The following is a 48,972-nucleotide window of genomic DNA, read 5'->3' on the forward strand; positions in this document are numbered from 1 at the left end:
CTCCCCACCCTCACCCCGATCCCCAGCGCCTTCATGCCCGCAAAGGTTTGTCAAGGCATCTTTCCCGCCTTGACAAACCTTTGCGGGCATAGAAATAATTGCGCATCGGGGCGAGACCACGAGACCACGAGACCACACCCGGCACAACCCTCAGAACAACCGGAACTCGTCCGACTCAATCCCCCGCAAAGCGTCATAGTCCAAGATCAAGCACCGGATCCCCCGATCCTCCGCCAACACCCGAGCCTGCGGCTTGATCTGCTGCGCCGCGAACACCCCACGCACCGGCGCCAACAACGGATCCCGGTTCAACAGCTCCAGGTACCGGGTCAACTGCTCCACACCATCGATCTCCCCCCGCCGCTTGATCTCCACAGCGACGGACCCACCCTTCTCATCCCGGCACATCAAATCCACCGGCCCAATAGGCGTCGGGAACTCCCGCCGAACCAACGTCCACCCCTCCCCCAAGGTGTGCACGTGCTCAGCCAGCAACTTCTGGAGATCCGACTCCACCCCGTCCTTCACAAGCCCAGGCTCAGGCCCCAACTCGTGCTTGGAGTCGTGCATCACCTCTTCCAAGGTGATGATCAGCTTCTCGCCCGCCTTGTTCTGGACGATCCACATCCCCGGATCCTCGATCAGCCAGCACGGCGGGCTCATCCAGTTCAGCGGCTTGAAGGCGCGGTCGTCCGAGTGGATCGAGACGGAGCCGTCGGCCTTGATCAGGAGGAGCCGGTTGGCCATCGGCAGGTGGGCCGTGAGGCGGCCGACGTAGTCGACCTGGCAGCGAGCGATGACTAGACGCACCCGCGACAGGCTACGGGGTGCCACGGGAGATCCACAGCCAGGTACCGTCCGGTCATCCGGTTTCAGGGAGGGTGACGTGGACTCGCTCGGATCGCGTGAGGTGTACGCGAACGCGTGGATGACCGTGCGGGAGGATCCGATCCGCCGCGCGGACGGCAGCACCGGGATCTACGGCGTGGTGGACAAGCCGGACTTCGCGCTGATCATCCCGTTGGACGGGGAGCGGGTGCGGCTCGTCGAGCAGTACCGGTACCCGATCGGGATGCGGCGCTGGGAGTTCCCGCAGGGCACCGCGCCGGACCGCGCCGAGGAGAACCCCGGTGTGCTGGCCGAGCGCGAGCTGCGCGAGGAGACCGGGTTGCGGGCCGGGAAGCTGCTCGAACTGGGTGTGCTGGACGTGGCGCCGGGCATGACGAGCCAGCGCGGGCGGGTGTTCCTCGCCACGCAGCTCGTCGAGGGCTTCCACGAGCGGGAGCACGAGGAGCAGGACATGCGCTCGGCGTGGTTCCCGCGCGGCGAGTTCGAGGCGATGATCACCCGCGGCGAGATCACCGATGCCCAGTCGATCGCCGCGTACACGATGCTCCTGCTGCACGAACACGCCCAGCCGTGATCATCCGGCAGGTGACCGCGGGCGACCTGCCCGCCAACGCCCTCGCGGACCTGCTCGTGGACGTGGTCGACGGCGGCGCCTCCGTGGGCTTCCTCAGGGGCCTCACGCACCCCGTGGCGGCCACCTGGTGGTGGAACCTGGAACCGGCCGTCGAGGACGGCACGCTGCTGCTGTGGGTCGCGGAGGTCGACGGCCGGGTCGTCGGCACGGTCCAGCTGCGCCTGGCCACCCTGCCGAACTCCCGCCACCGCGCCGAGCTGGCGAAGCTGCTCGTCCACCGGTCCGCCCGCGGTCGCGGCATCGGCAAGGAGCTGATGCGCACCGCCGAGGAGGCCGCCCACGACGAGCGCGTGACGCTGCTGCTGCTGGACACCGAGACGGGCAGCCCGGCCGAGGGCCTCTACACGTCGCTGGGCTGGACGACGCTGGGCGTGATCCCGGACTACGCGCTCAGCCCGGACGGCGTGCTGAGCCCGACGACGTTCCTCTACAAGGCCCTCGACGAGTAGCACGTCGTCGCGGTCCGTACTACCACCGCGACGCCCAGTGAGATAGGGGGTGTGGGCGCGGTGGGGAACTGCCACAGTGGTCAGCGTGCCAAACCCAGCCGATGGGCCGGAGCCGATTCGACTGCTCGTCGTCGAGGACGACCAGGAGATGGCGGCCATGCTGGCCGAGTTGTTCGCCGCCGAGGGCTACGAGGTCGACGTGGCGCTGGACGGGCAGCAGGGGCTCCACCTGGCGTTGAGCCGCAAACCGGACATCATGGTGCTGGACCGGGGGCTGCCCGCGATCGACGGTCTTGACCTGATGGTGCGGTTGCGCCGGGTGGGCGTGACCGCGCGGATCCTGATGCTGACCGGGCTGTCCGACGTCACCGAACGCGTCCAGGGCTTGAACGCCGGGGCCGACGACTACCTCGGCAAGCCGTTCGAGCTGGACGAGCTGGTTGCCAGGGTGCACGCGCTGCACCGGAGGCACCTCGAGCACACCGACCTCCTCCCGCTCGGCCAGGGCCACCTCGACCTGCGGCACCGCGAGGTGCTGACGTCGACCGGCGGCGTGGTCAAGCTGTCCGCCCGCGAGTGCGACCTGCTGCGCACGCTCGCCGTCGCCCCCAACGCCATCTGCCGCCGGACGGACCTGCGCACGCAGGTGTTCCCGGAAGCCACCTCGGAGTCCATAGTGGACACTTACGTGCACTACCTGCGCCGCAAGCTCGGGCGCGAGGCCATCCGGACCGTCCACGGCCTCGGCTACCGCGCGGGGGCCGTCTGATGACGCCGGAACGCGCCGCGCTCGGCCGCGCCCGCTGGTCGATCACCGCCAGGCTCACGCTGCTGACCACGGTGATCGTGCTGCTCATCGAGTGCCTGATCTACCTGATCACGGCGAACATGCGCGACAACGACACCCGCCGCGACCTGCTGTGGACGGTGGAGCACTCGTCGATCTCCAGCCCGCCCGCGTGCACCTGGCTGGTCGTCGCGCGCGACGGCGTGGTCGCCGGAACGCCCGGTCTGCCCGCCGGGTTCCCGCTCGCCGGGAGCCTGCTCGCCGCCGACGTGCCGCGGTTCGAGGAGGTCCACCGCGACGGGCAGGACTACAGCGTCCTCACGCAGCGGCGCGGCGACGAGGTCGTGCAGGTCGTCTACGACGAGCGGTTCCACGTCCTGGAACGGCGGAACCTCCTGTTCGCGTTCGGGGTCGCGCTGCTGCTCACCGCGCTGGCGGTCGCGGCCGTCGTCGCGACGGCGAGCCGGTTCCTCTGCGAGAAGGCGATAGCGCCGCTCAACGACGCCCTGGCGCGGCAGCGGCGGTTCGTCGCCGACGCCAGCCACGAGCTGCGCGCGCCGTTGACGCAGCTGCACACCCGCGCGCAACTGCTGGCGCGCAAGGCGAACGCGCTCGACTGCCCCGAAGCGCTGGCCGCCGAGATGCAACGGCTGGTCAACGGCACCCGCCAGCTCGGCGACGTGGTCGACGACATCCTCAGCTCCGCGCTGTCCGGCGAGCAGCCGAGGACGGACCTGGTCGACCTCGCGGACCTGGCGGGCGAGGTCGTCGCGGCCGAGGACGCGCGGGCCGCGGAAACGGGGCTGCTGCTGGAGGTCCGGCACGAGCCGGGCCAGTTCCTGGTGCTGGGCGCGGAGTCCGCGTTGCGCCGGGTCGTCACCGCGTTGGTGGACAACGCGATCGGCCACACCCCGACGGGCGGCGCGGTCGTCGTCGCCGTGGAGGCGCCGACCCCGGACACGGTCCGGCTGTCGGTGCGGGACAGCGGGGTCGGCTTCGACCAGGCGGACGAGCGGGCGCTGTTCGAGCGGTTCACCCGCGGCGCGAACGGTCGCGGCAAGCGGTTCGGCATCGGCCTGTCGCTGGTCCGCGAGGTCGTCGAGGCCCACCACGGCACCGTGACCGCCGAGGGCGCGCCGGGCGCGGGCGCGGTGTTCACCGTGGACCTGCCCGCCGTGCGGCCCGCGATCCCGCTGCCCCGCGCCGAGGCCGCGTCGGTGGCGCGGGCCGCGATCTACTGGGCCAAGGGCGCGGGCGTTCACATAGCCCGGCGGTAGTCGACGACGCGGAACGGCGTGGTGGGCCGCCGGGTGCGGAAGCGCTCCTCGGACGCCGACGTGACGAGTTCGTCGGCGATGGCGGCCAGCGGCGACCCCGGCTGCCAGACCAGCATCGTGCGGCACCACAGGGGTTCGTCGGCGAGGTGCCGGAACACCACGCCGGGCACGGGGCCGGTGCTCGTCGGGAACAGCCCGACGGTCGTGCCCGAGCCGACGATGGTGGCCGCCGTGCCGTGGTCGGCGCCGAAGTGCCGGAACCGCGGCGCGAACCCGACGCGCTCGCACGCCGTCCGCAGGCTGTGCCGGAGCCCACCGGCCTTGTCCGGCGGCGCGACCCAGTCGTACTCGGCCAGGTGCGCGAGCCGCAGCCGGTCGCGGCCCGCCTCGGGGTGGTCGACGTGCAGGCCGACCAGCAGCGGTTCCACGCCCAGGTCGCGCACGACGAGCCGGTGCGGGCGGGGCGCGGGGGCGTCCGGGTACTCGGTGATCACCGCCAGGTCGAGCCGCGAGGTGCGCACGAGGTCGACGACGTCCGCGGAGTTCTCCTCCACGTAGGTGACCTGCTCGTGGTCCGGCAGCAGGCCGCGCAGCGCGGCGGCGACCGTGGAGATCCACGGGCTGTCCACGCCGCCCAGCCGGACCGCCGCGGCCGTCCCGCCGCTGTGGGCGCGGGTGCGCGCGGACGTGACGAGGTCGTCGAACCCGCCGATCAGGACCCGCGCGCCGAGCAGCACGTGGGTGCCCAGCTCGGTCGGCTCCACGCCGTGCGGGCGGCGGACGAACAGCGGCGCGCCGAACTCGCGCTCGATCCGGCCGAGCTGCGCGGTGAGGCCGGACTGGGCGATCCGCAGCGCGGCCGCCGCCCGGCTGATGCTGCCCGCCTCGGCTATCGCGACGACGACCTGAAGGTGTCGAAGGCCCAACTCCATGACGTCCTCACCTGTCCGGTCGGAAGCACCTGATGACGAACGCGACCCCGATCAGCGACAGCAGCGTCGCCCAGGTCGAGGACGTGTACATCGCTTGCAGGAACGCGTGGTTCGCGGCGTCGAGCAGCCACGGTTCGCGCGCGGCGGCGGCCACGGCCCGCGCGCCCTGCGCCGATTCCGCGGCCTGGTCGCGCACGGCCTCGGGCAGCCGCGCCAGCGACGGCGTGATCAGCCGGTGGTAGCTCGCGGTCAGCACGGAGCCGAGCACCGCGGTGCCGAGTGCCCCGCCGACCTGCCGCATCGCGCTGTTGATGGCCGCGCCCGCGCCGCTCACCCGCGGCGGCAGGACGGCCATCATCGCGGTGGTGATCGGGGCGCTGATCATCCCCATCCCGAAGCCCTGCACGACCAGCAGCACCACCAGGAAGGCGATGGACGTGCCCTGGTCGAACGTCACGTAGGTCGCGAAGGTGGCGATGGCCAGCAGCATCCCGCCGACGACCGTCCACCGGACGGTCAGCCACCCGGTGATCCGCGGCGACACCAGGTTGCCCACGACGATGCCCACCGCGGCGGCGACCATCACCAGCCCAGCGCCCAGCGGCGTGAGCCCGCGGATGCCCTGGAGGTAGAACGCGGTCGCGAACAGCTGCCCGGTGAGGCCGAAGAACGTGAACAGCAGCGCCACGCTGCCACCGGTGAACTGCCGCACGGCGAACAGCTTCACGTCGAAGCTGGGGTGCTCCGCGGAGCGCTGCACCAGCACGAACCACACCAGCAGCAGGACGCCGAGCACCAGCGGCACCAGCACGCCGACGCCCAGCCAGTCCGCGCGCTGGCCGCCCTCGATGATCCCGTAGACGAGGCTGCCCAGCCCCAGCACCGACAGCACCAGGCCGAACGGGTCGAGCGGGCGGCGGTCCGCGAACGTCAGCCGGGGCACGAACGCGACCACGCCGACCAGGCACGCGAGCACGATCGGCACGTTGATGAGGAACACCGAGCCCCACCAGAACCGGGCCAGCAGCACACCGCCCAGCACCGGCCCCAGCGCGACCCCGAGGCCGCTGGCCGACGCCCACAGCGCGATGGCCCTGGACCGCTGCGCGTCCGACGTGGTGCGGACGATGATCGACAACGTCGCCGGGATGACCAGCGCGCTGCCCACGCCCATCAGGCCGCGCGTCACGATCAGCTCCAGCGCGCTCCCGCTGAACGCGGCGAACGCCGAGGCGGCCGAGAACACCAGCAGGCCCGCGAACAGCGTGGCGCGCGGGCCGTAGCGGTCGCCGAGCGCGCCGCCCGCGAACATCGCCGAGGCCAGGACCAGCGAGTACGAGCTGCTGGCCCAGGCAAGCTCGCCCGCGTTCGCGCCGAGGCCGCGCACCGGGTCGGCAAGCGTCTCCAGCGCGATGTTGAGGATGGAGTTGTCCAGCCAGAGCAGCATGTGCGCGGCGACCGCGACCGCGACGACCGCCCACGTCCGCGTGGGCCGAACGCGCCCCTCCTCGGTGCCGGAGAGGTCCGAAACCCTTTTCACAGTGCCAGCGCCCTCTTGCCCTCGACGACGATCCGCGCGTACGTGGCCACCCTTCGGCCCAGGTATTCGGCGGTGTCCAGATCGGCCTTGTGCATCCGTTCGGGCCCTTCGTCGATGTTGGACTGCGCGGCGACGCCGAGCGAGTAGCCCAATCGGTTCAAGTCGTCCTCGCTGCCCTTGGTGGAGTTCCACCCGGAACGCAGTCCCAGGTTCACCCACACCATTCCGTGCTGGGCCGCGAACGTGGTGAAGTATCCGAGGGTGCCGGACTTGTCGCCCGCCTTCGCGCCCGAGTTCGTGAACCCGGCGGCGAGCTTGTCCTGCCAACGCCGCGTCAGCCACCGCCTGCTGCTCGCCTCCGCGAAGGCGTGGAACGCGGCCGACGCCGACCCCATGTAGGTCGGGGCCCCGAAGATCACCGCGTCCGCGTCGTCGAGCTGGAACCACTGCTCAGGGGTGATCTCGTCGACCGCGATCGACACGACGTCGGTGTCCGCGACGCCGCGGGCGCCCTGCCGCACGGCGGCGGCGAGCTTCCCGGTGTGGCCGCGCCCGTCGTGGCAGGCCACGACCAGGTGCACCGGATCCGTCGAATCGCTCAAGGCGACCTCCCGCTCTGCGTCGAGCCCGTCGATCGGAACACCGGCGAATCTGCCACGAAAAAATGAGAAAGTTCTTAGAGGTCCGACACGAACGTGAATGCGCCCGAACGGCGGTACGCCTCGACGTGTGTGAACACGGTCAAAATCGGTCGCGAATGCATCGTGAACCGCCATAACTGGCGGGTTATCGACAAGAGTTATTTGTCCGCCGCAGACGGCCGTGGCTAGCCTGGCGACATTGACTTTTCATTCACTTCCTTCGCAGGACAAGTTCTCGAAAAGGAGGTGTAGACGGCATGACGAATACCGGGAAGCTATTCCGCATGCGCCGGTTGTCCTCGGCGAACGACGGGAGGCACCTGTTCGTCCCGCTGGACCACAGCGTGTCCGACGGACCGGTCGTGCCCTACGACCGCTGGCACGACCTGCTCCGCGACCTCGTGGCGGGCGGGGCCGACGCGATCATCGTCCACAAGGGACGGGCCAGGCTCGTGCCGCCGGAGATCCTGGCCGACTGCGCGCTCGTGGTGCACCTCAGCGCGGGCACCGCCCACGCCGCCGACACCAACGCGAAGGTGCTCGTCGGCGAGGCGGAGGACGCGCTGAGGCTGGGGGCCGACGCGGTCAGCGTGCACGTGAACATCGGGTCCGACACCGAGGAGCGCCAGCTCACCGACCTCGGGACGGTCGCGACGGCGTGCGAGGCCTGGGGGCTGCCGCTGATCGCCATGATCTACCCGCGCGGGCCGCGGATCGTCGACCCGCACGACCCGGCGCTGCTGGCGCACGTGGTGAACATCGCCGCCGACCTGGGCGCGGACCTGGTGAAGACCTCGGTCACCGTGCCCACCCGCCGGATGGCGGAGGTCGTGGCGAACTCGCCGGTCCCGGTGCTCGCGGCCGGTGGCCCCACCGACGGTTCGGACCTCGTCGCCTACGCCACCGAGCTGATGGACGCGGGCTGCGCGGGGTTGGCGGTGGGCCGCAAGGTCTTCACCTCCGCCAACCCGGCGTCGCTCGTCGCCAGGCTGGCCGCGGTCGTGCACAGCTCCACCCGAGCAGACCTCTCCCGAATCCCGACGACGATGACGACAGGTGCCCTGTGACGCTCGCTTGGATCGACCTCCGCACCGTGGCCCCGCAGCACGTGGAGGGCGTCGTGGACGCCGCCATCCACTCCCGGCTGCACGGGCTCGTGTCCGACGACCCCGCCGTGCTGGCGACCCTGCCCCCGACGATCGCGAGCGTGCTGATCGGTGGGGACCTGGAAGACGGAGCCTTCACGACCGGCATCAGCGCCACGGTCGTCGCCGACCAGGCCGAGCTGGACGCGCTCGTGCTGGCCACCGGCGACCGCGACAACGCGGCCGCGTGGGTGGACGTGCACGACGACCGCACCCTCCAACTCGCCTGCGCCGCCGCCGTCGCGCTGCCCTACAGCGTGGTGCGGTTCGCCGACCCGACCAAGATCCCCCTGGAGATCGTGCTGGCCGCGGCCGACCGCGCGCCCGGCAAGCTGTTCACGGTCTGCGGCGACATCGAAGAGGCGTCGATCGTGGTCGACGTGCTGGAGCGCGGCTCCGAGGGCGTGATGCTCGCGCCGAAGGACGCGACCGAGGTGTTCGCGCTGAGCCGGATGCTGGAGGCGACCAGCCCGAAGCTGGAGCTGGCCACGCTGATCGTCGACCGCATCGAGCACCACGGCCTCGGCGACCGGGTGTGCGTCGACACCTGCACGCACTTCGAGGAGGACGAGGGCATCCTCGTCGGCTCCTTCTCGACCGGCTTCCTGTTGTCGTGCAGCGAAACGCACCCGTTGCCCTACATGCCGACCCGCCCGTTCCGGGTCAACGCGGGCGCGCTGCACTCGTACGTGCTCGGCCCGGAGAACCGCACCAACTACCTCAGCGAACTGCACTCCGGCAGCACGGTCCTCGCGGTCAACTCCGAGGGCCGCACCCGCCGGGTCGTGGTCGGCCGGTCGAAGCTGGAGTCCCGGCCGCTGCTCAGCATCACCGCGCACTCCGTGGACGGCGTCGTGGTCAGCCTGACCGTGCAGGACGACTGGCACGTCCGGCTGCTCGGCCCCGGCGGCAAGGTCCGCAACGTCACCGAGCTCCAGCAGGGCGACGAGCTGCTCGGCTACCTGGCGACCGACCAGCGGCACGTGGGCATCCCGATCGGCGAATTCTGCAAGGAGAGCTGATGCGGGCCCTCCTGGAAGCCCTGTTCGACGCCCACCCCGGCGACCTGCCCTACCTCGTGCACGACGAGCGCGTGGTGGACCGGGCCGAGGTGCGCGAATCCGTCGCCGCCGAGGCCAGGGTGTTCGCCGGGTTCGGCATCGGGGACGGGTCGACGGTCCTCGTGCAGGTGCCGTCGAGCCGCACCCAGGTGGAGGTCGTGTTCGCGCTGTGGTCGTTGGGCGCGCAGGTGATGCTGGTCGACCACCGGTTCGCGCCGCCGGAGGTCGAGGCGCTGCGATCGTTGTGCCGCCCCGAGTTCACCGTCCGCGCGACCGCGGGCGGCCGGTTCGCGATGGCGTTCCAGCCGACGTACGAGGTCGTCACCAAGCACCACCGCGACGGTGAGCGGGCCACGACGGACCACCGGCTGGTCCAGTTCAGCTCGGGGTCGACCGGGCAGCCGAAGGTGATCGGCCGGACCCCCGCGGCGCTGGCCGCGGAGGTCGAGCGGTTCACCCGGATCGCCGGGATGCCCAAGGCGGGCGAACGGGTGCTGCTGCTCAGCTCCACCGCCCACAGCTTCGGGCTGATCGCCGGGCTGCTGCACTCGCTGGCGGCGGGTGTGGCCGCGGTGTTCACGCCACGCCTGTCGGCCAAGGACGTGCTGGCCACGGCCGAGCGCCACGACGTGCACGCGATCTTCGGCACGCCGTTCCACTACGAGCTGCTGACCACGGCGAAGACCGTGCCGGCGCTGCCGTCCCTGCGGGCGGCGGTGTCCGGCGGCGAGCTGATGCCCGCCGGGGTCGCGGAGGCGTTCCGGGAGCGGTTCGGCGTCGGCCTCGGCGAGTCCTACGGCACGACCGAGACCGGCGTGATCGCGATGGACGTCAGCGGCGATGCGCGCCCGGCCGTCGGCAACGCAGCGCCGGGGATCACATTGCGCGTCAACGAAGGCGAGCTGGAAGTCGAACTCCCGGAGGGTTCTCCCTACCTCCGCGGGTCCGATGTGGATAGATATGTCGACACGTGGTTCCGCACCCACGACCGGGCCGTACAAGACGAGCACGGGGCCGTGAGCCTGCTGGGCCGCAGCGACTCGCTGGTGGTGATCGGCGGGCTGAAGGTCGACCTGGTCGAGGTCGAGTCCGTGCTGCGCCAGCACCCGCGGATCACCGACGTCGTGGTGATCCACGCCGAGTCGATCGAGGCGTACGTGTCCGCCGAGGAGGGCGGTCCCGGCGCGGGCGAGCTCACGGGCTGGTGCCGCGACCGGCTGGCCGCCTACAAGGTGCCGCGGCTGATCCGGGTGCTGCCCGCGCTCCCCCGCACCCCCAACGGGAAGTTGATCCGGCGCACGCAGACCCTGCGGAGCGCCGTTCCCGGACCGTCCTGATTTCCCACCGCAGAAGGGGTTGGCCGATGCCGACGCTCGAGAACGAGATCCGCGACTTCATCGTCACCACGGTCGTCAAGGACATGAACCACCCGATCGCGCCGGACGAGGTCGGCGTGGAGAGCCCGCTCGGCAGCGGCGGCATCGACCTGGACTCGCTGAGCCTGATCGAGCTGACCATGCGGCTGGAGCGGCGGTTCAACGTGCAGTTCCCGGAGACCGACATCGAGCCGCTCGGCGCGATGACCCTCGGCGAACTGGCGGCCGACATCGTCGAGCGGGGCGCCACAGCATGACGACGCGCGTGGAGATCACCACGGACGTGGTGCGGGAGCTGCTGTCCGACCCCAAGATCTTCCCGGAGCTGCCCGCCGACCTCGACGAGGACGCCGAGCTGGCCCTGGACTCGTTGGGGCTGGTGTGGTTCCTGCACCAGCTCGGCACCCGGTACGACCTGGTGATCGAGCCGGACGACGAGCAGCTCACCGCGTTCGGCTCGCTGCGCGGCATCACCGACTACCTCGTCCGCGTCCAGGCGGGTGAGCCCGTCGATGGCTGAGGTGGTGGTGACCGGGTTCGGGGTGCGGACGGCGTTCGGCAAGGGCGCCGACGCGGTCCGCCGAGGGGTGTTCGGCGGCCTGCCGTCGTTCGCCCCCACCACGCGGTTCGACACCGGCCCGTACCGGACCTCGTTCGCCGCCACCACCGGGGGCGACAAGCCCGACGCGCTGCGGGACGTGCTCGGCGAGTGCGCCGACGAGGCCGTGGGGATGGCCGGGCTGGCCGCGCGCGACGACACGGCCGTGCTGGTCGGGACGGCGGGCGACTTCGCGGCGCTGACCCGGTTCCGGCGTGGCGAGGCGGGCGTGGAGGTGGCCGACACGGTGCCCGCGCGGCAGGCGGACCTGCTGGCCGCGCGGCTCGGCGCGACGGGGCAGCGGTTGGCGTTCACCAACGCCTGCGTGGCCTCGGCGACGGCGATCATCCACGCCTGCCACCAGATCGCGTCCGGACGGCTGGCGTCGGCCGTGTGCGCGGGCGCGTACCTGGTGGAGGAGGAGAACTTCGCCAAGTTCGACTCGGGGAGGGCGCTGTCGCGCGGCGGCGTGGTGCGGCCGTTCAGCGCGGACCGCGACGGGCTGCTGCTCGGCGACGGCGCGGCGACCGTGGTGCTGGAGTCGGCCACGGCCGCGGAACGCCGGGGCGCGCGACCGTTGGCGGCCGTGGTCGGCTGGGGCGCTGGGTCCGACGCGCACCACATCGCCCGGCCGCACCCGGAGGGCGCGGGACTCGCCGCGGCGGCCAAGCGGGCGCTGCGCCGCGCGGGCGATCCGGACGGCCTGCGGGTCGACTACGTGAACGCGCACGGCACGGCCACCAAGCACAACGACCCGGCCGAGACCCGAGGGCTGCGGTCGGTGTTCGGCGCGCGGGCCGACCGGGTCCCGGTCAGCTCCACCAAGGGCACGACCGGCCACCTGCTGGAGGCCGCCGGGGTCGTGGAGTTCGTGATCACGCTGCTGGCGCTGGCCGACGGCGTGCTGCCGCCGACCGCGAACCTGACCGCGCCCGACCCGGAGTGCGACCTCGACCTCGTGCCGAACCGGTCGCGGCAGGCCGACGTCCGGCGGGCGCTGAGCGTGAACGCGGCGTTCGGCGGGGCCAACACCGCGCTCGTGCTGGAGCGCCGATGACCACCGCGAGCAGCGCCGACCCGGTGCCGGGGTTCATCGAGTCGGCGTTCAACCCCCTGGTCAACGCGGTCGCGCACCGGTGCCTGGTCGACCGGCCGGGCGACGGCGCGCGGACCGCGATCGTGCTCGGCAGCGTCGTCGGCGACTCGACCACGACGGACCTGGCCAGCACGTTGATGGTCGGCGGGCAGGTCGGCAACCCGCTGCTGTTCATGCAGGCCACGCCGAACGCCGTCCTCGGCTGGCTGAGCAAGGAGTTCGGCGTCACCGGGCCGCTGGTCGCGCTGTCCGCGACCGCCGACCTCGGGTCCGCGCTGCTCGACGCCGCGGCCGTCCTGCTGGACGACCCAGAACTCGACCGAGTCCTCGTCGTCGGCGTGGAGCTGACCGGGAACGACCGCACCACCGCCGCGCTGGGGGAGCTGGACCTCGAGCCGCCCACCGAGGACTTCGCGGTCGCCGTGTGGGTCGACCGCGACACCCCGCCCGACGGCGGCGGGCACGACCTACGGCACCTGGCCGTCCGAGACGAAGGGTCCACACCATGATCACCAAGGCGGAACGCGCGCGGATCCTGTCCGACGCGGACCTCGGCGCGGGCAACGTCATCCACCGGATGAAGGCCTACGGCCGGGACATGGAGGAGGAGGTGCTGTGGACCGACGGCACCTGGCGGGCCCCCGACGGGAGCCACCCCGCGGTGCTCACGCTCGGCGAGCTGCACGCCGCCGTCGAGGTCTACGCCTCCTGGTTCCACGCCCAGGGCGTGCGGCCCCGTGACCCCGTCGCCATCCAGACCCGCTCCAGCACCGAGTTCGCGGTCAACTTCCTGGCGCTGACGTCGTTGGGCGCGATCCCGTCGTTCGTCAACGGCAACCTGCGCCCGGAGATCGCCCGCGAGTACGTCCGCCGCCAGGGCGCGGTCGGCGCGGTGGCCGACGTCGAGCACCGCCCGACGCTCGCCGACGGCGACCTCGACCTCGGGTTCCTGGTGACCGCCGAGGACATCACCGCGGCCGGGCCGCTGCCGGAGTCCTACCCGTACCGGCACCACTCGACGGACCCGATCATCATCTCGCACTCGTCGGGCACGACGGGGATGCCCAAGGCCGTGCCGCACACCCACCAAACCCTGCTGTACGCCCAGCTGCACCGGTTGCGGCTGTCGGTCGGCGGCTCGATGGGCAGGCTGCTGGTGGCGCTGCCGGGCTCGCACAACGCGGCGATGTCGGTGATGATGTTCGGCCTGCTGCTGCGCTCGCCGGTGAAGCTGCTGTCCAGCCAGCGCGGGATCGACGTGCTGGACGCGGCGGAGGAGTTCCACCCCACGACGATCTTCGCGTTCGCGGGCACGTACGGCGAGATGGCCGCGGAGGACCTGTCCGCGCGCGACCTGGAGAGCGTGGAGGCCTGGTACAACACCGGCGACGCGGCCCACGAGGCCCACGTCCGGGAGCTGATCGCGCAGGGCAGCCACCTGGAGGTGAACCAGGACTTCCAGCGCGTCCGGGTGCCCGGCTCGGTGTTCACCGACGGCCTCGGCTCGTCGGAGACCGGCTACTCGATCTTCCACAACGGCCACAAGCCCGGCAGCACGGCGTACGGGCGGTGCATCGGCAAGCCGATCAGCTTCGCCGAGGCCGCGGTGCTGTCCGAGGACGGCCAACCGCTGCCGCCCGGCGAGGTCGGCAGGCTCGGCGTGCGCTCGCCCACGCTGACGCCGGGCTACTGGAACGACTCGCTGACGTTCCACCGGCTGCGGCTCGGCGGCTACTGGTTGACCGGCGACCTGTCCGTGCGGGACGAGGAGGGCAACTTCTACCACCTCGACCGCGCGCCGGACGCGATCCGGACGGCCGAGGGCATCGTCTTCAGCACCCGCACGGAGGAACTGCTGCTGGCGCAGCTCCCCGCGTTGGCGGACTGCACGGTCGTCGGCGTGGCCCCGGAGGGCGTGCGGGCGGACTGGGACGGCGACGGCGTGGCGGACGCGTACGTGCTGCTCCAGCTCGCGGACGACGACGGCACGGACGATGTCAAGTGGACGGAACTCGTCAACGAGACGTTGCGCGCCAAAGGTTTCCCGCCGTTGACGCGGGCGTTGCGAATGGACGCGACCGACGTGATCAAGGGCGCGACCGGCAAGGTGCTCAAGCGGCTCATGCGCGAGCGGTTCCAGGAACAGCTCGCCGGTGGAGGACGGGGATGACCGCGATCGAGGAGATCGACACCACCACCCGCGCGGAGATGATGGACGTCTACCGCTCGTGGTGGCTGCACGACGCCCGCTGGTACCAGGGCGTGGCGAAGCGGTTCGGGCACGCCGCCGCCAACGAGGTCAACGCCGAGGCGCTGCGGTACGTGGCCACCGGCATCGGCCGCAAGGTGCGGCGGCACTTCGGCGGGAAACCCGCGCGGGACATGGAGGAGCTGCGGCAGCGCTACGAGATGTGCGCCGACAAGACGTTCCCGCGCGAGCTGCGGGACATCCAGTCCGCCATCGTCGACGAGGACCTCGTCGAGATCGTCATCCGGCAGAACTTCGCGGTCACCATGGTCCGGATGGCGGGCTCGCTGGAGGGCTACGAGTGCCCGTGCACCGAGGTGCACGCCGGGTGGTCGGACGGCCTGGGCGTGGTGCTGGCGGAGAACTGCTCGACCGGGTGCCTGCGGCACGGGGACGCGGCGTGCCGGTTCCTGATGCGCGTCGCGCCGGAAGGGGACTGAGGTCATGCGGGTCGTCGTAGCCGGGGCCACCGGGCTCATCGGGGGCGCGTTGCTGCCGCTGCTGAAGGCCAGGGGCCACCACGTGGTCGCGCTGGTCCGCGACGAGGCGAAGGCCGTCGACGCGGACGAGGTCGTCGTGGCGGACGCGCTGGACCCGGTGGCGGTGCGGATCGCGCTGCGCGCCGCGCGGCCGGACGTCGTGGTGCACCAGCTGACCGCGTTGCGGCAGATGAGCGCGGACGCGCTGGAGGCCACGGCGCGGCTGCGCACCGAGGGCACCGCGAACCTGATCGTGTCGGCCAGGGAGGCCGGGGCGGGCAAGCTCGTGGTGCAGGGCATCTCGTTCGCCACGGCCCCGCTCGGCGCGCCCGTGCTGGACGAGGACGCGCCGCTGTACCTGGACGCGCCGGACCCGACGTGGGCGCGGACCGTGCAGGCCGTGGCCGAGATGGAACGGCTGGTGCTCGGCACGCCGGACATCGCGGGCACGATCCTGCGCTACGGCACGCTGTTCGGCGCGCAGACCCAGTACGACCCGGACGGCCCGTTCGGCGCGCGGGTCGGGCGGGGCAAGATGCCGATCCCCGAGTCGGCGACCGGCGTGACGTCGTTCGTGCACGTCCAGGACGCGGCGCTGGCCGCGCTGGCCGCGGTGGACAGCGAGGTCACGGGCGTCTTCAACATCGCCGACGACGAGCCCGCGGAGGGGTCGACGTGGCTGCCGGAGTACGCGCGGATGCTGGGGGCTCCCCCGCCGCGGGTGCTGCCCGGCGACATCGCCGAGAAGGTGCTGGGCTGGTTCACCCACCACCAGCTCACGGCCATGCGCGGCGCGCGGACGGACCGGGCGCGGGCCGAGCTGGGCTGGAAGCCGACGGTGTCGTGGCGGCGGGGACTGGCGTCCGGATGAGCGCGGCGCTGCGGATCTGCCTGATCGGCGCCGGACCGCGCGGGACCTCCGTGCTGGAACGGATCCTCGCCAACGCCGACGACGGGCCCCCGGTCGAGGTGCACGTCGTGGACCCGTTCCCGCCGGGGCCGGGCGGGGTGTGGCGCACCCACCAGTCCGACCACCTGCTGATGAACACGGTGGCCTCGCAGATCAGCCTGTTCACCGACGACAGCGTGCCCTGCGTGGGACCCGTCGTGCCCGGACCGAGCCTGTACGAGTGGGCGCGGCTGGGCGCGGACGGCGGCGACCCGGAGCAGGCCGCGGCGCTCGGCCCGGACGACTACCCGACCAGGGCGTTCTACGGCCGGTACCTGGCGTGGGTGTTCCGGCACCTGGTCGCCACCGCGCCGGCGTCGGTGGCGGTGCGGGTCCACTCGGGCACGGCGGTCGCGGTCGACGACACCGCGGACGGGCGGCAGACCGTGACGCTGCTCGACGGCACGCGCCTGACCGGCCTGGACGCGGTGGTGCTGGCGCTGGGCCACGGCCCGCTGGCCCGCAGCCGAGACCAGGAGGAGAGCCGCCGGTTCGCCCGGCGGCACAAGCTCGCCCACGTCGAACCGGCGAACCCGGCCGACGTGGACCTGTCCGCGATCACCCCCGGCATGGCCGTGGCGGTGCGGGGCATCGGGCTCAACTTCTTCGACTACCTGGCACTGCTGACGGTCGGCCGCGGCGGCGTGTTCGAGCGGGTCGGCGACGGCCTGCGCTACCGCCCGTCCGGCCGGGAACCCGTGCTGCACGTGGGTTCCCGGCGCGGGATCCCGTACCACGCGCGCGGCGAGAACCAGAAGGGCCCGCACGGCAGGCACCAGCCGTACTTCCTCACCGAGACGGTGATCGCGGGGCTGCGCAAGCGGTCCGAGTCCGGCGAGCCGGTCGGCTTCCGCGACGCGGTGTGGCCGCTGGTCGACCGCGAGGTCCGCGCGGTCTACTACTGCCTGCTGCTCAACGGACCGGCGGCCGAGGAGTTCCTCCGGTCCTTCGTGGAGGGAAACCCGGCGGACGACGAGTCCCTGCTGGCCCGGCACGGGATCACCGAGCGCTGGGACTGGGACCGCGTCGAACGCCCGCAGGGCGACCGGGTGTTCTCCGACCGCGACGACTTCCGCGCGTGGCTGCTGGACCACCTGCGCCACGACGTGCGGGAGGCCCGGCTCGGCAACCTGTCCAGCCCGCTCAAGTCCGCGCTGGACGTGCTGCGGGACCTGCGCAACGAGATCCGCCTGGTCGTCGACCACGGCGGCATCGACGGCGACTCCTACCGCGACGAACTGGAGGGCTGGTACAACCCGCTCAACGCGTTCACCTCGATCGGCCCGCCCGTGCGGCGGATCGAGGAGATGATCGCGCTCGTGGAGGCCGGCGTGCTGCACGTCGTCGGCCCGCGCGTCCGGATCCGCCGCTCCACCGCGGACGGCGTGTTCCTGGTCGACTCGGAGACCGTGCCCGGCCCGCCCGTCCGCTGCCGCGGCCTCGTCGAGGCCCGGCTGCCGGACGTCGACCTGCGGCGCAGCGCCAACCCGCTGCTGCGCTACCTGCTCACCACCGGCCGGTCCCGGCCGTACCACGTGGGCGACTACGAGAGCGGCGGCCTCGCCGTGACCGAGCGCCCCTACCGCCTGATCGACCGCACGGGCGCGGCGCACCCGGCGCGGTTCGCGTTCGGCGTCCCCACCGAGGGCGTGCACTGGGTGACGGCCGCGGGCATCCGCCCCGGCGTCGGCTCGGTCACCCTGGAGGACGCCGACGCCATCGCCCGCGCCGTGCTGACCGTCCACCCCCAGTACAGGAGCGTGAACGCTTGAGCGGCACCGATTCCGGCCTGCTGGCACCGACCTGGTCGGGCACCCCGGCCGAGGCGGCGACGTGCGACGAGGCGTGGTTGCGGGCGATGGTGGAGGTCGAGGCGGCACTGGCCCGGTCGCAGGCGCGGCTGGGGTTGATGCCGACCGCCTACGCCGACGTGATCACGAAGTCGGCCGACGCGGACGGCCTGGACGTCGTCGCGCTGGCCCGCGCGTCCCGCGCGGCGGCGAACCCCGTCGTGGCGCTGGTGCCCGCGTTCACCGCCGTGGTGGCCGCCGTGGACCCGGAAGCGGCCGAGCACGTGCACCGCGGCTCCACCAGCCAGGACGTGCTGGACTCCGCCGCGATGCTGATCGCCCGCCGGGTGCTCGCGCAGGTGGACGCTGACCTGAGCCGGGTCGCGGCGGCGCTGGCCGCCGTGGCGGAGGAGCACCGGGACACGCTGGTGGCGGGGCGGACGCTGGCGCAGCACGCCGTGCCCACGACGTTCGGGCTCAAGGCGGCGGGGTGGCTGCAACTGGTGCTGGACGCCCTGGCCCGCGTGCGGTCCGTCGCCTCGGCGGGCCTGCCCGCGTCGTTGGGCGGAGCGGCCGGAACCCTGGCCGCGTACGGGGAGTTCGCCAAGCTCGAAGGCGGGCTGCCGTTGGGTGGCGTGGAGCTGATCGGCCCGTTCGCCGAGGAACTGGGCCTGGCCGAACCGGTGCTGCCGTGGCACACGGTCCGCACGCCGATCGCGGACCTGGGCGCGGTGCTGAGCTTCGTCACGGGCGCGCTCGGCAAGTTCGCGCTGGACGTGCAGACGTTGTCCCGCACGGAGATCGGCGAGGTCGCCGAACCGGCGGCCGAGGGCCGTGGCGCGTCGTCGGCGATGCCGCAGAAGCGCAACCCGGTGCTGGCCACGCTCATCGTGTCGGCCGCCCGCCAGGTCCCGGCGCTGGCGCTCGTGCTGGCGCAGTCCATGCTCGCCGAGGACGAACGCCCGGCGGGCGCGTGGCACGCCGAGTGGCAGGCGTTGCGCGAGGCGCTGCGCCTGGCGGGCGGCGCGGCCTTCACCGCCGCCGAACTCGCCGAGGGCCTGGAGGTCCACCCGGACCGGATGCTGGCCAACGTCGACCTGACCCGTGGCGCGATCGTCGCCGAGCGCCTGGCCGTCGCCCTGACCCCTGTCCTGGGCAAGGCGAGGTCGAAGTCGTTGCTCACCAAGGCCTCCTTCGACGCGTTCAGCACCGGCCGCACGCTCGGCGAGGTCCTGCGCACCCTCCCGGACCTCGACGACGTGGACCTCGACGACCTGCTCGACCCGGCCCGCTACACCGGCGCGGCGGGCCCGCTCGTCGACCGCGTCCTGCTCCGCTACCGCAACTACACCGGTGCCTGAGCCTTCCGCAGCGCGGGCGTGGACGCACCGACCAGCGCGACCGCCGCCACGCACAGCAGTCCCCCGCTGACCAGCGAGAACGTCCCCGAGGTCGCACCGGCCACCAGGCCGGCCCGCATGTTGCCCACGTCCGGTCCGGCCTGCCCGACGATCTGCTCGGCGGCGGCCACCCGTCCCAGCATCGAGTCGGGCGTGTGCAGCTGGATGATCGCCCCGCGCGACACCACCGACATCGTGTCCGAGACCCCGGCCAGCACCAGGAACCCCAACCCCACCCACGGGTTCGAGGCCACCCCGAACAACGCCAACGACACGCCCCACCCCACGGACCCGACCAGCATCACCACGCCGGGCCGCGCGGAACTCGTGAACACCCCGGAGAACACCGACGCCACCACCCCTCCGACGGCGATGGCCGTGAGGAACAGCCCGAACGTGCGCGGGTCCCCGCCGAACCTCTCGGCGTTGACCAGCGGGAACAGGCTGATCGGCATCGACAGCACCATGGCGGCCAAGTCCGTCAGCAACGCCCCGCGCACCACCGGCGCCCGCACCAGGAACACCAGCCCGTCCGCCACCCCGCGCAGCCCCGGCCGGGACAGCTCCCCGTCCGGCAGCATCTCGGGCAGCCCGAAAGCCCCGTAGAAGGCCAGTCCGAACGCGATGACGTCCACCAGGTAGCACCCGCCGACCCCGACCCACCCCAGCAGCAGCCCGGCCAGCGCGGGCCCCAGCAGCATCGACCCCTGGAAGGCGATCCGGTTCAACGCCAATCCGGCCGCGAGTTGCCCTGGGGGCAACAACCGGGGGAGGAACGTCCGCGACGCGGGCCCGCCCCCGGCCACGAAGCACGACTGCACCGCCACGATCGCCAGCACGCCGACGACCGGCAGGTGCCCGAAGAACCCTTGCACCACAAGGAGGACCGAACACGCGGCCTGTCCCACCAGCGTGATCAGGTAGAACCGCCGCCGGTCGACCCGGTCCACCAGCGACCCGGCGAACAGCCCGAACACGATGATCGGCACGGCCTGCGCCAACCCCACGGCCCCGGTCCACACGGTGCTGCCGGTCGTGTCCCACACCTGGAACATGACGGCGACCAGGGTCATCTGGGTGCCGAACCCGGAGAACACCCGCCCCACGAACAACCGCCGGAACACCGGCAGCCGCAACGGTTCCACGTCCAGCAGCAGCTTCACGACCAGGCCTCGTCGTCGGCCAGCTTCTCGGCGATCCGGTCGTGGAAGCTCTTGCGCTCCAGCAGTGCCGCGATGTCCGCGACCACCCTCGTCAACGGGTAGGGCAGCTCGGCCTCGATCTCCGCGACCGCCTCCTCGGTGGCGCGCCACTCGGCCGCCAGCCGCCCCACGATCGCCTCGGCCTTGGGCGTCAGCAGGACCAGCTTGCTGCGCCCGTCCGGCCCCTTCCCGGTCGCCACGAACCCGGCGGCCCGCATCGCGGCCACCTTCTGGCTCAGCGCGGAGTGCGTCCGCTCCACGGAGTCGGCCAACTCGGTGATGGTCATCGGGCCGCGCACGTGCAGCCGGATCAGCTCCATCACCCAGTTCGGCTTGAGCCCCTCGACCCGCGCCTCGCGGTAGAGCAGCTCGATGTCGTCGTCCATGCCCGCCAGCAACAGCCGCAGCGGACCCCAGTGGCTCACCTCGGTGGGATCGTTCACCGGGCGATCGTAACAGCACTTATATAAGCACTGTCAAAGTTTAATCCGTCCAGACCGGCGGACGCTTCTCCAGGAACGCCGCCCGCCCCTCCACCGCCGCGGGCGTCTGCGCCGCGGCGGCCATCACCTCGACCGCGATGGCGTACGCGTCGGCCTCGGGCCGGTCGAGCTGCGCGTACAACGTCTGCTTCCCCACCGCCTTGCTGGCCCGACTCCCCCTCGTGGCCCGCGCCAGCAACTCGTCCACGGCCGCGTCCAACTCGGCGGCGGGCACGACCCGGTTCACCAACCCCCACCGTTCAGCCGTCACGGCGTCGACCACGTCCCCGGTCAACGCCATCTCCATCAACCGCTTCCGCCCGACGGCCCGCGCCACCGGCACCGCGGGCGTGTGGCAGAACCACCCGGCCTTCCCGCCAGGCAACGCGAACCCGGCCTCCTCGGCCGCCACCGCGAGATCGCAGGACGCCACCAGCTGACACCCGGCGGCCGTGGCCAACCCGTGCACCCGCGCCACCACCACCTGCGGCACCGACTCGATCGTCCGCATCAAGTCCGTGCACAACGTCAGCAACTCCCGAACCCCGTCCAGGTCCCGAGCCGCGACGTCCTCGAAGTCGTGCCCGGCCGAGAACACCGGCCCCGCCCCTCCGAGCACGATCCCGGACGCTCCACTGCCCGCCGCCGCGTGGAACGCCGCCAACAACTCCGTGAGGTGCGAGAACGACAACGAGTTCCGCTTGGCCGGACGGTTCATCGTGATGCGCACGACGTCCGGGGTCTCGACAACGATCAGGTGCTGGTAGTCGGCCATACCCTCGACCGTAGCCCCGCCTAGACCGCCACGCGGAACGTCCGCCGGTAGGCGTCCGGCCCGACCCCCAACTCCGCCCGCAACCGCCGCCGCAGGTTCGCCGACGTCCCCAGCCCCGACCGCTCGGCCACCCGGTCCACCGGCAGGTCCGTCGTCTCCAGCAACCGCTGCGCCAACCGCACCCGCTGCACCTGCAACCACCGCCCCGGCGTGCTCCCGGTGGCCTCCACGAACGCCCGGTGGAACGTCCGCTCGCTCAACCCGGAGTGCTCGGCCAGGTCCCCCACCCCGATGGGGTCCGCCAACCTCGACACCGCCCAGTCCACTGTGGACGCCATCCCGGCCTTGACCACCCGGCGGGGCACCGGCGCTTCCGCGTACTGCCGCTGGTCGCCCTCCCGCACCGGCGGCATGACCATCCGCCGCGCGATCGTCGCCGCGACCTCGGCCCCGTGGTCCCGCCGCACGAGGTGCAGGCACAGGTCGGCGCACCCCAGCACCCCGGCCGACGTGTACACCGGGTCGTCCGACGTGAACAGCACGTCCCGCCGCACCACCGCCCGCGGCGCGGCGGCGGTCAACTCGTCCAGCATCCGCCAGTGCGTGGTGGCCGACCGCCCGTCGAGCAGCCCGGCGGCCGCCAGCACGAACGACCCCGAGCACAACCCGGCGACCGTGCCGGTGTACCCGCGCAACGCGTCCAGCACCGCTGGAGGCACGGGCGCGAGCGGATCACCTCGACCCGGCACCAGCACGAGATCGCACCCCGCGAGCCCGTCCAACCCGTGCGTGGCCGCCAGGTCGCCGATCGGCGCGAGCCGGGTCGTCGCCCGGTCCGGCGCGCACAGCCGCAGCTCGAACAGCGGCACGGCCGAGTCGGTCCGGTCGATCCCCCACACCTCGCTCACCACCGACACGTCGAAGATCCGACTCCCCGGCAGCAGCAGGACGCCCACGGTGCGCATGGCAGGAAAGTACCGCACCGCGCGGCTCTTGCCACTCCCCTGACCAGCGCTGCGACGGCCAGAGTTCACCCCATGACAGCTCTGATCCTGATCGACGTGCAGCGCGGCTTCGACGACCTGGAGTTCTGGGGTCCGCGCAACAACCCCGACGCCGAGGCGAACATCGCCGCGCTGGTGCAGGCCTGGAAGGGCCCGGTCGTGCAGGTGCGGCACGACTCGGTCAAGCCCGGTTCACCGCTGGCGGCGGGCACGCTCGGCAACACGTTCAAGCCCGAACTCGACGGCCTGGAACCGGACCTGATGTTCACGAAGACCGTGAACTCCGCGTTCCACGGCGAGGTCGACCTGCACGCGTGGCTGAAGGGGCGCGGCATCACCGACATCACCGTGGTCGGCATCTCCACCAACCACTGCGTCGAGACGACCGCCCGCGTCGGCGGCAACCTCGGCTACCGCGTGGTCGTGCCGATCGACGCCACCTACACGTTCGACCTCGAAGGCCTCACGGCCGACCAGCTGACCGCCGCCACGGTGGCGAACCTGCGCGGCGGCGGCTTCGCCGAGATCACCAGCACCAAGGAGGTGCTGGACGAGATCTGCCCTACGTGAGCCCGTGCGCCTCGCGGACGACCGTGACGATCTCGTCCATGATCTGCGTCAGCTCGTAGTCCTTGGGCGTGAAGACCCTGGCCACACCGCGTTCCTTGAGCTTCTCGGCGTCGTCGGGCGGGATGATCCCCCCGACGATGACCGGGATATCTCCCGCACCGGCGGCCCGCAGGCCGTCGACGACGGCGGGCACGACCTCCAGGTGCGAGCCGGACAGGATCGACAGCCCCACCACGTGCACGTCCTCCTGCACGGCGGCGGACGTGATCTGCGCGGGCGTGAGCCGGATGCCCTGGTAGACCACCTCGAACCCGACGTCGCGAGCCCGCACGGCGACCTGCTCGGCCCCGTTCGAGTGCCCGTCCAGGCCGGGCTTGCCGACCAGGATCCGCAGCCGTTCGCCGATCTCCTCGCCGGTGGCCCGCACGCGGTCGCGCACCCGCGCGATCTCCGTGCCCGCCTCACCCGACGCCGACGCGGCCGAAACCCCGGTGGGAGCCCGGTATTCGCCGAACGTCTCGCGCAACGCCTGCGACCACTCGCCCGTCGTGACCCCGGCCTTGGCACACGCGATCGTGACCTCGACGAGGTTCGCGTCGGTCTTCGCCGCCGCGCGCAACGCCTGGAGCGACGAGTCCACCAGGGACTCGTCCCTCCCCGCCCGCCACTCGCGGATCGCTTCCACCGCCTGGAGTTCGACGATCGGGTCGATCGTCTCGATCGCCTTCGCGCCCTCGGCCTGCAACGGCGACGGCTCGCTCGTGGCGAACTTGTTCACGCCCACCACGACGTCCTCACCGGACTCGACCCGGCGCCGCCGGTCGGCCAGCGAGCTGACGAGCGCGGACTTCATGTACCCGCTCTCGACGGCCGCGACCGCGCCGCCCATGGCCTGCACGCGGTCGATCTCCTCGCGCGCCCCGGCGGTGATCTCCGCGACCTTGGCCTCGATCACCTTCGAGCCCTCGAAGATGTCCTGGTACTCCAACAGGTCCGTCTCGTAGGCCAGCACCTGCTGCATCCGCAGCGCCCACTGCTGGTCCCACGGGCGCGGCAACCCCAGTGCCTCGTTCCACGCGGGCAACTGGATCGCCCGAGCCCGCGCGTCGCGCGACAGCGACACCGCCAGCATCTCCAGCACGATCCGCTGCACGTTGTTCTCCGGCTGCGCCTCGGTCAACCCCAGCGAGTTGACCTGCACGCCGTACCGGAACCGCCGCTGCTTCGGGTCGGTGATGCCGTACCGCTCGCGGGTGATGTCGTCCCAGAGCTGGGTGAACGCCCGCATCTTGCACATCTCCTCGACGAACCGCACGCCCGCGTTCACGAAGAACGACATGCGCGCGACCACGTCGCCGAACCGCTCCGGCGGCACCTGCCCGGAGTCGCGGACGGAGTCCAGCACGGCGATCGCCGTCGACATCGCGTACGCGACCTCTTGCGCGGGCGTCGCGCCCACCTCTTGCAGGTGGTACGAGCAGATGTTGATCGGGTTCCACTTCGGCACGTTCGACACGGTCCACGCGACCATGTCCGTGATCAGCCGCAGGCTGGGGCCGGGCGGGAACACGTACGTCCCGCGCGACAGGTACTCCTTGATGATGTCGTTCTGCGTCGTCCCGGCGAGCTGGTTCGGGTCGGCCCCGTGCTCCTCGGCCACGCTCACGTACAGCGCGAGCAGCCACATCGCCGTCGCGTTGATCGTCATGGACGTGTTCGCGCCGTCGAACGGGATCCCGTCGAACAGCCTGCGCATGTCCCCGATGTGCGAGATCGGCACCCCGACCTTGCCCACCTCGCCCTTGGCGAGCTCGTCGTCGGGGTCGTACCCGGTCTGCGTCGGCAGGTCGAACGCCACCGACAGGCCCGTCTGGCCCTTGGCGAGGTTCCGCCGGTACAGCTCGTTGGACGCGGTGGCGGACGAGTGCCCCGCGTAGGTCCGCATGACCCACGGGCGGTCGCGCTCGCGGTCGGCCGGGTACGGCAAGACAACCTCCCGAGGCCGGTGACGACGTTGTTGCCCGTAGCGTACTGACCAGTAACACGCCGTCCACGTGCCGTTGCTCACTGAATCGGTACCAGTGGGCGGGGTCTCAGCGCCGGGGAACCCGTCCGCCCTTCCCGCACTCCAAGGGGCTCAGGCACGGGCTCGATTCAGAACCTCCGTAGGATCGCCCATCAGGGGCAAGGTTGAGGAGTTCTTTGGTGAGTGAGCATTTCCGGGTCCACGGCGGGGCGCGCCTGGTCGGCGAGGTCGATGTCGTCGGGGCCAAGAACAGCGTGTTGAAGCTGATGGCGGCGGCTCTGCTCGCCGAGGGCACGTCCACGATCACGAACTGCCCGGAGATCCTGGACGTGCCGCTCATGGCGGACGTCCTGCGCAGCCTCGGGTGCGTCGTGGTCATCGAGGGCGACGTGGTCACCATCACCACGCCCGCCGAGCTGAACCACCGCGCCGACTCCGAGGCGATGGGCAAGCTGCGCGCGTCGGTGTGCGTGCTCGGGCCGCTCGTCGGGCGCTGCAAGCGCGCGGTCGTGGCGCTGCCCGGCGGTGACGCGATCGGCTCGCGACCGCTGGACATGCACCAGGCCGGCCTGCGGAAGCTGGGCGCCACCACCGAGATCGAGCACGGCTGCGTCGTCGCGAACGCCGAGGGCCTGCACGGCGCGCAGATCTGGCTGGACTTCCCCAGCGTGGGGGCGACCGAGAACATCCTGATGGCCGCGGTGCTGGCCAAGGGCACGACGGTGATCGACAACGCGGCCCGCGAGCCGGAGATCATCGACATCTGCCTGATGCTCCAGGACATGGGCGCGAAGATCGAGGGCGCGGGCACGTCCACGCTGACCGTCCACGGCGTCGACAGCCTGAACCCGACCGACCACCGCGTCGTCGGCGACCGGATCGTCGGCGCGACCTGGGCGTTCGCCGCCGCGATGACCCGAGGCGACATCCGCGTCCGCGGCGTGAACCCGCACCACATCGACCTCGTGCTGGAGAAGCTCCGCATGGCGGGCGCCGAGGTCACCACCTACGAGGGCGGCCCGGACGAGGGCTTCCGCGTGGTGCAGGTGGAACGCCCGAAGTCGGTCGACTTCGTCACCCTGCCGTACCCCGGTTTCGCGACCGACAACCAGCCGTTCGCCATCGCGCTGTCCACGGTCTCCGAGGGCACCTCGATGATCACCGAGAACCTCTTCGAGGCCCGGTTCCGGTTCATCGAGGAGATGATCCGCCTGGGCGCCGACGCCCGCACCGACGGCCACCACGCCGTCGTCCGCGGCGTCGAACGCCTCTCCAGCGCCCCCGTGTGGGCGTCGGACATCCGCGCGGGCGCGGGCCTCGTGCTGGCAGGCCTGTGCGCCGACGGCGCGACCGAGGTGTACGAGATCTTCCACATCGAACGCGGCTACCCCGGCTTCGTCGAGAACCTCCGCAAGCTGGGCGCGAGCGTCGAACGCGTCTCCGCTTGACCGGACGGGCGTCCACCCCCGGTGGGCGCCCGTTCGCCTAGACGTCCCGCAGCAGCAGTTTCGCGTCCGGGACGTCCACCGGGAACACCATGACCCGGAACGCGCCCGGCTGGCTGCCCCGCACGGAAGTGGCCTTGATACCCGCGGTGCGCAAGCGCTTGGCCAGGACGCGGGCGGCTTCTTCAGTGGGGACGACGGCGACCTCGTTCAGCAGGCCGAAGTCGTCGCCCGTGTAGTCCGGCACGGCTCGGCGGTCGTTGCCGAACGCCCACCTCAGCACCCCGGCCAACAGCACGAACACCGCGATCAGCAGCAGGGTCTGGATCCACGCGTTCACGGGTCCCATCCTCCGCTTCCGCGAACGGGAACGCAGCCGCCGAGCGGATCACCGAACTAGAGTGCCGGGTATGGCGGTTCACCTCACCAAGATCTACACGCGGGTCGGCGACGACGGCACCACCGGGCTCGGCGACTTCTCCCGCGTCCCCAAGACGGATCCGCGCATCGTGGCCTACGCGGACGTCGACGAGACCAACGCGTCCCTCGGCGTCGCCTTGGCGCTCGGCGCACTGGCCGAGGACGTCTACGGCGTCGTCCAGAAGGTGCAGAACGACCTGTTCGACGTCGGCGCGGACCTGTGCACCCCGATCGTGCCCGACCCGGAGTACCCGCCGCTGCGCGTGACGCAGGCGTACGTGGACCGGCTGGAGGGCTGGTGCGACGAGTACAACGCCCGCACCGGCAAACTGGACTCGTTCATCCTCAACGGCGGCACCCCAGGAGCCGCACTCCTGCACCAGGCCCGCACGATCTCCCGCCGCGCCGAACGCAGCACGTGGGCCCTGCTGGAAGCCGACGCGGACCGCACGAACGTCCTGACGGCGAAGTACCTGAACCGCTTGTCCGACCTGCTGTTCATCCTGGCCCGCGTCGCGAACCCGGACGGCGACGTCCTGTGGAAGCCGGGCGGCAACGCCTAGCTGGCCCAGGGAATGGAACGGCCCGGAGGCGCTGACTCCAGCCACGACAGGAAGCCGGTCAGCGCGTCCGGGCCCATCGCGATCTCGATCTCGCTGCCCGTGCTGCTGCGACACCGCAGGACCGTGGAGCCCGTCGGCATCGCGTACGTCTCGGAGGGGCCCGGCTCGCGCCGGTCGTCGATCTCCAGGCCTTCGCGGGTGATGATCTGGTTCGGGCCGGAGCCGAGGCTCAGCACGCGGAACCAGACGAACTCGTCACCCTGGTAGCGGCCGACGCCGAGGTGCCAGCCCCGGCCGCTGTCGTCCTGGCGCAGGCGGAGCGCTACGTGCACGCCGCCCGCGCGGAGCAGTCTGAGCCTGCGCCAGGCGAAGTACGCCAGGCACACGACCGCCACGAACAGGACCACCCCGACCATCTCGGCGATCCCCACGGCGATACCCGCTCGTCCGCGTCCGGTCTCAGGCCGAGTGTCCGGCGGCGCGCAAGGCGGCGAGCGCTCGCCCTCGCTGGAGGTCGTCCGCGTCCTTCACGGCGGACCGCGCCTGCTCGACGTCGATCTCGTCCGCCAACTCGGCGTCCTCGGCGAGCACGCTCACCGCGGACCCCGTCACGGACAGGAAGCCCCCGTAGACGGCGGCGGTCACCAACTCGCCGTCGGTCGTGCGGATGCGGACCACGCCACCCTCGACCAACTGGCCGAGCATGGGCTCGTGGCCCGGAAGCACGCCGATCTCGCCCTCGGTCGTCTGGGCGACCACCGACGTGGCCGTGCCCGACCACAGACGGCGTTCAACGGCGACCAACTGGACGGTCATCTCGGCCACGCGTATCTCCCTCGTCGACTGGAGTCGAACCGCAGTCTAAACGGTCGGGTGACGACCTCGCCGCCCCGGCCTGGTCACACCGGGGCAAAAGGCCCAAGATCACCTGCCTGACGTGGGGCGCGACGAACGCGAAAATCCTGACAACCTCTTCACACCGGCCGGTGTCCTTCTCCTCGTGGGGGGACGCGGAGGAGGCAGAGGGGTGGCTGTGCACGCGGCGGGACAGGACTTCGAGGAGTTCGTGGTGCTGCGGTCGCAGTCCCTCCTCCGCACCGCGTACCTGCTGTGCGGAGGGGACCGGGGAGCGGCGGAGGACCTGCTCCAGGACGTGCTGGAGAAGATGTTCGTGCGCTGGCGGCGGATCAAGGGGCCCGCGGAGCCGTACGCGCGGGCCGCGCTGGCCAACGCGTCGGCCAACCGGTGGCGGCGGCGGTCGCGCAAGCCGGAGGCGGACTGGGAGCAGGCGGGGACGCCGTCGGTCGGCGGGCACGAGGACGCGGTCGTCGCGCAGGACGCGGTGCTGCGCGCCTTGGCCGAGTTGCCGCCGAAGATGCGCGCGGTGCTGGTGCTCCGCTTCTTCGACGACCAGACCGAGGCGCAGACCGCGGCCGCACTCGGCTGCGGCACGGGCACGGTCAAGAGCCAGACCTCGCGGGGCCTGGCGCGGATGCGGGAACTCCTGCAGGTGGAGGTGGCGCGGTGAACGACCTCGGGACGGCGATGCGGGACGTGGCGGAGCACGTGGACGTCCGCGCGGGCTTCGTGGGGGACGTGCTGCGGGGCGGACGGCGCAGGCAGGCGCGGCGGCACGCCGGTGTCGCGGTGACCATGGCGGTGGTGATCGGGATCGTCGGGTTCGGCGCGGGTTACGCGGTGCGGAACTGGCCGAGCACCCCGAGGCCCGAGGACCGCAGGCTGCTGGAGGCGACTAGGGGGAACCTCGCGGGCGACCCGACCCGGCTGAGCACCACGGTCCTGGTCTGGCAGCGCTCCCTCACCTCGTCGTGGAAGCACAACAACGGGATCGCCGCCTTCCGGGGGGACCCGCACGTCTACTGGGCGGCGACCACGGCCGTGGGCGACACGGCGGTGGTGATGCAGGAGGCCGAGGTCGAGGGCCGGGTGCGCACGGTGGTCGGCCTGGTCGGGCGGGACCCCGCGGACGGCGTGCAGAAGCTGCTGGGCGCCACCAGTCCCGGCACACCCGACCGCGACAAGGAGAGCTTCCAGTTCGGTCCCGGCGACCGCACGTTCCTCGTGGTGGACCCGGTGGTCTCGGCGTACGCGTCCGCCTCCTCGTCCCGCGACGCCGACGGCGTCGTGGTGCGGACGTGGCAGGAGGTGCCGATCGTCGACGGCGTCGGCCTGTGGACCACACCGAACCCCGACCCGTCGACCGCCCGGCTGGTGAGCGGCGTCGGACCGCCGACCGCCGCCGACGTCCCGCCGGAGCGGCAGCTGACCACCTACCCCGCCAGCGCCTACCTGCGCGACGCTCACCTCGCGCAGCCGAACGGCGCGCCACCGAACGACGCTCGGGGCTCCGGGGCGATCCTGGACCTGTCGGTCGGCCCGGCGGGGTCGGGGCCACCCGCCCGCACGGACGTGGTGCCGATCCTGCGAGGCGCGGGCCTGGTCGACATCGGCCCCCTGCACCGCCTCGGCCGCACCGTCCACGGCACCACGCCGGACGGCACGGGCCTGGTGGTGGGCGAATGGCTGCAGGGCACCGAGCCGCGCACCGCCTACGCGGTCCTCTTCCGCCCGGACGGGATGCCGGACCGGGCGATCCGGGGCCCCGTGGTGGACTCCGCCTCACCCGTGCCCGTCCGGCTGCGGCTGCCGGACGGGCACGGGTGGGTGATCGCGAGCGACGAGTCGGGCATCCGCTACCGGACCTCCGACACGGCCGACTGGCAGGGCTCGTTCGACTACGCGGCCGTGATCCCCGACGCCGCAGTCGCGGTGGAGGTGGCGGGACAGGTCGTCCCGCTGACCCGCTAGGCGTTCACATCGACCCGTGAGCCGATCCCCACCACGGCCACCGCGCCCAACGCGGCCACGAGGGCGAAGGCGTAGAAGCCCCACGGGTACGCGATGCCCGCGGTCAGCAACGCGCCGCCGAGGAGTGGGCCGCAGATGGCTCCGATGCGGCCGATGCCCGCCGTCCACCCCAGACCGGTGGCGCGGTTGGCGTCGGAGTAGACACGGCCCACGTAGGCGTACACGAGGACCTGGGCGCTGAACACGAAGCAGCCCGCCACGAGCACGGCGACGTACACGCCGACGCCCGGCAGCTTCACGCTCAGCAGCCCCAGGAACACCGCCGCGGCGGCGAACCACGCGATGGTCGACCGCCGCACGCCGAAGCGGTCGGCGACCGTGCCCGCGACCAGAAGACCGATGACCGCGCCGATGTTCAACGTCAGCAGCAGTCCCAGTGCCGCGCCCAACGGGTACCCGGCGGCGCGCATGATCTGCGGCAGCCAGGTGTTCAGGCCGTAGACGAGCAGCAGGCCCATGAACGACGCGACCCAGAACGCCAGCGTGGCGCGGACGAGGCCCGGCTTGAACAGGGAGCCGATGACGTCCTTCACCGGGGCCGGTTCGAAGACGCGGGACTCCGGCAGGCTCCGCCACATCAGCGGCACGAGCACCAGCGCGGGCAGCGCGCCGATGACGAACAGCGCCCGCCAACCCAGCGACGGGATCACCACGATCCCCAGCAACGCCGTGATGACCGCGCCCACGTGGTAGCCGGTCATGATCACCGTCGTGGAACGGCCGCGGCGGTCGCTGTGGGAGAACTCGTTCACCAGCGCGATGGCCGTGGGCAGGCAGCCGCCCAGGCCGACGCCCGCCAGGAAGCGCAGCAGGCCGAACACGAGCACCGACGGGGCGAACGCGCACAGCAGCGTGAACACCGAGAAGCTCGCCACGGCCAGCATCAGCGCCTTGCGCCTGCCGATCACGTCGGTGATCGTGCCGATCGCGAGCGCGCCGAGCATCATGCCCACCAGTCCGACGGTGGAGACGATCGACGCGCTCGCGGGGGTCAGGCCCCAGGTCTTCTCCTGGAGCAGCACGGGCAGCACCGTGCCGAGCACCACGAGGTCGAACCCGTCCAGCAGCACCGCCGTCCAGCTCAGCGGCAACACCCAGCGGTTGGTGGACATGGCGACCTCCGTTGCTCAGAAGGGCAGACCGACGTAGTTCTCCGCGAGGCTCGTGGCGGCGGCGGACGACGTCGCGGTGTAGCGGAGTTGCGACATGCGAAGGCGGTGCTGGTAGTCCTCCGAGCCCGGCGCCCGGTGCAGCATCGTGGTCATGTGGTTGGAGAAGCCCTGTGCCCGCCACACCCTGCGCAAGCAGGTGTCCGAATAGGACTCGACGAGGTCGCTGTCCCCCTTGCGCAGCAACGACGTCAGCGCGCGGGACAGCACGAGGACGTCGGCGATGGCGAGGTTCATGCCCTTCGCCCCGGTCGGCGGCACGATGTGCGCGGCGTCGCCCGCGAGGAACAACCTGCCGTGCCGCATGGGTTCCGCGACGAACCCGCGCATCGACGTGATGCTCTTCTCGATCACGGGACCCTCGCGCAGGGTGAAACCGTTGTCGGTCTCCAGGCGCAGGTGCAGCTCGTCCCAGATGCGCTCGTCCGACCAGTCCTCGATCCGCTCGTCCGGGTCCACCTGGAGGTAGAGCCGGGTCACCTCCGGCGAGCGCATGCTGTGCAGCGCGAACCCGCGCTCGTGGCTGGCGTAGATCAGTTCCTCGTGCGACGGCTGGGCTTGCGCCAGCAGTCCCAGCCAGGCGAACGGGTACTCGTGCTCGAACGTCTTGAGCACGCTGTCCGGGACGGCGCCGCGGGCGATGCCGTGGAACCCGTCGCAGCCCGCGATCACGTCGCACTCGAGCTCGCCGCCGTCGTAGGTGATCCGCGGCCGGTCGGTGTCGACGTCGTGAACGGCCACTCCGGACACCTCGAACCGGAGGTCGCCGTGCGCCGCGAGCCGCGCCGCGATGAGGTCCTTCACGATCTCCTGCTGGCCGTACACGGTGATCGTGCTGCCGGTCAGCTCGGTGAGCGGGATGCGGTGGTCCTCGCGGTCGAACCGCAGCGAGAACCCGTGGTGCGGCAGTCCCTCCTCGTCCATGCGGCCTGCGAGGCCGACGTCCCTCAAGAGGTCGGCGGAGGGCTGTTCGACGACCCCCGCTCTCACCCGTCTTTCCACGTAGTCACGGCTGCGGGCCTCCAGCACGACCGAGTCGACGCCTTCGAGGTGCAGCAGGTGGGACAGCAGCAGTCCCGCGGGTCCGGCTCCGATGATTCCGACCTGTGTGCGCACCGGGGACATCGTGCTGGGGGTGGCTGCCACCAGCGAGTGGACTTTCCACTCACCGGAAGGCCATCCTGGACCCGTGACGACACCGAAGTCCGTCGCGGGCAGGCTGTTCGCGCTGCTGGGCGTGTTCACCGAGGAACGTCCGTCGGCGACCTTGTCCGAGTTGAGCCGGAGCGCCGGTCTGGCGCTCAGCACCACGCACCGCCTGGTGAACGAGCTGGTGGAGTGGGGGGCGTTGGGCCGCGACACCGAGGGGCGCTACCACGTCGGGCTGCGGCTGTTCGAGCTGGCGACGCTGTCGCCGAGCACCCTGGGGCTGCGGGAGCACGCCCTGCCGTTCCTGGAGGACCTGTACGAGGTCACCCACCAGAACGTGCAGTTGGCCGTCCTCGACGGGTTGGACGCGGTGTACCTGGAGCGGATCTCGGCCCACAACGCGGTCAACGTGGTGACCCGGATCGGCAGCCGTCTGCCCGCGCACGCGTCCGGCGTGGGGCTGGCGATGCTCGCGTTCGCGCCCGCCGAGGTGCAGGAGCTGGCGCTGCGGAGCCCGATGCGGCGGTTCACGCCGAAGACGATCACCACGCCCGCCGCGCTGCGGGAGATGCTGGCGCGGGTGCGACGGGACGGGTACGCGGTCAGCGACGCGCAGATCGAGTTGATCACGCTGTCGGTGGCGGCCCCGATCCGCGGCGCCGACGACGGGGTCGTGGCGGCGGTGTCGATCGTCGTGCCGCACGACGTGGACGTGTCCGGGCTGGTGCCCGTCGTGCGGGCGGCGGCTCGGGGGATCTCGCGCGTGCTGGGGGCGCCCGGCGCGCGGCCGGTCCCCCGCGGGGCCCCGGTGTAGGAGGCCCCGCGGGGTCCGGTCAGCAGCCCAGGGTGGTCCTGGCGTGGCTGACGACCAGGTCCGTGCCGGTCAGCAGCTTCACGTGCAGCGCGTTGACGGTGATGCCGCCGGGGTGCGGGACGCGCTCGTTGACGACGACCGTGGCCACCAGCGGGATGGTGATGGTCTGGTTGACGGTCGGGTTGAGGATCGTCGTCCCGGCCACCCGGAGGTTGGCGACGGTCGTGCCGCCGGTCGCGGTCACGACGCCCGCGCTGTCGTCCGTGGCGCTCGCCACGGCCTCGACGCTGTCCGCGGTCACCAGACCGCCCAGGAGGCTGACACCGGCCGTCTTGGCCTTCGCGGTGGACGTCCGGAGGCCGTCGCCGTCCACGGTGCCCGTGGCGCTCGTGGTGATCACGCCCAGATTGCCGATGACGCCGAGGTTCGCCGTCGCGAGGGTGTCGGTGTCCGAGCCCGGCGTCACCGTGCAGGTGAGGTCCGAGGGGGCCAGCGGGCTGACGGTGACCAGCGGACCGCTGAGCTTGCCGCCGTGGGCGTGCGCGTCGAACTTGAGGGCGGGCGGGGTGAACGTGATCGACGTGCAGCCGGGGAGGTTCACGCCCGCGTGCTGGGTGATGTCCGCCGCGCACGTCGTGTAGGTGCCCGCGCGGGTCGCGGTGACCGGGACGGTGACGGTGCAGGACGTCTGGCCGGTGGCCAGCGTGCCCTCCACCGAGACGGCCGTGGCTCCGGGGTTCGCGGTCGCGGTGGCGGCGGCGCAGTCGGTCGTCGGGGTCCCGGTGGCGGCCACGCCCGCGGGCAGGGCGCCGAAGAAGGACCAGTTCTCCTTCACGGCCAGGTCGGTGGTGTTGGTGATCGTGTACGTGAGCGTCGCCGGGCTGTTGATCTCCACGGGGGACGCGCTGAAGGTCTGGTCCAGCTGCGGCGTGACGTCGAGGATGCGGATGTTGTCGAACACCGCGTCGTTGCCGTTGCCGCTGGGCTGGAAGTTGCGCAGGCGGATGCCGACGCCGCTGCCGCTGAACAGGACCGGCTTGTTGCTGGTGAAAGTGCCGACGTAGGTGCCGTTGATCACCGCACTCGGGTGGGCGCAGGTCTCGATCGGCGTGGTGAACGTGGGGATCTCCGTCGCGCCGTCGAGGAGGTAGAAGCCCAGCAGGGCGTGCAGCGCGAAGCAGTTCTGCTCGCCGGTGTCGACCGAGAACGTCAGGAAGCGGTTGGTGGCCGACAGCGGGATCGGTTGGGTTGTTTCGAACTGCACCTTGTTCGGACCGGGGTCGCCCTGGGTGTACGCGCCGATGGCGTGGTTGGTGGCCGGGTTCGTGCCGGCGAACTGGGCCAGGTCGCCCGCCATGGGCCGGACGCGGGACCACGCGGTGTCGCACAGGTGGTTCGGCGGGGTCGCCGTGGGGTGCAGGAGCGAGATGACCACGCCGTTGCAGTTGGACAGCCACGCCGGGTCCGCTGTGTACGACTGGCCCGCGGTGTTCGTGTACTGCGGTAAGAGGATGGGCGTGGCGCCCTGGTTGTTCTCGAAGTCCTCGGTGAACACGACCGTGGGGGCGGCCGGGGTGCCCGGAGCGGCGTGCGCTGGTTGGGCCTGGATGGTGCTGAAGGTCGCCGCGGTGAGCAGAGCGGCGGCCAGTGCGACGGGTAGGCGCATGGAACTCCTCCTAGGTGGGGACAGGGAGGAGATCGCGGGACGGTCGGACTTGTTGCCCTGTTTGGGACTTTCCCACTCAGACGGCGGCACGGGTCCACCCGTGTGCCCTAGCGGTGGGTAACCCACTTGGACCCGTGCGTGACCGTGCCGCCGCGGGACACGCGAAAGGGCCGCCCCCACCGGAGTGGGGACGGCCCTCGAAGCGGAACGACTACTCGCCCGCGAGCTTCTTCGCGTTGGCCTCGACGTCGTCGAGACCGCCGCAGCTGAAGAACGCCTGCTCGGGGTAGTGGTCGAACTCGCCCTTGCAGACGCGGTCGAACGCCTCGATCGTGTCCTTGATGGAGACGAAGGAGCCGGGCTGACCGGTGAACTTCTCGGCCACGATGAAGTTCTGGCCGAGGAAGCGCTCCAGGCGACGGGCGCGACCGACGAGGACCTTGTCCTCTTCGGACAGCTCGTCCATGCCCAGGATGGCGATGATGTCCTGCAGTTCCTTGTACTTCTGCAGGATCCGCTTGACCTCCTGGGCCACGCGGTAGTGCTCCTCGCCGACGATCGACGGCTCGAGGATCCGAGACGACGAGGACAGCGGGTCCACCGCGGGGTAGATGCCCTTCTGGGAGATCGGACGGGAGAGCTCCGTCGTCGCGTCCAGGTGGGCGAAGGTCGTTGCGGGGGCGGGGTCGGTGTAGTCGTCCGCGGGGACGTAGATCGCCTGCAGCGAGGTGATCGACTTACCGCGGGTCGACGTGATCCGCTCCTGCAGCTCACCCATCTCGTCGGCCAGCGTGGGCTGGTAGCCCACGGCCGACGGCATGCGGCCGAGGAGGGTCGAGACCTCGGAACCCGCCTGGGTGAAGCGGAAGATGTTGTCGATGAACAGCAGCACGTCCTGGCCCTGGACGTCGCGGAAGTACTCCGCCATCGTCAGGGCGGACAGGGCCACGCGCATGCGGGTGCCCGGCGGCTCGTCCATCTGGCCGAACACCAGCGCGGTGTCGGCGAGAACGCCCATCTCCTCCATCTCCAGGAGGAGGTCGGTGCCCTCACGGGTGCGCTCGCCGACGCCCGCGAACACGGACGTGCCGGAGAACTCGCGGGCGATACGGGTGATCATCTCCTGGATGAGCACCGTCTTGCCCACGCCCGCGCCGCCGAACAGGCCGATCTTGCCGCCCTTGACGTACGGGGTCAGCAGGTCGATGACCTTGATGCCCGTTTCCAGGATCTCGGTCTTGCCCTCGAGCTGGTCGAAGGCGGGCGCCTTGCGGTGGATGCCCCACTGCTCGCCGTCCCGGCCGAGGCCGGGCTCGTCGAGGCAGTCGCCGAGGGCGTTGAACACGTGGCCCTTGACCACGTCGCCCACCGGCACCGAGATGGCCTTGCCCGTGTCGCGCACCGGCGCGCCGCGGACCAGACCGTCGGTCGGCTGCATCGAAATCGTGCGGACCAGGTTGTCGCCGAGGTGCTGGGCGACTTCCAGGGTCAGCGTCTTGGCCACGGCCTCGAACGTGATGTCCGCGTTGAGGGCGTTGAACAACTCGGGAACCGCGCCGCGCGGGAACTCCACGTCGACCACGGCACCAATCACCCGGACCACACGGCCGGTGCGGGTGGTGGTGGCAGTAGCACTCATGTCACTCATCACTTCCTGCGCCACCGGTAAGCGCGGAGGCGCCACCGACGATCTCGCTGATCTCCTGGGTGATCTGGGCCTGACGGGCCGCGTTCGCCTGCCTGCTGAGCGTCTTGACCAGCTCTTCGGCGTTGTCCGTCGCGGCCTTCATCGCGGTCCGCCTCGCGGCGGACTCCGATGCGGCCGATTCGAGCAACGCCGAGAACAGGCGCGTCTTGACGTACTTCGGCAGCAACGCGCCGAGGAGCGTCTTGGCGTCGGGCTCGAAGTCGTAGATCGCCACCGGACCGGACGGACGGGCGTCGTACTCGACGTCCATCGGCGCGATCCGCTTGGCGACCGGCGCCTGGCTCAGCATCGACTTGAACTCGGTGTAGACGACGTGGATCTCGTCCACGCCACCGTCACCCTCGATGCCCGCCAGGAACGACTGCACGACCGCGTCGCCCGCTTCGGCGGCGTTGACGTAGAGCGGCGTCTGGGAGAAACCGGTCCACGCTTCCGCCACGTCGCGCTGGCGGAACTTGAAGTAGCCGACGGCCTTGCGGCCGAGGGCGTACAGCACCGGCTCCTTGCCCTGCGAACGCAGGAGGGCGATCAGCTCCTCCGCGGCCTTGAGCACGTTGGAGTTGTAGCCGCCGCACATGCCCTTGTCGCTGGTGACGACCAGGATTGCGGCGCGCTTCGGGTTCTCGCGTTCCACCAGCAGCGGGTGGTCCAGGTTCGCTGAAGCCTCGGCCAACGCGGAGAGCACGTTAGTGATCTCGTCCGCGTAGGGACGCGAGGCGGCGACTCGGGCCTGCGCCTTGGCGAGACGCGACGTGGCGATGAGCTCGTACGCCTTCGTGATCTTCTTGGTCGAGTTGACCGTGCGGATCCGTTGGCGCAGCTCGCGAATCTGTGCGGCCATGGCCTACGTCACTTCTCCGCCGGAGCGGGTCGGTTGACCTTCACCGACTCGTGTCCGACCTTGTCGGCGTCCATCGCCTTGGCGTGCGACTCGGGAACGACCGAGGAACCGTCCGTTGCGGTGAACTGCTGCTTGAACGCGTTGACGGAGTCAACGATGGCCTGCTTGGCGTCGTCGGGCAACTTCTTCGTCTCCCGGATGCCCGAGAGGAGGTCGCCGCCGTTGCGCCGCAGGTACTCCAGGTACTCGGCCTCGAAGCGGCGGATGTCGCCGACCGGGACCGAGTCCAGGTAGCCCTTGGTGCCGAGGAAGATCGAGACGACCTGCTCCTCGACGGGCACCGGGGAGTACTGGCCCTGCTTGAGCAGCTCCACCAGACGACCACCGCGGTCGAGCTGGGCGCGCGACGCCGGGTCGAGGTCCGAGGCGAAGGCGGAGAACGCCTCCAGCTCGCGGAACTGCGACAGGTCGAGGCGCAGCGAGCCGGACACGTCCTTCATGGCCTTGATCTGCGCGGAACCACCGACGCGGGAGACCGAGATACCCACGTTGACGGCGGGACGCACACCGGCGTTGAAGAGGTCCGACTCCAGGAAGCACTGGCCGTCGGTGATCGAGATGACGTTGGTCGGGATGTACGCCGACACGTCGTTCGCCTTGGTCTCGATGATCGGGAGACCCGTCATCGAGCCGCCGCCCATCTCGTCCGACAGCTTCGCGCAGCGCTCGAGGAGGCGCGAGTGCAAGTAGAAGACGTCGCCGGGGTAGGCCTCGCGGCCCGGCGGGCGACGCAGCAGCAGCGAGATGGCGCGGTACGCCTCCGCCTGCTTGGTCAGGTCGTCGAACACGATCAGGACGTGCTTGCCCTGGTACATCCAGTGCTGGCCGATGGCCGAGCCGACGTACGGGGCCAGCCACTTGAAGCCCGCGGAGTCGGAGGCCGGAGCCGCGACGATCGTCGTGTACTCGAGGGCGCCCGCCTCCTCCAGCGCGGCCTTGACGCCCGCGATGGTGGAGCCCTTCTGACCGATGGCGACGTAGACGCAGCGGACCTGCTGCTTCGGGTCGCCCGAGTCCCAGGCCTTCTTCTGGTTGATGATCGTGTCGATGCAGACCGCGGTCTTGCCGGTCTTGCGGTCGCCGATGATCAGCTGGCGCTGGCCGCGGCCGATGGGGGTCATGGCGTCGATCGCCTTGATGCCCGTCTGCATCGGCTCGGCGACCGGCTGGCGCTGCAGCACCGACGCGGCCTGGAGCTCCAGGGCGCGGTTGTCGTCGGCGACGATGTCGCCGAGACCGTCGATGGGGGCGCCGAGCGGGTTCACCACGCGGCCGAGGAAGCCGTCGCCGACGGGCACGGAGAGCACCGTGCCGGTCCGCTTGACCTCCTGGCCTTCTTCGATCTTGTCGAAGTCACCGAGGATGACCGCACCGATGGTGCGGACCTCGAGGCTCAGCGCTACTCCGAGAACCCCGCCGGGGAATTCCAGGATCTCGTTCGTCATCGTGCCGGGCAGGCCTTCGACGATGGCGATGCCGTCGTAGGTCTCGGCAACGACACCGACCTCTTCCCGGTTGACCTCCGGGGAGTAGCTCGAGACGTACTTCTCGATCGCACTGCGGATCTCGTCCGACGAGATCGTCAGCTCCGCCATGTCGTTCCTGCTCTCACTTCGTTCAAGGGAAAGGGGCTTGGTGAAGCCGCGGTTCCGGTTTTGGTCAGCCGGCGAGGTCGCGGCGGAGTGCCGCCAACCGACCAGCCACGCTTCCGTCGATGACCTCGTCGCCGATCTTGATCAGCAGGCCACCGGCGAGCGAGGCGTCAACCTCGACGTGCAGTGCGATCGGTCGTGAGTAGATCCTGGTCAGGGTCGCCGAGAGGCGCTCCTGCTGCTCCGCGCTCAACTCGACCGCGGAGCGGACGTGGGCCACCGAGCGTTCGCGGCGCTTGGCCGCGAGGTCGGCGAGCCGCATCAACCCGTCGACCACGTGCGACCCGCGGGGCTCGCGCACCAACTGGTCGACCAGCGTCTTCGTGACGGGCTCGACCTTGCCCGCGAGCAGGCTGTCGACGAGCGCGACCTTGCGGTCGGCCGCCACGGAGTGGTCGGACAGCAGGAGTTCGAGGTCCTGCGACCCGGCGACGATGCGGCCGAGCCGGAACAGCTCGTCCTCCACCGCGTCGAGGCGGTTGTCCCGCTCGGACCGCACCAGCAGCACGGTCTGGGCGAGCGACTCGATGCCGTCGACCAGTTCACGCGGGCTCGACCACTTCGCGGTGACCACCGCGACGAGGACCTGGATGGTCCCGGCCGAGACCTGGCCCGCCAGCAGGCCCTTCACGAGCTGCTCGCGGCCCCCGCGGTCGGACGACGAGTCGCCCAGCGCGCGCCGGAGCTGCGGCTGCGCCGTGAGCAGGCTGACCACGGAGAAGAGTTCTTCCCCGAGGGTCGACAGCTCGGCGGCGTCGGTGGTGGCGTCGACGAGTTCGAGCAACCGCAGTTCGGCGGCGGCCAGAGCCTCTCGACTCGCTGCGTGGAACGTCATCGGCGTCCTCTTACTTGCTTGCCGGCGCCGCGACGGCGTCCAGCTCGTTGAGGAAGCGGTCGACAGTGCCGCGGCGACGGGCCTCGTCCTCGAGTGCCTCGCCCACCACCTTGCCCGCCAGCTGCACGGCGACCTTGCCGAGGTCGGCGCGGAGTTCCGCGACGATCTGGGCGCGCTGCGCGTCCAACTGGTGCTGGCCCTGCGCGACGATCCGCGCGGACTCGGCCTGCGCCTGCTCGCGCAGCTCCTCGACGATCTGCGTGCCCTCGGCGCGCGCGTCGTCGCGGATGCGGGCAGCCTCGGCGCGAGCCTCGGCCAACTGCTCCTTGTAGTCGTCGAGCATCTTCTGAGCCTGCGCCTGTGCCTGCTCAGCGCGCTCGATGCCGCCCTCGATCTTCGACGCGCGCTCGGAGTAGAGCGCCTCGAAGCGAGGGGACACGAACTTCTGCATGATCCAGAGCAGGAGCAGGAAGGCGACCAGGCCGAGGATCAGCTCCGAGATGTGCGGCAGCACGGGGTTCGGAGCTTCCTCTGCGGCGAGGATCAAGGTGTTCACCACGACGTCTCCCTACGCGATGAGGCCGGTGATTAGGCCGAAGCGATGAAGAAGAGCACGAGGCCGATCAGGGCGAGGACCTCGACGAGCACGAAGGTCGTCCACGCGATGTTCATCAGCGGGCCACGGGCCTCCGGCTGACGAGCGGTGCCGTTGATGACGGCCGCCCAGATGAGACCCACGCCGATGCCGGGGCCGATCGCGCCGAGGCCGTAGCCGATGAGGGCGAGACCCGGGTTGATGTTGATCTCGGTGGCGGCCTGTGCGAGAAGCATGCTGCTCACGTGCGTATCCCTTTCGAACTCGCTCCGCGGTCAGTGCGGAGCGGGGGCTTGGTGTGTCCCTCAGTGCTCAGTGGTCTGAGGCCAGCGCCATACCGATGTAGCTGGCGGACAGGAGGGCGAAGATGTAGGCCTGGATGACCTGGATCAGCGCCTCGAGGAACGTCATAGCGATGGCGAAGGCGAAAGACAGCAGCGAGACAGGCTTGAGAGCCCCGCCCGCTTCCAGGAGCAGGTACTCACCGGCCAAGGTGAACACCAAGAGGATGAGGTGCCCGGCGAACATCGCGGCGAACACTCGAATCGCGAGCGTGATCGGGTTCATCACGAACTTCGAGAAGAACTCGATCGGCGCCAGCAGGATGTAGACCGGCTTCGGCACGTTCGGCGGGAACAGCTGGTTGCGCAGGTACCCGACGAAACCGTGGCGCTTGAACCCGACGTAGTGGTAAACGGGGTACACCACGAGCACCGACACGGCGAGCGGGAAGCCGATGTGGGACATCGTCGGGAACTGGATCAGCGGAATGATCCCGAACAGGTTGTTCACGAGCACGAAGGTGAACAACGTGACGATCAAGGGCACGAACGGCTTGAAGTCCTTGCCGCCGATCTGCTCACGCGCGATCGTGTTGCGGCCCATGTCGTAAACCGACTCGGCGATGAACTGGAACTTGCTGGGCACCAGCTTGAAGCTGCGCGTGGCCAACAGGAAGAACACCGCGATGATGACGATCGACAGAACGACCAGCACCATCGGCTTGGTGACACCGCCGAAGATCGGCGGCAAGAAGAAATCCTTAGCACCGGGGGGAACGAACGTTCCGCCCTCGGCCAGCACCAGCTCGCCCACTGGGCTCCTTCCGGTTCTCCCGGCCGGCGTTCACTCCGCCGGGGGAATCGTCACGATCAGGACTTAACGTACCTTACGGACCGCAGACACCTGGCAGCGGCACCCCCCTCGGCCAAGCCGGAGGAGGGGGCGTCCAGGTCTGCGGGCAGACCATATCAGCCGGTAGAGACGTCCCGGACGGGCGTACGGCTTAAGAGGGGTCCGCGGCCGTCGACGGGATCACGTTGAGGCTTCTAGTCCGTTTGGACGCACGGCCTTCCGCCGCCGCCGCAACGAGAATCGTCGCGATCATCGTGATTGCGACCGAGTTGGTGTGCAGGAACTCCACGTCGCGCAACAGAATCATTACGCCGAGCAACACCAGCATCTTGAGCATGAATCCGCCAAGTGCCGCGGCCATCACGAAGTGCACTTCCAGCGCGGCCGTCCGGTGCATGAGCCACAACGTCGCCAAAGAAGACGCGATGATCACGAGACCACCGACCAGCGCTCCGAGCGCGCCCGGCACGCCGTACAGCACACCGAACACGACCACGCCCAGGACCACCGTCGCCACGACGGGGATGAGCGCTCCGCGGAACATCGCGCCCGCCAAGCCGCGGACCATGCCCGCATGAGTCAGATCTTCGCTGGTCTCGCTCATGCCATCGAGTGTAAGTCGCCCGATTTCCGCACTTCGCGCAGGTTCGACTTGAGACGCACCGGACGGCAGGGCGATGAACTCGTCGTGAACGTTCGTCAGCTCAACCGGTCGAGGTGCAGAGTGGCCGGGAACGGTCCCGGTGGAATGAAGACGCCGGTCGCGGCGGGTGCGTCGTGGTAACCGGACTCGCCGAGCCGACAGGCCACGAGCGACACCGGGTGCGCGATGTCGACGATCCAGTAGTGCGGGATTCCCGCGTCGGCGTACTCGCCGCGCTTCATCACGGTGTCGGTGCGCCGGGAGTCCGGGACCACGACCTCGATCGCCACCACGACCTCCGAGGCGCGGTACAGACCGCCCTGCGCGCGCAGCCGTTGCCGGGCCTCGCGGCGCACGACGACCAGGTCCGGCCGCCGGGTGAAACCGGGCTGGCCGGGTGGCGCGAGTTCGAGGTCCACGTCGACGTCCTGCACGACCATCAGCTGGTCCGGCAGCTGCGGCCGGAGCTGGTAGTACAGCTCGGCGGTCGCGAGGTTCTGGTCCGGCGTGGAGCCGGGCGACATGAGCAGCCTGCCCTCGACCAGCTCCGCGTAGCCGGTCTCCAGCTCACCGAGCGCCGCGTACTCGGCGACGGTGAGCAGGTGGTGCGGCGGGTCTGGGAGCGGTGCCATGGTCGTTCCAGTCTTACCAGAACGCTCACTGCCCGCGGCGGACCTCGCGCAACCGCGGGATCGCGCTGACGAACAGCGCCACGAGCAGCCCGAGACCGAAGCACCAGGCCACGACCCGGACGTCGAACAACGTCAGCGCCACCGCGCCGAACGCCAGCACGCCCGCCCACAAGTAGATGAGCAGCACGGCCCGGCGCTGCGAGTGGCCGATCTCCAGCAGCCGGTGGTGCAGGTGCATCTTGTCGGCGGAGAACGGGCTCTCGCCGCGGCGGGTGCGGCGGACGACCGCCATCATCAGGTCCAGCAGCGGCACGAACAGCACGGCGGCGACCACCAGCAGCGGGGACAGCAGCGCGAGCAGGTCGGGCGCGCCGAGGCTGGCGTAGTTCAGCTTGCCGGAGGCCGACGTGGTCGCGGCGGCGAGCATGAGACCGATCAGCATCGACCCGGAGTCGCCCATGAAGATGCGGGCCGGGTTGAAGTTGTGCGGCAGGAAACCGAGGCAGGCGCCGGCGAGCGTCGCCGCGATCAGCGCGGGCGGGTACGCGCCGACGTCGCCCTGGTTCTTCGCGAGCAGGCCGATGGAGAACGCGCACGTGGCCACGGCGGCGATGAGGCCGATGCCCGCGGCGAGGCCGTCGAGGCCGTCGACGAAGTTCATCGCGTTCACCATCGTCACCGCGAGCAGCACGCTGAGCAGCGCGCCCTGGTTCTGGTCCAGCGACAGCAGCGAGCCGGTGCCCGCGCCGTTGTCGCCCCACGGCACCCAGAACACCAGCCACTGGAGGCCGAACAGCACGAGCAGGCCCGCGGCGGTGACCTGGCCCGCGAGCTTGGTGAGGGAGTCGAGTTCGAACCGGTCGTCGAGCACGCCGACGAGCACGATCACGCCACCGCCGACGATCACGGCGTACGGGTCGTTGGAGAAGTCGAACGCGGAGCGCAGCACCGGGAGCTGGTGCGCCAGCATCATGCCGCCGAGGACGCCGCCGTAGATGGCGAGGCCGCCCATCCGGGGCATGGGCTTGACGTGCACGTCGCGTTGGCGGGGGTAGGCCACGGCGCCGATCTTGAAGGCGAACACGCGGACCAGCCCGACGAGCAGGAAGGTGACCACCGCGGCCGTCAGGGCGACGAGCAGGTACTCCCGGACGGGGAGGACGGTGGAGGCGGAGGCAGGAAGCTGGCCCACGGCTGGAGGCTAACCCCTCGGTGAGGCCGGGTGAACGGCGATGAGTGCTGACACCACCGTACTCGGTGGACCAAGATCCACTAGCGGGCGACCTCGACTTCCAGCCCCAGCACCTCGGACACCTCCGACACGGCCACCGCGCCCTCGCGCAGCACGATCGCGTCCGGACCGGTGAGGTCGACGATCGTCGAGGCCACGTTCTCGCCGGACGTGCCGCCGTCCAGGTACACGGACACGTCCTCGCCGAGCTGCTCACGGGCTTCCAGCGCGGTCGAGGCGGGCGCGAAGCCGCTCTTGTTCGCGCTGGACACGGCCATCGGGCCGACCTCGCGGAGCAGTTCCAGCGCCACCGGGTGCAGCGGCATGCGCAGCATGACCGTGCCCCTGGTGCGGCCGAGGTCCCACGACAGCGAGGGGGCGTGCGGCAGCACGAGCGACAACCCGCCCGGCCAGAACGCCTCGATCAGCGCGCGGGCCTGCCGCGGCACGCTCAGGACCAGGCCGTCGATCGTGGTCCACGACCCGACGAGCACCGGCACCGGCATGTCCGGCCCCCGGTTCTTGGCCTTGAGCAGGGAGCGCACGGCGGCCGCGTCGAACGCGTCGCAGCCGATGCCGTACACGGTGTCGGTGGGGAGGACCACCAGGCGACCGGAGCGCACCGCGCCCGCCGCCGCGGCGAGGCCCGCCTCGCGGTTGTTCTGCTCACTGGTGTCGTAGACCGTGCTCACCCCGACCAGCGTAGTGATCCCCCGCTACTCCGCCGTGAAGTGGGCGACCTCGACGGCGTCGAAGTCGGCCTCGGTGATCGTCCGACCGGTGAACCGGGCGACGGCCGCGACCATCTTCGCGTCCCGGTGCCGCCGGTCGACGAAGTCGAACGGGTCGAACGCCGCCCGCACCTCGGGGTCGTCGCTCGGGCACGGCCCCGGCTCGAACGACGCCAGCACCTCGCCGTCGCGGGCGAACGACAGCCGGGTCCCGGCGTTGACGTTCCAGTAGGCGCTCGCGGCCTTCCCGTTGCGGGACAACCGTTGCAGCACCTCGTCACGGGTGGCCGCGAACCCGCTGTCCTCGAACACCACCACGACGCCGTCGGCCTCGCTGACCGCGATCCACTGGTTGATCTCCCCCACCCGCGCCTCGGCCATCGACCCGGTCTCGGCGTCCACCCCGAACACCTCCAGCACCTCCTCGGCCGACAGCCCCACCACCGCGGTCACCGTCACCGCGACCTGGAAGACGCTCTTCTCCACCCACCAGTGGTCCTTCTCCGGGGGCACCACCACCGGCGGCTCCGGTTCGCCGCGCAGCCGGTGCCCGAGCCGGTCGGTCAGCTTGCCCACCACCGTCTCGGCGGCGGGCGCGGGCCACACCCGCACCGAGTACCCCTCGTCGACCCCGTCGTCCCGCCCGGTCGCCAGCACCAGCACCCGCAGGTCGCCGGGCCACGGTGGCGTCACGACCTGCCCGCCGATCCGCGCGTCCCCCACCTCGGCGTGCCAGCTCACCTCGACGACCTCGTCCCACCCGGTGAGGTCGGTCTCCGGCCACGGCTCGGCGACCAGGCTCAACGACACCGGGACGTGCCCCTCGGCGATCCCGGTCCGCACCAGCACACCGCCGGGCACCACCGCGACCAGGCCGTTCGCCGAGAAGTCCGCCGTGTCCGGCACCGGCCCGTCGGCGAGCGCGAACAGGTGGTCGCGCACGGTCGGGTTGGCCGACGGCGTCCAGGCCGGGTAGGCGAACTCGGCCCTCCGCTTCGCCCGCAAGGCCGCCGCGTACCCGGCGGGCATCGGCCGGTCCCTCAGCAGCAGGGCCGCCGCGCCCAAGGCGGTGCCCACGATCGCGGCCCGCGCGAAGTCCGTGTCGAGCGCCCGCAGCAGCGCCGCAGCGGTCGCCGCGCAGAGCGCCAGGTGCGCGGCCCCGTGCAGTCCGGCGATGTCCGCCTCGTCGGTGTGCTCGGGGCCGACGGCCAGCAGGGGCGCGATCGCGGAGTCGTGGACGAGCCGGAAGACGTGCTCCACCACCAGGTCCGTCGCGCCGGGGTGGCAGACGTCCAGCAGTCGCACCGCCAGCGACTCCGCGCTCTCGGTGCCGGAGGCGAGGAACCCGAACTCGCCTTGGCGCGCCACGAGGTGGCCGACGAGGTCCGGCGACGCCGTCACGTCGACCGCGTCCACAGCGGACCGCACTACCGCCGCCAAGTCCGTTCCGGACAGACCGCGGAACGCCGACGACACCGCCGAGCCGTGGCGCGAGGTGCGGGCGGGCCGTGTCCCGGCGATCCTGCCCAGTTCGGCGGCCGAGGCCGGGGGGAGGTGCCGCAGCACCGAGGGGATCGCCCGTGCGATGTCGTGATCCACACCGCCATCGTGGCAGCGCGGAACCCGCCGTGCGGCCGGAACGCGATTCAGGCCGCCGGGAAAGCGAAACGCGCTCCACGGGAAACCGTTCGGTGTGCCATTAACACCGTGACCGACCCCCGCCGATCGGCCGCGTCGCGAATAGCCGAACGGACCGCGGAAATCAGCGACCTGTACGGCTGACCGACGCCAGGTGGGCGGGTCTGCGGTCGGCGCGGTGCGCGCCCGTCGCCCGGAGCACCCAGGTGAACGCGGCCACCAGCACCACCGCGGAGAGCAGCCCGAGCGCCACGAGGACGCGGCTGCCCAGCAGGCCTCCGGTCACCACGGGGACGACGGCGAACACCAGCAGCACCACGGCGAACGTCGGCACGGCGAGCTGGCCGGGCTTGGCGTGCCTCGGCTCGCCGCGCCTCTTCAGCGCGGTGGCGTACTCGTCGAGCTCGGAGTCGCACGTCTCCAGCGCCAGCACGCGTTCGGCGAGCCCCTCGACGATGACGACACCGCCGGGGCCGAGCATCCGGCGCACCTCGACGGCCCTGGCGACGAGCGCGTACCCCAGGTAGTGGCGCAGCATCGTGGCGCCCTCGGCGGACCACGCGACCTTCGCCAGGCGCTCCAACTCGGCCACGGCACGGGTCGCGCCGCCCTCTTCGGAGATGTCCTCGAACAGCGCACGCGCTTGGTCCAGAAGGCGGAAGTCGGCCTGGGGTTCTACGGAGCGCAACCATTCCAGCTGCGCGCTGAGCCATAATCGGAATTCGGACCACTCGTCCGGATTATTGACAGACATCACACTCCTCACCGAATAGTCGGCGAGCAATTCTGCCAGAAGAATGGGGAATTCGCATCACCACGACGGCCGAACGGACGCGCTATTCCACCGCGTCCGGCGTGGGCTACACCTTGCGCGCGGTGGCGAACCGCGGGCGGCCCGCGAGGTCCTGGTGGTCGGCCACGTCGGTGAGGACCCGGCGGGCGCCGAGCAGCGCGGGAACGGACTCGCCGTGGCTGTCGTCGTGCTCGATCGCCACCACTCCCCCGGACCGCAGCAGCCGGGCGGCCAGCGCGACCACGGACCGGATCACGTCCAGGCCGTCCGCGCCGCTGAACACGGCGGCGTGCGGGTCGTGGTCGCCCACCTCGGGCTGCACGGGCGTGCCCTCCGGCACGTACGGCGGGTTGCACAGCACCAGGTCGACGCCGCCCTCGAGGTCGACCAGGACGCCGGGAGCGGTCACGTCGCCGGAGTGCAGCCGGATCGGGGTGTCCCCGGCCCGGACGCGCGCGTCGGAGTTGTGCCGCGCCCACGCCAGCGCGTCCACGTCCTTCTCCACGGCGTGCACCACGGCGTCGGGGCGGGCGTTGGCGACGGCGAGCGCGAGCGCGCCCGACCCGGTGCAGAGGTCGACGACCACGGGGTCGGCCACGGTCTTGATCCGGTTGAGGCCCCACTCCAGCACGAACTCGGTCTCGGGCCGCGGGATGAACACGCCGGGGCCGACGTCGACGGTGATCGAGCCCATCGGGGACCACCCGAGGATGTGCTGGAGCGGCACGCGGTCGGAGCGCTTGCGGACGAGCTTGTGCAGCGTCTCGAGGACCTGCTGGTCGACCATGGGGATGAGCGGCAGCCGGGAGCGCTCCACGCCGAGGACGTGGGCGGCGAGGTACTCGGCGTCGACGCGGGGGCTGTCCACGCCCGCCGCCGTCAACATGCGCTCCGCCTCGACGAGGGCCAGGCGGATGGGCTGTCGGTTCATGCACGGATGGTAGTCGTGGGGGGGGGGGGGGGGGCCCCGCCCCCCACCCCCCGGGGCCGCCGAAAATTATGATTTGGCCGGGCCGGCGCGGCGCCCCGGGCGAGGAGGGCACCCCCCCCGCGG

General features: G+C 71.2%; 51 protein-coding genes. 22 read left to right on the forward strand and 29 right to left on the reverse strand.

Going from position 1 to position 48,972, the window contains the following annotated elements; translation table 11 throughout:
* Positions 1–150: 150 nt before the first annotated feature.
* A complete protein-coding gene (gene nucS, locus ACFWW9_RS25040; RefSeq protein WP_390382698.1) occupies positions 151–810 on the reverse strand; it encodes an endonuclease NucS in 660 nt (219 codons plus the stop codon).
* A gap of 76 nt (positions 811–886) precedes the next feature.
* On the opposite strand from nucS, the gene ACFWW9_RS25045 reads away from it, so the two are divergent.
* The 4 genes from ACFWW9_RS25045 (at position 887) to ACFWW9_RS25060 (ending at position 3,996) form a co-directional block, all read left to right on the forward strand.
* Positions 887–1,423 carry an NUDIX domain-containing protein gene (locus tag ACFWW9_RS25045; protein ID WP_390382540.1) on the forward strand — a complete coding sequence of 179 codons (537 nt, stop codon included), beginning with the start codon at positions 887–889 and terminating at the stop codon, positions 1,421–1,423.
* Entirely contained in the window at positions 1,420–1,932 is a 513-nt protein-coding gene (locus tag ACFWW9_RS25050) for a GNAT family N-acetyltransferase (protein ID WP_390382543.1), read from the forward strand. Before ACFWW9_RS25045 ends, ACFWW9_RS25050 begins: the two co-directional genes overlap by 4 nt.
* Positions 1,933–2,017: 85 nt before the next feature.
* On the forward strand, positions 2,018–2,701 hold the full coding sequence (locus ACFWW9_RS25055; RefSeq protein WP_390382546.1) for a response regulator transcription factor: 684 nt from the start codon (positions 2,018–2,020) through the stop codon (positions 2,699–2,701).
* On the forward strand, positions 2,701–3,996 hold the full coding sequence (locus tag ACFWW9_RS25060; RefSeq protein WP_390382550.1) for a sensor histidine kinase: 1,296 nt from the start codon (positions 2,701–2,703) through the stop codon (positions 3,994–3,996). Before ACFWW9_RS25055 ends, ACFWW9_RS25060 begins: the two co-directional genes overlap by 1 nt.
* On the opposite strand, the gene ACFWW9_RS25065 is transcribed toward ACFWW9_RS25060, so the two are convergent.
* From ACFWW9_RS25065 to ACFWW9_RS25075, 3 genes are read right to left on the reverse strand one after another with little or no spacing between them, the layout of a single operon-like run.
* Positions 3,978–4,928, reverse strand: coding sequence for a LysR substrate-binding domain-containing protein (locus tag ACFWW9_RS25065; protein WP_390382553.1), 951 nt, complete (start codon positions 4,926–4,928; stop codon positions 3,978–3,980). The two genes, ACFWW9_RS25060 and ACFWW9_RS25065, sit on opposite strands and share 19 nt — an antisense overlap.
* A gap of 7 nt (positions 4,929–4,935) precedes the next feature.
* Positions 4,936–6,468: an MFS transporter gene (locus tag ACFWW9_RS25070; RefSeq protein WP_390382556.1), complete on the reverse strand. Its 1,533-nt coding sequence runs from the start codon at positions 6,466–6,468 to the stop codon at positions 4,936–4,938.
* Positions 6,465–7,070 (reverse strand): flavodoxin family protein, encoded by a 606-nt coding sequence (locus tag ACFWW9_RS25075; protein WP_390382559.1) that lies wholly within the window; start codon positions 7,068–7,070, stop codon positions 6,465–6,467. The genes ACFWW9_RS25070 and ACFWW9_RS25075 overlap by 4 nt, the downstream gene beginning before the upstream one ends.
* Positions 7,071–7,366: 296 nt before the next feature.
* Here ACFWW9_RS25075 and ACFWW9_RS25080 point away from each other — a divergent pair, with 296 nt between their 5' ends.
* The 12 genes from ACFWW9_RS25080 to ACFWW9_RS25135 are packed head-to-tail and all read left to right on the forward strand — an operon-like array spanning position 7,367 to position 19,212.
* Positions 7,367–8,176 (forward strand): 2-amino-3,7-dideoxy-D-threo-hept-6-ulosonate synthase, encoded by an 810-nt coding sequence (locus ACFWW9_RS25080; protein WP_390382562.1) that lies wholly within the window; start codon positions 7,367–7,369, stop codon positions 8,174–8,176.
* A complete protein-coding gene (locus ACFWW9_RS25085; protein ID WP_390382565.1) occupies positions 8,173–9,276 on the forward strand; it encodes a 3-dehydroquinate synthase II family protein in 1,104 nt (367 codons plus the stop codon). The genes ACFWW9_RS25080 and ACFWW9_RS25085 overlap by 4 nt, the downstream gene beginning before the upstream one ends.
* Complete coding sequence (locus ACFWW9_RS25090) at positions 9,276–10,652, forward strand: class I adenylate-forming enzyme family protein (protein ID WP_390382567.1); 1,377 nt, start codon at positions 9,276–9,278, stop codon at positions 10,650–10,652. Before ACFWW9_RS25085 ends, ACFWW9_RS25090 begins: the two co-directional genes overlap by 1 nt.
* Before the next feature lie 26 nt (positions 10,653–10,678).
* Complete coding sequence (locus tag ACFWW9_RS25095; protein WP_390382570.1) at positions 10,679–10,948, forward strand: acyl carrier protein; 270 nt, start codon at positions 10,679–10,681, stop codon at positions 10,946–10,948.
* Positions 10,945–11,211 (forward strand): hypothetical protein, encoded by a 267-nt coding sequence (locus ACFWW9_RS25100; protein ID WP_390382573.1) that lies wholly within the window; start codon positions 10,945–10,947, stop codon positions 11,209–11,211. Before ACFWW9_RS25095 ends, ACFWW9_RS25100 begins: the two co-directional genes overlap by 4 nt.
* The gene (locus ACFWW9_RS25105; protein WP_390382576.1) at positions 11,204–12,346 is read left to right on the forward strand and encodes a beta-ketoacyl-[acyl-carrier-protein] synthase family protein; all 1,143 of its coding nucleotides are present in this window, start codon (positions 11,204–11,206) and stop codon (positions 12,344–12,346) included. Before ACFWW9_RS25100 ends, ACFWW9_RS25105 begins: the two co-directional genes overlap by 8 nt.
* A complete protein-coding gene (locus ACFWW9_RS25110; RefSeq protein ID WP_390382579.1) occupies positions 12,343–12,894 on the forward strand; it encodes a beta-ketoacyl synthase N-terminal-like domain-containing protein in 552 nt (183 codons plus the stop codon). The genes ACFWW9_RS25105 and ACFWW9_RS25110 overlap by 4 nt, the downstream gene beginning before the upstream one ends.
* Positions 12,891–14,555, forward strand: a complete 1,665-nt coding sequence (locus tag ACFWW9_RS25115; protein ID WP_390382582.1) for a class I adenylate-forming enzyme family protein — start codon at positions 12,891–12,893, stop codon at positions 14,553–14,555. The genes ACFWW9_RS25110 and ACFWW9_RS25115 overlap by 4 nt, the downstream gene beginning before the upstream one ends.
* Positions 14,552–15,073 (forward strand): hypothetical protein, encoded by a 522-nt coding sequence (locus tag ACFWW9_RS25120; protein ID WP_390382585.1) that lies wholly within the window; start codon positions 14,552–14,554, stop codon positions 15,071–15,073. Before ACFWW9_RS25115 ends, ACFWW9_RS25120 begins: the two co-directional genes overlap by 4 nt.
* 4 nt (positions 15,074–15,077) lie before the next feature.
* Complete coding sequence (locus tag ACFWW9_RS25125; protein WP_390382588.1) at positions 15,078–15,983, forward strand: NAD-dependent epimerase/dehydratase family protein; 906 nt, start codon at positions 15,078–15,080, stop codon at positions 15,981–15,983.
* Complete coding sequence (locus ACFWW9_RS25130; RefSeq protein ID WP_390382591.1) at positions 15,956–17,833, forward strand: FAD/NAD(P)-binding protein; 1,878 nt, start codon at positions 15,956–15,958, stop codon at positions 17,831–17,833. The genes ACFWW9_RS25125 and ACFWW9_RS25130 overlap by 28 nt, the downstream gene beginning before the upstream one ends.
* Positions 17,830–19,212: an adenylosuccinate lyase family protein gene (locus ACFWW9_RS25135; RefSeq protein ID WP_390382595.1), complete on the forward strand. Its 1,383-nt coding sequence runs from the start codon at positions 17,830–17,832 to the stop codon at positions 19,210–19,212. Before ACFWW9_RS25130 ends, ACFWW9_RS25135 begins: the two co-directional genes overlap by 4 nt.
* Here the strand turns inward: ACFWW9_RS25135 and ACFWW9_RS25140 are convergent.
* Genes ACFWW9_RS25140 through ACFWW9_RS25155 form a run of 4 tightly spaced genes read right to left on the reverse strand, consistent with a single transcriptional unit; the run spans position 19,197 to position 22,675 of the window.
* Complete coding sequence (locus ACFWW9_RS25140; RefSeq protein ID WP_390382598.1) at positions 19,197–20,414, reverse strand: MFS transporter; 1,218 nt, start codon at positions 20,412–20,414, stop codon at positions 19,197–19,199. The two genes, ACFWW9_RS25135 and ACFWW9_RS25140, sit on opposite strands and share 16 nt — an antisense overlap.
* Positions 20,411–20,896 (reverse strand): MarR family transcriptional regulator, encoded by a 486-nt coding sequence (locus tag ACFWW9_RS25145; RefSeq protein WP_390382601.1) that lies wholly within the window; start codon positions 20,894–20,896, stop codon positions 20,411–20,413. Before ACFWW9_RS25145 ends, ACFWW9_RS25140 begins: the two co-directional genes overlap by 4 nt.
* 40 nt (positions 20,897–20,936) lie before the next feature.
* Positions 20,937–21,710 (reverse strand): enoyl-CoA hydratase-related protein, encoded by a 774-nt coding sequence (locus tag ACFWW9_RS25150; RefSeq protein WP_390382604.1) that lies wholly within the window; start codon positions 21,708–21,710, stop codon positions 20,937–20,939.
* A 20-nt stretch (positions 21,711–21,730) separates the two neighbouring features.
* Entirely contained in the window at positions 21,731–22,675 is a 945-nt protein-coding gene (locus ACFWW9_RS25155; protein ID WP_390382607.1) for a GlxA family transcriptional regulator, read from the reverse strand.
* 72 nt (positions 22,676–22,747) lie between these two features.
* On the opposite strand from ACFWW9_RS25155, the gene ACFWW9_RS25160 reads away from it, so the two are divergent.
* Positions 22,748–23,284 carry a cysteine hydrolase family protein gene (locus ACFWW9_RS25160; RefSeq protein ID WP_390382610.1) on the forward strand — a complete coding sequence of 179 codons (537 nt, stop codon included), beginning with the start codon at positions 22,748–22,750 and terminating at the stop codon, positions 23,282–23,284.
* On the opposite strand, the gene ACFWW9_RS25165 is transcribed toward ACFWW9_RS25160, so the two are convergent.
* Positions 23,277–25,271 carry a protein meaA gene (locus ACFWW9_RS25165; protein ID WP_390382613.1) on the reverse strand — a complete coding sequence of 665 codons (1,995 nt, stop codon included), beginning with the start codon at positions 25,269–25,271 and terminating at the stop codon, positions 23,277–23,279. The genes ACFWW9_RS25160 and ACFWW9_RS25165 overlap by 8 nt on opposite strands.
* Positions 25,272–25,489: 218 nt before the next feature.
* On the opposite strand from ACFWW9_RS25165, the gene murA reads away from it, so the two are divergent.
* Positions 25,490–26,758 (forward strand): UDP-N-acetylglucosamine 1-carboxyvinyltransferase, encoded by a 1,269-nt coding sequence (murA, locus tag ACFWW9_RS25170; RefSeq protein ID WP_390382616.1) that lies wholly within the window; start codon positions 25,490–25,492, stop codon positions 26,756–26,758.
* Positions 26,759–26,795: 37 nt separating this feature from the next.
* On the opposite strand, the gene ACFWW9_RS25175 is transcribed toward murA, so the two are convergent.
* Positions 26,796–27,104: a hypothetical protein gene (locus tag ACFWW9_RS25175; protein ID WP_390382619.1), complete on the reverse strand. Its 309-nt coding sequence runs from the start codon at positions 27,102–27,104 to the stop codon at positions 26,796–26,798.
* Between the two features lie 61 nt (positions 27,105–27,165).
* Here ACFWW9_RS25175 and ACFWW9_RS25180 point away from each other — a divergent pair, with 61 nt between their 5' ends.
* A complete protein-coding gene (locus ACFWW9_RS25180) occupies positions 27,166–27,738 on the forward strand; it encodes a cob(I)yrinic acid a,c-diamide adenosyltransferase (RefSeq protein WP_390382622.1) in 573 nt (190 codons plus the stop codon).
* Here ACFWW9_RS25180 and ACFWW9_RS25185 read toward each other — a convergent pair.
* A complete protein-coding gene (locus tag ACFWW9_RS25185; protein WP_390382625.1) occupies positions 27,735–28,169 on the reverse strand; it encodes a DUF2550 domain-containing protein in 435 nt (144 codons plus the stop codon). The genes ACFWW9_RS25180 and ACFWW9_RS25185 overlap by 4 nt on opposite strands.
* Before the next feature lie 28 nt (positions 28,170–28,197).
* Positions 28,198–28,563, reverse strand: a complete 366-nt coding sequence (locus ACFWW9_RS25190; RefSeq protein WP_390382628.1) for a F0F1 ATP synthase subunit epsilon — start codon at positions 28,561–28,563, stop codon at positions 28,198–28,200.
* A 202-nt stretch (positions 28,564–28,765) separates the two neighbouring features.
* On the opposite strand from ACFWW9_RS25190, the gene ACFWW9_RS25195 reads away from it, so the two are divergent.
* Positions 28,766–29,266, forward strand: coding sequence for a SigE family RNA polymerase sigma factor (locus tag ACFWW9_RS25195; RefSeq protein WP_390382631.1), 501 nt, complete (start codon positions 28,766–28,768; stop codon positions 29,264–29,266).
* A complete protein-coding gene (locus ACFWW9_RS25200) occupies positions 29,263–30,567 on the forward strand; it encodes a hypothetical protein (protein WP_390382635.1) in 1,305 nt (434 codons plus the stop codon). Before ACFWW9_RS25195 ends, ACFWW9_RS25200 begins: the two co-directional genes overlap by 4 nt.
* On the opposite strand, the gene ACFWW9_RS25205 is transcribed toward ACFWW9_RS25200, so the two are convergent.
* Positions 30,564–31,739: an MFS transporter gene (locus tag ACFWW9_RS25205; protein ID WP_390382638.1), complete on the reverse strand. Its 1,176-nt coding sequence runs from the start codon at positions 31,737–31,739 to the stop codon at positions 30,564–30,566. The genes ACFWW9_RS25200 and ACFWW9_RS25205 overlap by 4 nt on opposite strands.
* A 15-nt stretch (positions 31,740–31,754) precedes the next feature.
* Complete coding sequence (locus tag ACFWW9_RS25210; protein ID WP_390382701.1) at positions 31,755–32,921, reverse strand: 4-hydroxybenzoate 3-monooxygenase; 1,167 nt, start codon at positions 32,919–32,921, stop codon at positions 31,755–31,757.
* 64 nt (positions 32,922–32,985) lie between these two features.
* Here ACFWW9_RS25210 and ACFWW9_RS25215 point away from each other — a divergent pair, with 64 nt between their 5' ends.
* Complete coding sequence (locus tag ACFWW9_RS25215; protein WP_390382641.1) at positions 32,986–33,759, forward strand: IclR family transcriptional regulator; 774 nt, start codon at positions 32,986–32,988, stop codon at positions 33,757–33,759.
* Positions 33,760–33,778: 19 nt separating this feature from the next.
* Here the strand turns inward: ACFWW9_RS25215 and ACFWW9_RS25220 are convergent, their stop codons facing one another.
* The 15 genes from ACFWW9_RS25220 to prmC all read right to left on the reverse strand — a co-directional run bounded on the left by ACFWW9_RS25220 (position 33,779) and on the right by prmC (position 48,849).
* Complete coding sequence (locus ACFWW9_RS25220) at positions 33,779–35,425, reverse strand: choice-of-anchor P family protein (RefSeq protein WP_390382644.1); 1,647 nt, start codon at positions 35,423–35,425, stop codon at positions 33,779–33,781.
* Between the two features lie 211 nt (positions 35,426–35,636).
* A complete protein-coding gene (atpD, locus tag ACFWW9_RS25225) occupies positions 35,637–37,073 on the reverse strand; it encodes a F0F1 ATP synthase subunit beta (protein ID WP_390382647.1) in 1,437 nt (478 codons plus the stop codon).
* On the reverse strand, positions 37,066–37,974 hold the full coding sequence (locus tag ACFWW9_RS25230; protein ID WP_390382650.1) for a F0F1 ATP synthase subunit gamma: 909 nt from the start codon (positions 37,972–37,974) through the stop codon (positions 37,066–37,068). The genes atpD and ACFWW9_RS25230 overlap by 8 nt, the downstream gene beginning before the upstream one ends.
* A gap of 8 nt (positions 37,975–37,982) precedes the next feature.
* The gene (gene atpA / locus ACFWW9_RS25235) at positions 37,983–39,629 is read right to left on the reverse strand and encodes a F0F1 ATP synthase subunit alpha (protein WP_390382653.1); all 1,647 of its coding nucleotides are present in this window, start codon (positions 39,627–39,629) and stop codon (positions 37,983–37,985) included.
* A 64-nt stretch (positions 39,630–39,693) separates the two neighbouring features.
* Complete coding sequence (locus tag ACFWW9_RS25240; RefSeq protein ID WP_390382656.1) at positions 39,694–40,521, reverse strand: F0F1 ATP synthase subunit delta; 828 nt, start codon at positions 40,519–40,521, stop codon at positions 39,694–39,696.
* A gap of 10 nt (positions 40,522–40,531) precedes the next feature.
* Positions 40,532–41,077 carry a F0F1 ATP synthase subunit B gene (locus tag ACFWW9_RS25245; protein ID WP_390382704.1) on the reverse strand — a complete coding sequence of 182 codons (546 nt, stop codon included), beginning with the start codon at positions 41,075–41,077 and terminating at the stop codon, positions 40,532–40,534.
* Between the two features lie 32 nt (positions 41,078–41,109).
* Positions 41,110–41,361, reverse strand: a complete 252-nt coding sequence (locus ACFWW9_RS25250) for an ATP F0F1 synthase subunit C (protein WP_390382659.1) — start codon at positions 41,359–41,361, stop codon at positions 41,110–41,112.
* Between the two features lie 67 nt (positions 41,362–41,428).
* The gene (gene atpB / locus ACFWW9_RS25255; RefSeq protein WP_390382661.1) at positions 41,429–42,211 is read right to left on the reverse strand and encodes a F0F1 ATP synthase subunit A; all 783 of its coding nucleotides are present in this window, start codon (positions 42,209–42,211) and stop codon (positions 41,429–41,431) included.
* A gap of 190 nt (positions 42,212–42,401) precedes the next feature.
* Positions 42,402–42,854 (reverse strand): hypothetical protein, encoded by a 453-nt coding sequence (locus tag ACFWW9_RS25260; RefSeq protein WP_390382664.1) that lies wholly within the window; start codon positions 42,852–42,854, stop codon positions 42,402–42,404.
* 95 nt (positions 42,855–42,949) lie between these two features.
* Positions 42,950–43,525: a Uma2 family endonuclease gene (locus tag ACFWW9_RS25265; protein ID WP_390382667.1), complete on the reverse strand. Its 576-nt coding sequence runs from the start codon at positions 43,523–43,525 to the stop codon at positions 42,950–42,952.
* A 25-nt stretch (positions 43,526–43,550) separates the two neighbouring features.
* Complete coding sequence (locus tag ACFWW9_RS25270; RefSeq protein ID WP_390382670.1) at positions 43,551–44,717, reverse strand: glycosyltransferase family 4 protein; 1,167 nt, start codon at positions 44,715–44,717, stop codon at positions 43,551–43,553.
* A gap of 80 nt (positions 44,718–44,797) precedes the next feature.
* A complete protein-coding gene (locus ACFWW9_RS25275) occupies positions 44,798–45,448 on the reverse strand; it encodes an L-threonylcarbamoyladenylate synthase (protein ID WP_390382673.1) in 651 nt (216 codons plus the stop codon).
* Between the two features lie 24 nt (positions 45,449–45,472).
* Positions 45,473–47,086, reverse strand: a complete 1,614-nt coding sequence (locus tag ACFWW9_RS25280; protein WP_390382676.1) for a DUF6461 domain-containing protein — start codon at positions 47,084–47,086, stop codon at positions 45,473–45,475.
* Between the two features lie 163 nt (positions 47,087–47,249).
* On the reverse strand, positions 47,250–47,813 hold the full coding sequence (locus tag ACFWW9_RS25285) for a hypothetical protein (RefSeq protein WP_390382678.1): 564 nt from the start codon (positions 47,811–47,813) through the stop codon (positions 47,250–47,252).
* Positions 47,814–47,985: 172 nt separating this feature from the next.
* Entirely contained in the window at positions 47,986–48,849 is an 864-nt protein-coding gene (gene prmC / locus ACFWW9_RS25290; RefSeq protein ID WP_390382680.1) for a peptide chain release factor N(5)-glutamine methyltransferase, read from the reverse strand.
* Positions 48,850–48,972 lie beyond the last annotated feature (123 nt).

Source organism: Umezawaea sp. NPDC059074 (genome assembly GCF_042738955.1).
Lineage (GTDB): Bacteria > Actinomycetota > Actinomycetes > Mycobacteriales > Pseudonocardiaceae > Umezawaea.

Excerpts from the sequence above, each read along its gene's own strand:
- ACFWW9_RS25060 (WP_390382550.1), top strand. The coding sequence starts at position 2,701 with ATGACGCCGGAACGCGCCGCGCTCGGCCGCGCCCGCTGGTCGATCACC.
- ACFWW9_RS25065 (WP_390382553.1), bottom strand. The coding sequence starts at position 4,928 with ATGGAGTTGGGCCTTCGACACCTTCAGGTCGTCGTCGCGATAGCCGAG.
- ACFWW9_RS25080 (WP_390382562.1), top strand. The coding sequence starts at position 7,367 with ATGACGAATACCGGGAAGCTATTCCGCATGCGCCGGTTGTCCTCGGCG.
- ACFWW9_RS25090 (WP_390382567.1), top strand. The coding sequence starts at position 9,276 with ATGCGGGCCCTCCTGGAAGCCCTGTTCGACGCCCACCCCGGCGACCTG.
- ACFWW9_RS25095 (WP_390382570.1), top strand. The coding sequence starts at position 10,679 with ATGCCGACGCTCGAGAACGAGATCCGCGACTTCATCGTCACCACGGTC.
- ACFWW9_RS25100 (WP_390382573.1), top strand. The coding sequence starts at position 10,945 with ATGACGACGCGCGTGGAGATCACCACGGACGTGGTGCGGGAGCTGCTG.
- ACFWW9_RS25105 (WP_390382576.1), top strand. The coding sequence starts at position 11,204 with ATGGCTGAGGTGGTGGTGACCGGGTTCGGGGTGCGGACGGCGTTCGGC.
- ACFWW9_RS25110 (WP_390382579.1), top strand. The coding sequence starts at position 12,343 with ATGACCACCGCGAGCAGCGCCGACCCGGTGCCGGGGTTCATCGAGTCG.
- ACFWW9_RS25115 (WP_390382582.1), top strand. The coding sequence starts at position 12,891 with ATGATCACCAAGGCGGAACGCGCGCGGATCCTGTCCGACGCGGACCTC.
- ACFWW9_RS25120 (WP_390382585.1), top strand. The coding sequence starts at position 14,552 with ATGACCGCGATCGAGGAGATCGACACCACCACCCGCGCGGAGATGATG.
- ACFWW9_RS25125 (WP_390382588.1), top strand. The coding sequence starts at position 15,078 with ATGCGGGTCGTCGTAGCCGGGGCCACCGGGCTCATCGGGGGCGCGTTG.
- ACFWW9_RS25150 (WP_390382604.1), bottom strand. The coding sequence starts at position 21,710 with ATGGCCGACTACCAGCACCTGATCGTTGTCGAGACCCCGGACGTCGTG.
- ACFWW9_RS25155 (WP_390382607.1), bottom strand. The coding sequence starts at position 22,675 with ATGCGCACCGTGGGCGTCCTGCTGCTGCCGGGGAGTCGGATCTTCGAC.
- ACFWW9_RS25160 (WP_390382610.1), top strand. The coding sequence starts at position 22,748 with ATGACAGCTCTGATCCTGATCGACGTGCAGCGCGGCTTCGACGACCTG.
- ACFWW9_RS25175 (WP_390382619.1), bottom strand. The coding sequence starts at position 27,104 with ATGGGACCCGTGAACGCGTGGATCCAGACCCTGCTGCTGATCGCGGTG.
- ACFWW9_RS25180 (WP_390382622.1), top strand. The coding sequence starts at position 27,166 with ATGGCGGTTCACCTCACCAAGATCTACACGCGGGTCGGCGACGACGGC.
- ACFWW9_RS25205 (WP_390382638.1), bottom strand. The coding sequence starts at position 31,739 with ATGTCCACCAACCGCTGGGTGTTGCCGCTGAGCTGGACGGCGGTGCTG.
- ACFWW9_RS25210 (WP_390382701.1), bottom strand. The coding sequence starts at position 32,921 with ATGTCCCCGGTGCGCACACAGGTCGGAATCATCGGAGCCGGACCCGCG.
- ACFWW9_RS25220 (WP_390382644.1), bottom strand. The coding sequence starts at position 35,425 with ATGCGCCTACCCGTCGCACTGGCCGCCGCTCTGCTCACCGCGGCGACC.
- atpD (WP_390382647.1), bottom strand. The coding sequence starts at position 37,073 with ATGAGTGACATGAGTGCTACTGCCACCACCACCCGCACCGGCCGTGTG.
- ACFWW9_RS25230 (WP_390382650.1), bottom strand. The coding sequence starts at position 37,974 with ATGGCCGCACAGATTCGCGAGCTGCGCCAACGGATCCGCACGGTCAAC.
- atpA (WP_390382653.1), bottom strand. The coding sequence starts at position 39,629 with ATGGCGGAGCTGACGATCTCGTCGGACGAGATCCGCAGTGCGATCGAG.
- ACFWW9_RS25240 (WP_390382656.1), bottom strand. The coding sequence starts at position 40,521 with ATGACGTTCCACGCAGCGAGTCGAGAGGCTCTGGCCGCCGCCGAACTG.
- ACFWW9_RS25260 (WP_390382664.1), bottom strand. The coding sequence starts at position 42,854 with ATGAGCGAGACCAGCGAAGATCTGACTCATGCGGGCATGGTCCGCGGC.
- ACFWW9_RS25265 (WP_390382667.1), bottom strand. The coding sequence starts at position 43,525 with ATGGCACCGCTCCCAGACCCGCCGCACCACCTGCTCACCGTCGCCGAG.
- prmC (WP_390382680.1), bottom strand. The coding sequence starts at position 48,849 with ATGAACCGACAGCCCATCCGCCTGGCCCTCGTCGAGGCGGAGCGCATG.